This window comes from Pseudescherichia sp. (assembly GCF_031979925.1).
GTDB lineage: Bacteria > Pseudomonadota > Gammaproteobacteria > Enterobacterales > Enterobacteriaceae > Pseudescherichia.
This window is the reverse complement of record NZ_DALZFB010000001.1, coordinates 342,031-397,351: the sequence shown is the minus strand read 5'-3', so window position 1 is coordinate 397,351 and position 55,321 is coordinate 342,031. Positions and strand designations below refer to the sequence as shown.

Sequence of the window (55,321 nt, the reverse complement as noted above, 5' to 3'; positions counted from 1 at the left end):
TTGCGACCTCGTTGCCACCAGAAAGAGCAGTTGAAAATGTGTCCGGAATAGCGGGAAAATAGGCCCGTATTTTGACGTTGTTAAGTGAATGAAGAGAGGTCAAAACGATCCCCGCGTGTTGTCGGGTGCGAAATTACAATAAACTCTACGGTAGACTCGCTGTCGTTTCTGGCTTGATGCTTTGACCCCGGGGGAATTTCCAGCCCCTGCTGGGCCTTTATATTATGAATTTCACCTTCCAACTCCATTGACAGAACACCCTTAAGAACAAAGAAAAACTGTCTGGAAACGGAGTGGAAATGCCGTTTTTCGGCAGTGCCTGGAGGCATTTGCTCATGAATGACTAGCATGTCCTGCCGGTTTACCAGATACCAACCGTCGCAATTGTCACCCCAGACATAATGCTCTGCATTGTCCTTTGAAATCATCACTCTTCTCCTGTTGGTATATGACTGACTTTCATAGCCTTAAAAAAGTTATACCAGGAAGTGTTGTCCGTTACACATGTTTAATTATCTTTTTATAATCGGCAGATCTGACCATCGGGTGGTGTAGCGCGGCGAGAGCATCTCGCGCTTCATCTGCCACGCCTGCTGGATCCCCTGCCCAGCAAAATAGAGCGTCCCCTGCCCGCGTTTTTTGTTCAGCTCGTCCAGCACCGCCATCAGCGCCTCGCTGCCGGGACGCGGCGCGTTGGCATCAAAAAGATCGAGCTGCGCCACGCCCTGGCTGTAAAAATCCCCCAGCATCACGCCCGCCTTCTGATAGCGATGGCCATCGCGCCAGATGGTCTCCAGACAGTTTGTCGCAGCGTGGATAATATCCCGGCTGTCCTGAGTAGGCGTCAGCAGCTTCACCATCGCGCTGTTACCGTAGTAAGGCTCCCCTGCGGCAAAGGGTGAGGTTTTCACAAAGGTAGAGATGACACGGCAGTACTGATGCTGGCCGCGCAGCCTGGCCGCCGCCCGCGAGGCATAGGTACAGACGGCCTGCCTGACCGATTCATAGTCCGCTGTCCGCTCGCCAAAGCTGCGGCTGCAAACAATCTCCTGCTTTGCCGGAACAAACTCATCGAACGCCAGGCAGGATTCCCCCCGCAACTCCCGCACCGTACGCTCCATAACGACGCTGAACTGCTTGCGGATAAAACGGATATCGCTATCGGCGAGCTGCAGTACGGTTTTGATCCCGTGCGCATCCAGCGCTTTCGCGAGGCGTCGCCCAATTCCCCACACCTCCCCGACCGGCAGCCGTTCCATCAGCCGCCGCTGGCGGTCGACGTTAGAGAGATCCACCACGCCGCCCAACTGCGGCCAGCGCTTGGCGGCATAGTTAGCCAGCTTGGCCAGGGTTTTGGTCTGCGCAATCCCTACCCCGACTCTCAGGTGGGTATCACGCCATAGCGTGTTACGAATCTCCTGGCCAAACTCCTCCAGCACGCGGCAGTTACGCACCCCGGAGAGATCGCAGAACGCCTCGTCAATGGAGTAGACGTCTACCCGTGGGCAGAGCATCTCTAACGTGCCCATGACGCGGCGGCTCATGTCGGCGTACAGCTCATAGTTGCTGCTAAAGCAGGTGACGCGGTGGGCGCGAAACAGCTCCCGCTGCTTGAAGAACGGTGCGCCCATGGTAATGCCCAGCTTTTTCGCTTCCGCACTGAGAGCGATCACGCAGCCATCATTATTGCTGAGCACCACCACCGGCTTGCCTTGCAGATCGGGTCTGAAGACCGTTTCACAGCTGGCATAGAATGAGTTCACATCCACCAGGGCGAACATGATTCAGCACGTGAATTTAATTATGTGGGTGACCACGCCGAAGATTTCGAGCGCCTCTTCACTGCCGATGCGGATGGGCGTATAGCGGGGATTGCGGGGATTAAGCTGGATCACGGGGCGAAGCTGAAGCTCTTTAACGGTAAATTCACCGTCGACGGCAGCGATAACAATATCGCCATGGGCGGCGGTACGGGAGCTGTCTACCACCAGCAGGTCGCCATCGTTAATGCCGCCGTCGATCATTGAATCCCCTGCCGCTTTGACAAAATAGGTCGCGTTGGGGTGGTGGATCATTAATTCGTTTAAGTCGAGACTCTGTTCTACATAGTCCTGCGCCGGTGAGGGAAAACCGCACGGCACCAGATCGCCAAAGAGAGGAAACGCGAGAACTTCGCGCAGCTCAGCGGGCTTATAAAATGTTAAACTCACGAACGTCACCTTATTATAATAAGTTACTGTGTATTTATACAGTAGATTTATATGGTGTCGCGATCAAGTGGCTTAAGTAAATGCTTATCGCCACTTGTCTAATTACGAATAATAAAAATCGTTATTTATCAATTAATTAATGCATATGTAAATTTTTGACTTTTGCATTTAATCGCTTACTTTATACACGCAGCATATTTAAAATCCCACCGCCTGGCCGTCGCGGCGGCTGTCGCTGGCGATAACATAACCGTCGCTGCCTTCGGTGGTCAGCTTCCAGATAAACTGGCCTGAACCAAAGTCCATGTACGGGTCGTTAAGCGAGGTAAAGCGATGCCCGCGCTTACCCAGCTGCTCCGCCACGCCCTGATGAAAACCGACCTCCACCCCTGCCTCGCCTCTTTCCCCTCCTCTCAATTATCCACGTACGTGAATAGTCATTTCTATTTGTCCCTATTTTTTAAAAATACGCGCAAAGCTAAAGTTCACCCACACCGAACATGACGCTCCCTAACAGGGTGCAGAGCAGCGGCAAACTTAACCATGAAAATGACGATTCACTTTGGGCTTGTGCTGGCAGCGCTACTTATGCTGCCGGTGGCCCACTCACGGGAAACCAAAACAATGACAACGTCAGCGCAGGACATCACCATCGCTCAGCGGCTTATCGACCACCATTTTGCGATCTGGAACGACCGTAACCCGGCGAGCCGCATCGAGGAGTTCGCCCAGGTCTACACGCCAGACTTTTTTGCCGCCGATGAGGACGGTGTAACTACCGGCTATGCCAGCGTGGTGAAGATGATTGAGAAAGTCCAGGCCGGGCACCCAGGCTTTACCTTCACCCCCGACCCAATCAGTTGGAATTACGGCATCGGTCGTGTGACCTGGGGCTATGGGCCGAAAGAGAACCCTAACCTGGTGCGCGGCGAAGATATCTTCACGCTTCAGGACGGCAAAATATCCAGCGCGCGCGTGTTTATTGATAACAAATTAGGCCATTAACCATGAAACGTATAATTACGCTGATTACCTTTCTGGCGCTAAGTTTTGGCGGCATGGTGCAGGCGGCAGGCATTAACGCCGCAGGCGTCGACCACGCTGGCATTAACGTACCTGATTTAAAACAGGCTGAAACGTTCTTTCATGACACCTTCGGCTGTGTACCGGTAACCCATATCGGCCCGTTCGATCTGGCTGCGCTGGCTTCGCCCGACGGTAAAAAGCAGACCGGCAGCGTCTCCATCAGTATGATCCGCTGTGGTACTGGCTCGAACATTGAGCTGTTTGAATACAAGAACGCGCAAGGCAGCACTGTCATGCCTGGCATGGCGGATATCGGCGCATCACATATCGCATTCTATACCGATGACGTGAAAGCGGGCGTCGCGTACCTGAAATCACAGGGACTGACTATCCTCGGTGAACCTATCACTATGGCCAGCGGCGATACTGCCGGTGAAACCTGGGTGCACTTCCGCTCGCCATGGGGTTCTGATATGGAGCTGGTGGGTTACCCCAATGGCAAAGCGTATGAAAAAACGTCTCATGTAAGGCTGTGGAACCCGAAGCACCCGGCGGAGTAAGCATCCGCACCAATGAAAAAGCTGCCTCCGGGCAGCTTTTTCATATCGCCGACAACCTCAGAACAGCGTATCGAGCTCTTCAACAACGCGGTAATCATCATCAATCAGCAGCAGCGTTTTGAATTTATCGAATGTCAGACACGGATGTGACGTGCCAAACACCAGGATGTCACCGACGCGGACGTCGCTTTCTGGGGCCAGCTTCACCATACAGTGCTGATCCATCACCCCGACGCTGACGATGGCCTGCGGCTGAAACGGCAGCACCTGGCCGTTGCGGTAGTGGGCAATGGGCTGCGGTAGCCCGGCGTCAAAGGCACAGTCGCGCTTGCCGAAGTTGACTACCGCACGGTCGGCTTCAGGCACCGATTGCACCATCGCCACCAGCTCCAGGGCGGAGACCAGATCGCCGCCCAGATCGCAGGCGACGCGGTCGCGCTCCATCAGCGTCTGCTGCGCGTCGGCATAAATCCCCCGGTCGTGGGTGATGTAACAGCCCGGACGGATCACAATTCGGCACCGGGCCGGTTTCTTTGCGTTGAGCCAGATATCACACACCACGTCATACCAGACGGTACCGGCTCCGGTGAGAATAAATTCACCGTCCACCAGACCTTCCATGCGGCAGGCAAGCTCCGCGGCATCGCGCAGCAGCGCTTCGACCTGCGGCTGCGGATCGTCGCCGTGCAGTACGCCCTCATACAGCTCCAGCCCGCGCAGCCGCAGCCCCGGCAGGTCGTGAATTCTCTGCGCCAGCGCCAGCGCAGCGTCGATGCTGCGACAGCCGCAGCGCCCGCCAGGTACGCCCAGCTCCACCAGCACATCCAGCGTCTGGTTTTGCGCAGCAAAAAAGTCTGAAAGCGCAGCGGCATTGTCTACGCTGTCCACACAGCAGACGTAATCTACCTCGCGGTAATGCTGTTTAAGCTGAGTAATCAGCTGCATGTTGGCTTTCCCTACCAGCTGGTTAACCATCAGCACGCGCTTAATGCCGCTCGCCATTGCCGCCCCGGCCTGCCAGGTGCTGCCAACGCCAATCGCCCATGCGCCCGCCTGCTGCTGCGCCTGAAAGATCCACGGCGTCATGGTGGTTTTGCCGTGCGGTGCCAGCGAGACGCCACGCGTGTCAGCATAGCGTTGCATCCAGTCGATGTTATTGCGCAGCGCCGACTGTTTGATCACCGCCGCAGGCAGGCAGACATCTTCCGCCAGCACGTTCGCCGGGGTGCGCATGACGGCGGACTTGTGGGTCACCAACGTATCGGAATGGTATTTCATAACATAATCCTTATCCGGTTATTGCATCTTAACGTTAAAATAACATATTTATCTATATGAAAATAAAGGATTAAATATAATATTGTTATGTAATTTGAATAAAAGTATCACAAAACGATCTGACTTTTGCGTAGTTTTCCACTGTTTTCCCAGCTTGTAAATGGTTAACTTGGCAACAGAACAGAAAGGGAATGAGGTGTTATGAAGCATGACTGGCTTTTCCAAAACGCCACCGTCATCGACGGCAGCGGCGGACCCGAATACCGCGCCGACGTGGCGGTCAGCGGCAACCGCATCGTGGAGATCGCACCAGCGATCCACCCTCAGGCGGAGCATATTATCGATGCCTCGGGCAAAGTGCTGTCGCCTGGCTTTATTGACGTGCATACCCATGACGATACCAACGTTATCCGCATGCCCGATTACCTGCCGAAAATCAGCCAGGGGATCACCACCGTTATTGTCGGCAACTGCGGCATTAGCGCCGCGACCGCCACGGTGCGCAGTGATGTACCGGACCCGATGAACCTGCTGGGCGAGAAAGAGCATTTTATCTACCCGACGGTCGACGCTTACGCCCACGCGCTGGAAGCCGCGCGGCCCGCCATCAACGTCGGGACGCTGATTGGCCACACGACCCTGCGTAATAACCACATGGACGATCTGTTCCGGGCGGCAACAGCGGATGAAATCGCCGCCATGCGCCAGCAGCTGCGCACGGCGCTGCAACAGGGCGCATTAGGGATGAGCACCGGGCTGGCTTACGCCACTGCTTTTCACTCATCCACGGACGAAGTGATGGCCCTGGCGGAAGAGCTGGCGGCGGAAAAAAGTATCTATACCACGCACCTGCGCTCTGAGTTTGAACCGATTCTGGAGGCGCTCGACGAAGCGTTCCGGATTGGCCGCCACGGCAAGGTGCCGGTGGTAGTGTCACATCATAAGTGCGCCGGGGCGAAGAACTGGGGACGCACGCGGGAGACGTTGGCATTTTTCGACAAAATGCGCCAGCACCAGGAGATCGCCTGCGATTGCTACCCCTACTCTGCCAGCTCCTCGACGCTGGATCTCAAGCAGGTGACCGACGAATTCGACATCGTCATCACCTGGTCTGAGCCGCACCCGGAGCAGGCAGGCAAAACGCTACAGCAGATAGCGGACGGCTGGCAGGTAAGCCTGCACAGCGCGGCGGAGCAGCTGATGCCCGCCGGGGCCATTTACTACAACATGGACGAGCAGGACGTGCGCCGGGTGCTGCGCTATCCGGTCACGATGATCGGTTCAGACGGGTTGCCGAACGACCCGATGCCGCACCCGCGCCTGTGGGGCGCATTCCCGCGCGTACTGGGCCATTACTGTCGCGACGAGAAGCTCTTCCCGCTGAATATGGCGGTGCATAAGATGACGGGCATGTCGGCGACGCGCTTCCAGCTGCCGCAGCGGGGCCTCATCAAAACCGGCTACTATGCAGATCTGGTCCTTTTTGATCCGCATACTGTGCGCGACGTCGCCAGTTTTTCGGATCCCAAACGGCCCGCAGAAGGCATCGACGCCGTGATGGTGAATGGCGTGATGAGCTATGGCCAAAATAAAAAGATTACAGGACGCGCAGGACGTTTCCTGCGTCGACAAACCACAGAATGAGGAGCAACGATGAGCATTAAGCGTTATGGCACCGAAGGCGGTACCGGTACTGGCGGACAGCACCTGCCGTTTGCCAGGGCAGTTGAGGCAGGCGGCTGGCTGTACGTCTCCGGCCAGACCCCGATGAAAAATGGCGAAGTAGTGGAAGGCGGCATTGTCGATCAGTCCCGGCTGGCTATCCAGAACTGCGTGGATATCATGACCGAAGCGGGCTATAGCCTGGCGGATGTAGTTCACGTAAAGGTGATCCTTACCGACGCCCGCTATTTTCAGTCGTTCAACAAGGTCTTCCGGGAATTTTTTGGCGATCACCCGCCTGCCCGCATCTGCTGCGTCGCAGACCTGGTCGTGGATTGCAAAGTTGAAGTTGATGTGACCTGCTACAACGCCGATCGCATTAAATAGTCTCCTCTCCCTTGCGCGCAAGGGAGATCGCATATTTATAAAAAACGCTATCGCGGTACCCCGGCAATATGCATTTTGCCTGTACTCTCGGATCCCCTGCGCCTTTTTTCAGGTGACCGGTCCTGTTAACACATCCGTTTCGCGCAGACGAAATAGATTAACGATATCTGGACGTGAGCAATGAATAATATCTCTTTTCTGGTCTGGTTCACCCTGTATGCCTGCGCCATGATTACGCTCGGCTGGTATGTTTCGCGGCATCAAAAAAATGGCGATGACTTTTTGCTGGGCGGGCGTTCGTTACCGATGATATTAATTCTGGGGTCGACCGTCGGCACGATGGTCGGTACCGGATCGAGCGTAGGCGCAGTAGGCTTTGGCTATACCAACGGCTGGGCCGGGATGCTGTATGGCCTCGGCGGTGCGGTAGGGATTTTACTGGTTGCCTGGTTATTTGCACCGGTACGTAAATTACGCTTTATGACCATGAGCGAAGAGATCTCTTATTACACAGGCGGCAGCAAGATTGTTAAAAACGTGGTCGCCGTACTGATATTTATTGCCTCTATCGGCTGGCTTGGCGCACATATTTTAGGTGGCGGATTATATCTCGCCTGGGCCAGCGGAATAGACATTAACGTTGCCAAAATTATTATTGCTCTGGCGTTTGTGGTGTATGTCGGCATTGGGGGTTATTCCGCCGTGGTGTGGATCGATACCGTGCAGTCTATCATCCTGTTTGTCGGCTTTATTTTAATGGCCGTGCTGGCAGTGAATCATGTCGGCGGCTGGGAGAATATTCAGCATGCCGTCGACCCTGCCGCGCAGAGTTTGTTTGCGGTAGATAAACTTGGCATCCTGCCCGCCTTCTCGTTGGCGATGGTGATCGGCGTCGGCGTGCTGGCGACCCCCTCTTACCGTCAGCGCATCTATTCGGCAAAAACGGTGTCGTCGGTGCGCCAGTCGTTTACCATCACCGGCCTGCTTTACCTGCTCTTCTCCTTCCTGCCCGCGATTATCGGCATGGCGGTCTGGACGATGAACTCGCAGCTGGATAACAGCGGCTTCGCCTTCCTGTTCGCGACCCAGGTCCTGCCCCCGGTGCTGGCGATGGCAGTGTTGATTGCAGGCATGTCTGCCAATATGTCCTCCGGCAGTTCGGATGCCATTGCCGGTGTATCAATCATCCTGCGCGATCTCTACACCCTGGTAACCGGTCACATGCCTGCCCCGGAAAAAGCCATTCGCCTGTCGCGCATCTTCCTGGTGCTGGTGATCGCCCTTGCCCTGCTGTTCGCTCTGACCTCTAACGACATCATCAGCTATATCACCAAAATGATCTCGATGATTATGTCAGGCATGTTTATCTGCTCGATTCTGGGCCGCTTCTGGAACCGCTTTAACTGGCAGGGGGCGCTGGCCGCGCTGGCGGGTGGTGCAGGTGCGTCGGTCGCCGTCTTGATGGACAGCGACTGGCTCGCCTTCTGGGGCAACCCCTGCGTGCCGTCGGTGCTGACCAGCCTGGGTTGTGCGGTGGTGGTGACGCTGGTGACGCCTGCCAGCGCGCTCAGCCGGGAAGAGGCATTGGCGCTGATTACCCGTGAACGCGAGAGCCAGCCGGACGCGCCGCCGCTGCCAATCGGCAAACGCAAACCGTCAGAGGGCTAGCGAAGCATGTCGGCGTGGATCAGTCCCCCAGCGGCTGACGATCCACGCCGCCACGGTGGCTGTCCAGCGCCAGCTTGATACGGCGCAGCCGATCTTTGGTCTGCGCCTTGTTGGCCATCGCCAGTTCGGTGGCCAGCACGTCTACCATCGCCAGCATGGCATAGCGGGAGGTGCTGGGCTTAAAGATGTAGTCGTTTTCCCGCACCAGCAGGGGCAGCACCAGGTCGGCCTGCTCCGCCAGCGGCGTCTCCAGCGGCGTAATCGCGATCACTTTCGCCCCGTACTGCCTGGCAATCGCCGCACTCTCAATCATCTCCGGCGTATAGCCGCCGAGCGACAGCACCAGCACCACATCCTGCGGGGCAACGGCGGAACACATCATCCGCACCAGCAGGCCATCGCTCTGGCTGACTATCGGCAGGCCAAGGCGGAAAAAGCGGTATTGCAGCTCCTGCGCGCAGATGGTCGAACCACCTCCCATGCCGATGGCGAGAATTTGCCGCGCGTGGCTGAGCCAGCTGACTGCCTTGTTCAGCGCCTCGCCGTTGAGCGCCCGGCGGTTGGTCTCCAGTACGCTGATGATCGACTCGTAAATCCCCTGCACCCCTTCAAGGTCCGGCACGTCGAGGATAAATCGCTGCCCTACCGCCAGCGACTGCGCCAGTTTCATCTTCAGTTCACGTACGTCTTTGCAGCCCAGCGCGCGTGCAAAGCGGGTGACGGAGGCCTGGCTGGTATCGGTCAGGCGCGCCAGTTCGGCAATAGGTAAATCCGCCGCCGTGGCGACGTCATCAAGAATGAACTGGGCAATGCGCTTTTCCGTAGCGGTCAGCTCCATAAAGCGGTCGGTGATGCAGGAGATAATGTCGATCGTATAAGCCATGCGTAGCGTCAGCGTTCAGGGAAAGGTTGGTACTTTGTATCATAATTTGCCTGCCCACTGTCAGCCACTGTAACCTGATAATTACGCCTCTTTTTTACCAGCGCTCAAACATTAATCGTTATTCGTCAATAGGTTACTTAATTTCATCCGTTCGGCCTATTTTCAAGATGATAATGAGAATTATTGTGTTACTATCCGGTTATTATTTGGTAAACGTGAGTGTATGTGTCTGTTATATAAGACAACAAAATCGTTATATGCTTTCTTAATAACCAGTTTAGATGCATGCATACACGTTGATGGCAAGGACTACTCATGGATCCTATTGTTTATGTAGTAGATGATGATAATTCGGTAAGGCAATCTCTGGTCAGGTTGTTAATGGCAGAGGATTATCGGGTTGCAGACTTTCCCTCAGCGAAAGCCTTTCTCTCTCATGCGTTTCGGCCGGAGCCAGGCTGCCTGATCCTCGATATGAACATGCCGGATGCCGACGGTTTTGACGTCACCGAATCGTTGACCAAGCTTGGCTATCTTATTCCCGTTATCTTTCTTACCGGGTTCGGCACTATTCCGCTGTCCGTGAAGGCGATGAAGGCCGGTGCCTATGAGTTTATGACCAAGCCCGCTGTGCCGGGACTGCTGCTCAAGGCCGTGGCGGATGCGCTGGCGCTGGCGGAAAAAAACATGGGTGCGTCGCAGGAGATCCAGACGCTGACCAGCCGCTATGAGTCGCTGACCCCACGCGAGAAAGAGGTCTTCCAGTTAGCCATTGGCGGCCTGCTGAACAAGCAGATCGCCACCGCCATGGGCGTCAGTGAGATCACCGCCAAAGTGCATAAAAAACGGGTAATGGAAAAGATGGACGTGCGCTCGCTGGCGGATCTGGTCCGTTGCGCGGAGCGTCTCAATATCGTGAAATCGCAAAGCCGTTAGCCATCGTGCTGTGGCCTTTTGTTAACGTTAAAGTCTCCAGGAGAAACTGATGACCCGCCATTCCGCAACTGAGTCTCGTACGCAGCTAAAGACCCTTTCATCCGCCCTGAGAAAATTGCATAAGACGCTGGTCGATCTGGAAACCAGACGTTTTGGCAATCCCGGCAACGCATTTGAGCATCTGCAGCTGTTGACCAGCCACCCGCAGTTTGCCTGGCTGCGGCAGCTCTCCGAGGTTCTGGTCGAGATTGACGAGCGTCTGGACGATAAAGAGCAGCCGGTAGATGACGCGGCGGTGGAGAGCGTACGTAAAACGCTCGCCAGCCTGCTGGGCACGGAAAACAGCAGTGAGTTTCGGCAGAAATATCTTGATGCCCTTCAGGAGTCGACCGAGGTCGCGATGGCGCATGGCGAACTGCGTAACCGCTTATCGCAGCTCGCCCCCTCCTCCTGACGGCTATTCGCCCTGCCCGTCATGCACCGGCAGGGTAAACCAGAATCGGCTGCCGTGACGCTCGCCTGAGGCCGCCTGCAGCCGTCCCGCATGGCGCTCAATGATACTCTGGCTAATGCTCAGCCCCATCCCCATTCCCTGCTCTTTGGTGGTGTAGAAGGAGTCAAACAGCCGCTCCTGCACCTCTCCGCTCAGGCCAATCCCGGTATCGGTAACGTCAAGGCGGATGATACCTGGCTCCGGGTTCTGCGAGCTTACGGTCAGGGTCAGCTGACGATCGTGCACCCCCGCCATGGCATCAATCGCATTGACGATGAGGTTGAGCAGCACCTGCTGGATTTGCACGCTGTCGCCGAAGATAAACGCATCCTGGGCCTTCAGCTGGTAGTGGAGCGCGATTTGCTGCCGCTCCAGCTCGCTGCGTGAAAGCGCCACAATGTGATGAACAAGATGATGCAGGTTAAACCGCGAGCGGCTTGATGTCTGATTGCGCGTCAGCGCCTGTAAACCACGAATAATATTCCCGGCGCGTTCCCCCTCGCTGATGATCTCCTCAAGACTGGTGCGCGCCTGAGGGAGCATAGCTGGCTCGCGGCTGAGCCAGCGCAGGCTGGCACCGGCATTGGCCACGATCGACATCAGCGGCTGGTTTATCTCATGGGCGATAGAGGCGGTCAGCTGTCCAACCGTGGTAGCGCGGGAGACGCGGGCAAGATCGGCCTGCGCCACACGAACGGCGTCCTCTGACTGGCGGCGGGCGGTAATATCCGTGATCACGCCGAAATACTCCGCAACGCTGGGCTCATCCCCCACCGGGTTGCCCACCCCCAGAATGTAGCGGCACTCGCCGTCCGGGCGGAAAACACGGAACTCGGCGCGCATTGAGACACCGTTACGTACGCTTTCGGTGACCAGCCCGCTAATGCGCTGATAATCTTCCGGATGCACCAGCGTCAGGAAATCCGCCATAGAGATGGTGCGCTGTCGGTCCGGCAGACCGAGGATCCGCGCATACTCATCAGAGACAAACATCAGGTCCTGATCGATATCCCAGCGCCAGGTGCCGGTGTTGCTGATGCGCTCCCCGAGCATCAGGGAGGTCTGGCTGGCGCGCAGCTCTTTCTCGACCCGCCGCCGCTGGACGTTCTCCTCCAGCAGTTCGGCGTACAGACGCGCCGTTTCAAGCGATACCGCCGCCTGCGCCGCCAGCATCCTGACGATGCGCGAATGCTCGGCGGTGAAAATCTCCGGCATGACGCGGTTTTCCAGGTAGAGTACGCCAACCATTTTGGCCTGTTTGTACATTGGGACACACATTACCGCCGCGCCGGAGGTGACCAGATAGGCGTCCTGGCTGAACGGGCTGAAGATCTCCGGCTTGCCGGTGCGGATCTCCTGCCCGGTGCGCATCACCGCGGAGAGAATCGACAGCGGCATATCGGTCGCAGAAGGCCGCTCTTTAACCAGCCGCACCTTCACGCCGTCCGAGGAGGTCTCCGCGCAGGCCTGGGTTTCCAGCACGTTGTTATCAAGAATGCGAATAAGCAGACCGCGCTGGGCACCTGCCCGCTCAAGCAGCAGGGTCATCAGCGTCTGGATCAGCCTATCAAGGTCGATCTCCTCCGTCATGGCGCGAACTGCTCTGAGCACGCTCTCCAGATCGTGAATGACCTCATTCTGGGCAAAGGCGATGGTGTCGTAGGGGGTGCTCTGTCCAGATGGCGAGAGGTGCGGATAGTGGCGTTCAAGCTGGCGCAGCTTCGCCATCGCGCCCCACCGCCGCCAGGCAGAAAACGCCCCGCGGAAATAGGCTTCGGAGGCCACCTGAAAACCCGCCGCTTTGGCAAAGCCCCCGGCCAGCTCACAGGCCAGACCGTGGATGTGATGAAACTCCGCGTCGCCCGAGAGCTTAATCGCCCGCTCATACTGGGCGATGGCGATGTCATTTTTCCGCTCCAGGCGCGCCAGCTCAGCGCCTATCAACGCCTCTTTATCGGCAAAGGTCGCCGGATTGTGGCGCGCCCACAGTAGGATCTGGCCGTGATGGCCTCGCACCTTTTCCCGCTGTGCGGCGGTCGCGGTCTCCGGCGTCAGGGAGAGCGTCAGCGAAAGCGCGCTGTAAAAATGGTAATCAAGCAGATGGATATACCCCGGTACGCTGTCGACTACCGGCGTGGCCCTCGCCAGGCAGCGGGACGCTTCTGGGTACTCACCCGCCATAAAATGTGCCATGCCGCGATAGAGCCAGAACCAGAACAGCGTCAGAGGGATGTGCTGATGGCCGCGTGCGGCCTCGTCGGCGATCAGCGACTCCGGGAAAACGTCCGCGCCGGTAAAGTTCCCCGAGGCATTGCGCAGGTGATTGACATACAGCCGCTGAAGCAGCAGCAGGATCTCGACATCCGGGAAGCGCAGCTTGCGAATAAAGCCCAGGCCGCGCTCGATGGTGGTCAGCACGCCGTCCAGATGGTCGCCCCGGGTGAGAAAATTCATGGTCTGATGGCGAATGATAAAACAGGCGACGGTCAGATCCCCGTGGTCGACCGAGGCCGTAAAGCAGGTTTTCGCGCTCTCTATCGCCGATCCGATCGGCTTCACCCAGGAGGTCGCAAGGTCAACCGCCAGCAGCGTGCGCCCCTTAAAATTGTTAAAGCCGTGCTGCATCACCAGCTCATGCGCGAGCTGGCTCCAGATATAGCCGTTTTTATACTCGTTGTAGCGGCGACCAATCAGTACGCCATACCAGGCAAACGCCGTCGTTGAGGCACCGCATAATCCCCGATCCAGCGTCATGTGGATAATTTTGCAGAGCAGCAAAAAGTGCAGCCGCGGACAGGCGAAGGCGGCAAACATGCTGGCGCTGATCATCAGGCTCATGATCGCCTCCGCCTCCCGATCCTCCGTTAGCGCTAGCGTCTGGAAGGCGGCGACCGGATCGCCGTCAACCCGGGATTCAATTGACCGCCACGCCTCATCGCAGTCGCGGGCATTGGGGTGGCGACTGAGGTCGATGCCAAAGGCAGCAAGGCTGGACAGGGCCGTCTCCAGCGCCAGCGGCATATCGGACTGGCGCATGTAGATTTCCGCCATCATGCAGGCGGCCACCGCTTTTTGCTGTGGGCGCGGGGCGTGCATCAGCCCCTGGCATAGCGCCAGCGCAGACGGGAGATTGCCCTGCAGAAACTCACACTCCGCCTCGTCGAAATCGAGCTGGAAATCCTCATCCGGCTCTTTGCGCAGCGCCTGCTCTTTTAACAGCTTCGCCGTCCGCAGATAGCGTACGGCAGAGGCGTAATCGCCGGTGTTTTTGGCCCGCTGGGCGGCAAGACGGCAGATCGCGCGGTAGCTGTCCCGCTCCGGCGAAAAGCGAATGACGTTAATGGCCGAGGTAATATGGTGAACCGCCAGGAACAGCCGATCGCTGCTGTCGCTCTGGCCCGCCGCGGCGGTGAACAGGCGTGCTGCAGAGACATTAAGCTGGCTGATTTCGTCAGGTTTAAGCAGCGCCCGCGCCGCCTTGTGCACCCGGTCGTGAGTAAAGGTATATTCATCGCCTGCAAGGCTAATCAGCCGAGCCGACACGGCGGGTTGTAACTGCTCATGAAGGTGTTCCGGGGCAATCTCCTGCATCTGGCTTAGCAATGCAGGCTTGCCCGTTCCTCCCACGCAGGCGAGGCAGCCCAGCAGCCTGCGCGCCTGCGCAGGCATCTCTGCCAGCTGCAGCAGCACCAGGCTTGCCACGTTTTCGGTGTAGTTTCGCGCCCGGATAGCCGGCAGATCGTAATACCACTTCCCCTGCTTTTTGTTATGGGTGATAAGCCCGTCTTTAACAATGCGCTGGAAAAATTCATGGGTAAACAGCGGATTGCCGCCGGTTTTTTCATGGATAAGCGTTGCCAGCTCGTGCAAACCAGCCGTCCGGGTCTGAAAAATGTCCGCCAGCCAGCGCGAAACGGCTTTCACACTCAGCGGCTCCGGCCGGATATCGACCAGATGACGGGCGTCGGCGCGCAGCGTTTTTAGCAGCGGTTGCCCGCTGCCGTCGGGAAACGCGTCGGTATCAGAGTGGGCGACCACCATAAGTAGCGGTAGCGCGCCGCTGGCGCTGGTCAGGTACTCCAGAAGCTGAAGGCTGGCCTGGTCTATCCAGTGAATATCATCAATCAGCAACACCAGCGGGCACTCCGCCGTGGCGAAGGCCTCCACCAGCCGGGAAGCCATCTGGTTGAAGCGCGCCCGGGCATCGGTGGAGTCCAGATCGCCCACGGTGAGGGAGCGGTTGTCCAGCAGCAGGCCCAGCTCCGGCACCAGCTTGACGGCCAGTACCGCATAGCTGCCCAGCGCCCGGGTCAGCCGCCGCTTCCAGTGCGCGACGTCGTCTGCGCCCAGTCCCAGCAGGTAAAGCGTTAAGGAGCGAAAGGCCGAGGCGATAACGGTATAGGGCACCACCGCCGAATACTGGTCTGCTTTGCTGACCGCAAGCAGCACCGGTCGGTTCTGGAGCGTTTTCAGGGCCGAGGCAATAAGCGATGACTTGCCGCTGCCGAGCGGCCCGCTAATGACCACCAGCGAATGGCTACCGCTTTCCATGACCTGGTCGAACGCCGTCAGCAGCTGTTGCTGCTGAGGGTGGGCCAGGTAGAGGTTATCCGGCAAAAAGCGTGCAGGCAGGCGATCCTGCAAGCCAGGGGTAAACGGCGCGATATCACCATTTTCTGTCAGGTTCGCCTGGCAGCGGCGCAGATCGGCGACCAGCCCTTCCACCGTCTGGTATCGATTCGCCGGAGATTTCTCCAGCAGTCGCAGTACGATCGCCGAGAGCATTCCCGGTAGAGAGGCGCGAACCTGGTGCAGGGGCCGGGGAGCGGAGGCGATATGGTGATGCGCCCACTCCGCCTGCCCGCCTTCACTTAGATCGAAGGGCAGCGCTCCGGTCAGCAGCTCATAGAGCACGATGCCCAGGCTGTAGAGATCGCTGCGGCTGTCTACCTTATCGCGGGTGCGGGCAGTGTGCTCCGGCGACATATAGGCCAGGGTACCGCCCGGCACTGTCAGACTCGCCTGGCTGGCGACCTCTGGCGAGCCGGTGGTCAATCCGAATCCGGCCAGCCGGTACGCGCCACCGGGATCGATAAAAACGTTGCCGGGTTTAATATCGCAGTGAACCAGCCCCTGGGCATGCATCTGCCGCAGCGGCGTGCAGAGACTTAACGCCATTGCCAGGAAGTCAGCGATATTGCTTACCCGCAGGCGGGTGGATTGCGCCAACGTTCTGAAGGGAAACGGCGCATAGACCAGGGCGTAGCGACCGTGGTGGCTGGTGGAGCTTATCGGCCTTACCGCCCAGATGCCGGAAAGCTGCATCCGCAGGGCGAACTCATTTTTGAGCAGACGGGTCGCCTGAAACTCTGCTTCATCGCTGGCGGCGCTGGCCAGAATAAAGCTTTCGCCCGAATGCAGCGGATGACACAGCGTCCAGGCGATGCAGCCCTCCTGGGCCAGCGGCGTGAAGATAATGTCGTCGGTTAAGGTAAAAATGTCCCCATTCATCAGCTTTCCGGCGGCAGAGAGTTTCTCGCTCATCGACGCTCCTCACGTAAAGAGAGTTCACGGCGGATATGTTCCAGCAGCGTATCAATATTGATGGGCTTACGTAAACGCGTGACGGCGTCCGACCCCGTGAAAGTCCACTGGCTGTTTTCATCTTCATGTCCGGAGATAAAGATAACCGGCGGCGGGTCGGGTTGCGAGACTACCGAAGAATAAAGCTCCAGGCCGCTCATTCCCTTTAGTTTGACGTCGAGGATCAACAGATCGGCGCTCGCCAGCGCCGAGTCGTCACTGAGAAATGCTTCTGCGGATTCGAAGGCGCAGGTATCGTACCCCTCCGACAGCAGTAAATTGCTTAACCCGCTGCGAACGGAACGTTCATCGTCAACAATGACAATGCGCGGAGAGAACGCCATGCCGTGATCCTCTGACTAAACTCACGCGAAGGTGAGTGGCGCTCCCTACGGTAGGTTTTTGCCTTCGGGGGGAGGAGTGCCGCTGATTTTGGGCACGCATTCATGACGAAACCATGCCAGGGTGACCGGCTGACGGCGTAGAAGACGTCGGCATACCGGAATAAGCTGTTCCCCCACCAGCATCCCGAACAGCCCCAGTAGGGCGATGACCGGTGGTGCAGGCGAATGAACCTGTAATGCGCCATAGATGACGCCAGCCAGAAGGCCGGTCGCCAGCGAAACAACGTATGATTTCAACATATTTAGCCTGCCCAGGTAAAGACGTTGACAAGCTGTTCTCCTGCCAGCATCCCCAGCAGGCCGACCAGCGCGATGGCGGGCGGTGCAGGCGAGCGCACCTTCAGCAAAGCGTAAACCAGACCAATCAGCACACCCGCGCCAAGGGAAATAAACTCTGCATTCATAGCAGCTCCCGTCATGGAAACATAAAAACGGGCCGGAACACACGTCCGGCCCGCATCGGCGTTATTTGTTGGCCGGAACCGGTGCCAGGGTGCGATGTGCGCCCTTCGCGCGGGCCGGTGCTTTGTGCACCATGGTGTAAGCGTAATCAACACCCATCCCGTAGGCACCGGAGTGCTCTTTCACGATATCCATCACCGCGTTGTAGGTCTCTTTGTGTGCCCAGTCGCGCTGCCACTCCAGCAGAACCTGCTGCCAGGTCACCGGGATCACGCCCGCCTGGATCATGCGCTGCATGGCGTAGTCGTGTGCCTCTTTAGAGGTGCCGCCGGAGGCGTCAGCCACCATATAAATTTCGTATCCCCCTTCCAGCATGGCGCACAGCGCGAAGGTGTTGTTGCACACTTCGGTCCACAGACCCGACACCACCACTTTCTTCTTGCCGTTTTTCGCCAGCGCGTCGCGCACTTTCTGGTCGTCCCAGGAGTTCATGGAGGTACGCTCAAGAATGTCGTTCTCCGGGAAGACGTCCAGCAGCTCCGGGAAGGTATTGCCAGAGAAGCTTTCGGTTTCAACGGTGGTGATGGTGGTAGGGATGTTGAAGACCTTAGCCGCTTTTGCCAGGCCAACCACGTTGTTCTTAAGTACCTGGCGGTCGATAGACTGTACGCCAAACGCCATCTGTGGCTGCTGATCGATAAAGATAATCTGGCAATTTTCCGGAGTCAGTACTTCAAGCTTAGAGTTGGTCATGTGAGTTCCCATTGTCGTGTATGTTGAAACGGATTGTTATCGACACGGATAGTAGAACCACTTATTCGGCATAACTATTATCTCTGTGTATAACTATACGTTCGTATAGGTATACCTTCGTATAACTAGACGCCTGATCCCCCTGCTGAAGATAATCCCACCACTTTTACAGTCCGGCGCATCACGTTTCGGACGCTTCAGCAGGAGAACCCAATGGTCTCGCTCGGCAAGGCAGAACTCATTTTACTCAACGGTAAATTTCATACGGTAGACAGGGAAAACCCGGTCGCCGATGCGGTGGCTATCCGCGACGGCAAGTTTCTGGAGGTCGGCACGGCGGCGGAGGTGATGCAGCACCAGGCGGAAGGTACCCGCGTCATCGATCTGAAAGGCAGCACCGCGATCCCAGGCCTGAACGACTCCCACCTGCACCTGATCCGCGGCGGGCTGAACTACAACCTCGAGCTGCGCTGGGAAGGCGTGCCGTCGCTGGCGGACGCGCTGCGTATGCTCAAAGAGCAAGCGCTGCGTACCCCCTCCCCGCAGTGGGTACGGGTGGTTGGCGGCTGGTCGGAGTTTCAGTTTGCCGAGCGCCGGATGCCGACGCTGGATGAGATCAACGAGGCCGCGCCGGATACGCCGGTATTTATTCTGCACCTCTACGACCGCGCCCTGCTCAACCGCGCCGCGCTGAAGGTCGTGGGCTACACCAAAGATACTCCGAACCCGCCGGGCGGCGAGATCCAGCGCGACAGCAACGGCAACCCGACCGGGATGCTGATTGCGCGCCCGAACGCCATGATCCTCTACGCTACCCTGGCGAAAGGGCCGAAGCTGCCGCTGGAGCAGCAGGTCAACTCCACCCGCCAGTTCATGCGTGAGCTGAATCGCCTGGGCCTGACCAGCGCCATCGACGCCGGCGGCGGCTTCCAGAACTATCCGGAAGATTATGAGGTGATCGCCGAGCTGCATGCCAAAGAGCAGATGACGATCCGCATCGCCTATAACCTCTTTACCCAGCGTCCCGGCCATGAGCTGGAAGATTTTGAGAAGTGGACCGATATGCTGACGCCGGGCCAGGGCAGCGACTTCTTCCGTCACAACGGCGCAGGTGAGATGCTGGTCTTCTCCGCCGCCGACTTCGAAGATTTCCTCGAACCGCGCCCGGATCTCGCCCCCGGTATGGAAGACGAGCTGGAGCGCGTGGTACGCCATCTGGTCGAGCACCGCTGGCCGTTCCGCCTGCACGCGACCTACAACGAATCCATCAGCCGCATGCTGGATGTGTTCGAGAGAGTGAACCGTGAGATCCCCTTCAACGGCCTGCACTGGTTCTTTGACCATGCCGAAACGGTCACCCAGCACAATATCGACCGCATTAAAGCACTGGGCGGCGGTATTGCGGTGCAGCACCGCATGGCCTTCCAGGGTGAATATTTCGCCGAGCGCTATGGCATGGAGGCGGTGCGTCACACCCCACCGGTTGCGAAGATGCTGGAAACCGGCGTGCCGGTGGGTCTGGGTACCGATGCCACCCGCGTCGCCAGCTACAACCCGTGGACCGCACTCTACTGGCTGGTCTCTGGCCGCACCGTGGGGGGGATGCAGATGTATGATGTCAATGCGCGCCTCGATCGTGACACCGCCCTGATGCTCTGGACCCAGGGCAGCGCCTGGTTTTCCAGCGAGCAGGGTAAAAAGGGCCAGATCAAAGTGGGCCAGCTGGCAGATTTGGCGGTGCTGAGCAAAGACTATTTCCGTGTGCCGGAAGAGGAGATTAAAGGTATCGAATCCGTGCTGACCGTCGTGGATGGCAACATCGTCTACGCCGCAGGTGCCTTTACCTCGGAAGCGCCGCCATCGATTCCCGTGCTGCCGGAGTGGTCGCCGGTGGTCAACGTGCCGGGCCACTACCGCAGCGCCCCCCCGCAGCAAAACCGCGTGGGCCTGATGCCTGCCGTGCACCACTGCAGCGGCCCGTGCGGCGTACACAGCCACCAGCATGACGTGGCCCGCCGCTCCTCGGTTCCAGTTTCAGACGATAGCGCCTTCTGGGGCGCGCTCGGCTGCAGCTGCTTCGCCTTCTGATGCCCATGAAAAGCGCATCGGCTTTTTCGCCCCGTATTGATGCGGGGCTGTTCTTCCTGCGACTCACCGGTAGCCTGCTGCTGCTCTACGTGCACGGTTTGCCGAAGGTGATGCACTTTAGTGAAGAGCTAACGCGGATCGAAGATCCGTTTGGACTAGGCCCGTGGGCAAGCCTCTTACCGGCTATCTTCGCCGAAGTGGTTTGCCCGCTCTTTATCATCTTAGGCATTGGTACCCGCCTGGCCTGCCTGCCGATTATCGCCGTGCTGCTGGTGGCGATGCTGGTCGTCCATCCCGGCTGGAGCATTGCGGAGGGCCAGTTTGGCTGGCTGCTGCTGATCGTGTTCACCACGCTGGCGATAACCGGGCCGGGTAACTGGCGGCCTCACACGAACCGCGTACAGGAGTTTCGCTATGGCGCAGGTAAATGACATCCACGCGGCAACGGCGCAGGCAGCTTCTGTGACGGCACAGCCCGCTGCCGTATCGTCCTGGCAGCCGCTGCGTAACCCCATTTTTCGCATGCTGTGGATAGCAACGGTGGTCTCCAACATCGGCTCATGGATGAACGATGTCGGGGTCAACTGGACCATGCTGACGCTGAGCGCGGATCCGCTCTCCGTTGCGCTGGTGCAGGCGGCGAGCAGCCTGCCGATGTTTCTCTTCGCCCTGCCCTCCGGGGTGATGGCGGATATCGTCGACCGCCGCAAGTACCTGCTCTTTTCCCAGGTGTGGGTCTTTATCGCAGCGGCGGGCCTGACCCTGCTGTCGCTGGCCGGTTACGTGACCCCGACGGTGCTGCTTATCGCCGCCTTCCTGCTGAGCGCGGGCGCGGCAATGAGTTCGCCGCCTTTCCAGGCTATCGTGCCGGATCTGGTGGAGAAAAATGAGCTGGCCCCGGCAATCGCGCTGAACTCGCTGGGTATCAACATCAGCCGCGCGATTGGCCCGGCGCTGGGCGGGCTGGTGCTGTCGTTTGCCGGCCCGTGGGTAGTGTTCTTGCTGAATGCGCTGTCGGTGCTGGGCGTGGCGTGGGTGCTCTATCGCTGGAAAGCAGAGCCTACTATTCAGCGCCTGCCGCCGGAGCACTTCTTCCCTGCCGTGCGGGCAGGATTACGCTACGTGCATGCCGCGCCGGTGCTGCGCAACGTGCTGGTGCGCACCGTGGCGTTTTTCCTCTTCGGCAGCGCCGCCTGGGCGTTACTGCCGCTGGTGGCGCGACGCGAGCTAGGGCTGGGCCCCGGCGGCTATGGCATCATGCTGGCCTGTATTGGTATCGGGGCGATTTTTGGCGCGGTCCTGCTGCCAGGCCTGCGTAAACGGCTTAATCCGGACCGCCTGATGGTACTGACCAGCCTGTTTTATGCCGCTGCGATGCTGGCCCTGGCCTTTGTCCGCCACTTCTGGCTGCTTAACGCGTTTCTGTTCATCACTGGCTTTGCATGGATAGCGGTGCTCTCCACCCTCAACATGGGTGCACAGCGCAGCGCGGCAAAATGGGTCAAGGCCCGAGCGCTGGCGGTCTATCTTACGGTATTTTTCGGCTCAATGACCGTAGGCAGCGCCATCTGGGGTCAGCTGGCGTCGCACTTTACCATCCCGGCTTCGCTCAGCGTGGCGACGGTGGGAATGGTGCTGGCATGCCTGACCGTTTTCCGTTGGCGGCTGGATGAGAACCCCGATCTCAATCTGGATCTGCGTGAAGTCGACAACCTCGCCCGGACGCTGGATGTTTCGCACGAGCGCGGCCCGATTATGGTGATTTATGAGTATCAGATAGAGGCCGACGACGTGTATGACTTTGTCGTCAGCATTCAGGAGATGCGCAGGGTCCGCCAGCGCGGCGGTGCGCTGAGCTGGTCGGTGTATGAAGATATTCAGCGGCCAGGCATTTTTCTTGAGACGTTTGTTATTGGAACCTGGATTGAGCATTTACGTCAGCAGGAGCGCCACACGGTGAACGATCTGCTGATTCAAAGCAAAGTGCATGCTTTTCATCGGGGTGGTGAACTCCCCAGGGCTCGCTACCTAATAGCACCCATCACCTAAACAGCACAACCCATAATCCGTTATTACTATTGAGGATCTGATATGAGCACAATCAAGACGCAGGATGGCACGCAAATTTATTACAAAGACTGGGGTTCAGGCAAGCCGGTTCTGTTCAGCCACGGCTGGCCGCTGGATGCCGACATGTGGGACAGCCAGCTGAACTTCCTGGCCGAGCGTGGCTATCGCGTCATCGCCTTCGATCGCCGTGGCTTTGGCCGCTCAGATCAGCCGTGGGAAGGCTACAACTACGATACGTTCGCCTCTGATATCAACGACCTTATCACCACTCTTGATCTGCGTGACGTTACCCTGGTCGGTTTCTCGATGGGCGGTGGCGACGTGACGCGCTATATTGGCCGTTACGGCAGCGAGCGCGTAAAAGCGCTGGTGCTGCTGGGTGCGGTCACGCCTATCTTTGGTAAAGCTACTGACTACCCGCAGGGTGTCGATCAGAGCGTATTTGAAGGTATTCGTGACGGATTGCGTAAAGATCGTGCTCAGTTTATCAGTGATTTCTCTACGCCGTTCTACGGCACCAACGCGGGTCAGAATGTTTCTGAAGGCGTGCTGACGCAGACGCTGAACATTGCGCTGCTCGCCTCGCTTAAAGGCACTATCGACTGCGTGACCGCCTTCGCAGAAACGGATTTCCGCCCGGACGTGGCGAAAGTAGAGGTGCCGACGCTGGTGATCCACGGTAGCAACGACCAGGTTGTGCCATTCGACACCACCGGTAAAGTCGCAGCGGAAACTATCCGCGGCGCGCAGCTAAAAGTGTATGAGAATGCGCCGCACGGCTTTGCCGTCACGCACCAGGACCAGCTGAATAACGACCTGCTGACCTTCCTGCAGTCGCTGTAAGCAGTCGATTACCAGGGGGAGCGTTCAAGCGCTCCCCCTGTGCATTGATAGGTTCCAGCAATCGTTTAGGCCATCTCTTCCATACGCAATTTTTGATCCATACTTAAGCTAAATGTGCATATTTCCTTTTAGATTTACCCACAATAGAGGAGGAAGTCATGCAGTTAGTTAGTGAAAAGTATGTAGTGTCTTCTGGGGATTTAGATTTTCTGGCCTTCAGCTTTGCTCAGATGCGTTCGCAAGGACGACACCTCTGCACGGAGGCAATCACCGGAAATATGGATAATGATTGCAAGTTGTTGTTCCTGCAACGTTACGATCGTTACCTTGAGCAGCTTGAGGAAGAGTTAGTGACAGCGTAGTCCCCCTGCCGGGTGGTTGTTACCACCCGGCACCGATCCCTCTTAAATCGCCTATTCAAAAAAGCAGCGCGCGTTCCCTCATAAGATGTATATTGAGCTATTAATCAACCTCTTGTATCGAAAAGGTTAATGGCTATGGACCCCAGAATTCAAAGAGCAATCGTCCTACGTGCCGCAGGTGAGTATGAAAAAAGCCGGACGCTGCTTTGGGAGCTTACCGAGACTCCGGCGCTGAAAGCGGAAGCGCTGCTCAATATCGCCTGGTCATACGACAACGAAGGGCTGGAAGAGAGTGCCGCTGAGTATTATCTCGCGGCACTAGACGCGGACCTGGAGGGCGATAATGAGTTTGAAGCACGGCTCGGTCTTGCCTGTACCTGGCGCTGTCTGGGGAAGTACATGCTCGCGAAACAGGAATTCGAGGCAGTTATCCGTGACTACCCTGATGCCAGCGAAGCGATCCCCTTTTATGCTCTATGTCTGCATAACCTCGGTGAACACGAGCAGGCGATGACGGTGATGCTTGAGCTGGTGTCAAACCACCCGCCTACGCCGGGCATTCAACGGTATGCAAAAGCATTGGCTTTTTACTCTCATAATCTAAATTAAGTTGGATACTATGCAAGAAATTGATTTTTATATGGTAGACGCCTTTGCCACCACCACCTTTGCGGGTAACGCCGCCGCAGTCTGCCCGCTCACGGAGTGGTTGTCCGATGAGACGTTACTGAAAATGGCGAAGCAGCATAATCAGTCAGAGACGGCATTCTTTGTGAATAGTGATAGTGGCTTTGAGCTACGCTGGTTTACTACGCAGGGGGAGATAAATCTGTGTGGACATGCCACCCTTGCCGCAGCCCACGTCATTTTTGAACATCTTAACTACCCTGATACGACTATCCATTTTGATACCCGCTTTGTCGGTCCGCTGACGGTGACACGCAGTAACGACTGGCTGACGCTTGATTTCCCTGCCTGGCAAACAGAGCCGGTCATGCCGCTGCCTTTACTGCTGGAGACGCTGGGTATCACGGAGTGTAAAGAGGTGCGCGTAGCGCGTGACTACCTTGTTGTCCTGGAGAATCAACGTCAGGTTGAAGCGGTACGTCCTGACATCAACGCCATGATCCCTCTCGGTAAAATGGTCTGTATCACCGCGCCGGGCGAAGGAGAGTACGATTTTGTCAGCCGTTTCTTCTGCCCGGGTGAAGCCGTCGCGGAAGATCCTGTCACCGGCTCTGCGCATAGCATGCTCATTCCTTACTGGGCCGAAAAACTTAATAAGACAGAGATGCTGGCGCATCAAAGTTCAGAGCGTGGAGGAGACCTGCGCTGTCAGCTTGTGGGCGACCGGGTTCATATCGGCGGGCAGGCGATCACCTATCTGATTGGTAAGGTGCTGTTACGTTAGAAAGGGCAATATATACCGGTTTGCTTGCCCACTGTTTGCACAATATTGGCGCTATCGCCTCTATGCGTTACCCGAAAAGTTGAGACACAGGCTTTTCGGGTAACTTTTTTGTCTTCACTACCAGCACCGATATTCACTTCAATCCGGGCACTGCCTCAGCAGCCAATTTCCGACCTCCGGCCATAATGTTTCTCGATATCGGCTTCGAAAAAAGCCCATATGTCCAATAGCCTGGTTACCAAAATCCATGCGCCGTATCTCGTGCCGTTCAACTTTAGCATTTTTCACCGGCTCCATCAGGCGGGTAATGGCTTCCGGGTTAGCCCAGGGATCATCATCAAAACCTAATACCAGAAGAGGTAATGTTATCTCCCCGGCCCTCCGACGTGCATCCCAGTTTGGATCGTCATAAAAGTAGTTGGGCATTGCGCTCCAGCGCCCCCATTGATTCATTACCGGAGTCGGCAAGTTTTCTCCCAGCCCAAGACGTCTGGCCGGCATATATCCGAAGATACGGCACAGAACCGGTGCAATAACACGCAATAAAAACCAAACCCTGAGCTTCTCCCCAGTTTGTTTTATAGTACGTGTGACACCAGCGTGCGAAGCAACAATAACTCCTGCATGCAGGGAATGTGTGGCCGTAGAAAGCAGAATAGCGTGTCCGCCAACGCTATGCCCTACTGCCATCATCAGAAGATGGGGGAAACGTAACTTCGCCCAGGCAGTGACGCAACCGACATCCTGCTCGATCCAGTCGGACATTGAAACATTACAGTTTCGAAGCGCTCCTGACGTTGAATGCCCTGTACCTCGATAATCGTAGGTCAGAACAGTGAATCCCATTTCGTAGAGATACTCCGCAAAACCCTTATAAAAATCCTGTGACACCGCTGTGGCAGGATGAATGATCACCAGCGCTTTAGCATCGCTTCTCTCCCACACCGTGGAAGCCAGAACACCGCCCTCTTTTACAGGTATCGTTATTAAATTCATCAATAGAGCTCCGCCTATGTGGTCATACCAGTAGCATCATCATAGACTGTAGCGCCGACATACAAATTTGGCGATTTTTTATATTTTGCTTATAGAAGCCTTATTATTCCTTGTCCACTACCGAACCAGGTTGCTCCCAGTGTAAAACGTGCTGGCATTCGTCGCGGTAAACCTATCAAACGGTCCATTTTTTGAGCGATTGCCGCTCGTATGCCTTTCCCCCGCCCTTGTACAACACACGACGCCGGGCCGATTGGCCCGCTTTCATCGCAAGATGACCATGCACCTTCTCACTCCGTCAGGCTTCAACTCTTACCATATCAGCATCATCGCTGAGAGCTCCTCAGGTTACCGGCCATCCCGGACTGACAGGACGCGCTTTCATATCAGCCTGCATTCAACCGGAGTAAACACATGCGTAATATGTACAAACAGGTCCTGATCCTGGCGGGTTCCCAGGCCGTATTCCAGACGGTAACCATACTGCTGATGACCATTGGCGGGCTGGCCGGATTATATCTCGCACCCGATCCCTCATGGGCGACCATACCGGTTGCAATGGGCAGCCTCGGTACCGCCCTGATCATGTTCCCTGCATCCCTTTTGATGACCCGGATGGGCCGTCGCGCAGGCTTCCTGCTGGGCGCGGCATCGGGCATCGTCTCTGCGGCCGTCGCTGTGGTGGCCATGATGCAGCACTCTTTCTGGCTGCTTTGCCTGTCCATGCTGCTGATGGGCATTTACCAGGCCTTTGCCCAGTTTTATCGCTTTGCCGCCGGTGAAGTCGCGTCAGTGGAATTTCGCACCCGCGCCATTTCGCTGGTTATTGCTGGTGGCGTGGTTGCGGCGTTTGCCGGCCCCTGGCTTGGCCGCACGGGCAGCAACCTGCTTTCAACCCCGTATGCCGGCTCTTTTATTCTGATGGGCGTGATGTCGGCGATTGGTGTACTGCTGCTGCTTGGACTGAAGGTGCCGGGGGAATCCCATACTGCCAGCTTCGGTACACCGCCCGCCAGGCGCTGGACGAAGGTCATCACCCAGCCGGCCTATCTGGTGGCGCTGTTTTCGGCGGCCTCAGCCTACGGGATCATGGTGCTGGCCATGACCGCCACCCCTATCGCGATGACGCACCACGACTACTCGCTGGGGGAAAGCGCCTCGGTCATCCAGCTGCACGTACTGGGAATGTATCTGCCATCGTTCTTTACCGGCAGACTGGTGGCCCGCTTTGGCTCCGTGAAAATGATGCTGGCCGGGGTGGCAATGATGATCGTCTATGTCTGCCTGGCCCTGTCGGGAACGAGCTGGGCGCTCTTTGCCGGCGCGCTGATTTTTGTTGGCACCGGCTGGAATTTCCTCTACATCGGCGCAACCAGCCTGCTTTCAACAACCTACAGTAGAAAAGAAAAAGGGGTGGCGCAGGCCGTTAACGACATGAGCGTATTTGTGTTCACCCTGCTGTGCTCGGTTGCGGCAGGATCGCTGCTCAACAGCATCGGCTGGCAGAGCATGAATAAACTGCTTCTGCCGTGGGTCATTGTCCTGGCGGTGCCGCTGCTCTGGCTGGGCTGGCAGCGTCGCCGGGCCGCCACCGCCTGAGAGTGATGCCTCACCTCATCCCCGTGCCGGTCTGTCTACCGGCAACGGACACACCTGCAGGCCCGTCAGTTTGCTGACGGGCCTTTCTCATCACTCCCTTAGAAAGGAGACACAATGAAAAACGCACTGCTCGTCATCGATGTTCAGAATGATTATTTCCCGGGCGGCGCATATCCGCTCGAAGGCGCTGCAGACGCGATGCAGTGTGAAGTAAAAAAGGAGGATGAACAGTCTTCATCCTCCTTTATTCAGGCGCGTGATATCAGGCAAGGGGCTCAGGCCCGCGGAAGGCCCGCCGCCATTCGCTGGGGCTGACGTTAAAGCGGGCTTTGAAGCTCTGGCGAAACGACACCGGCGACTGGAAACCGGCCAGCTCGGAAACGCTCTCGATGCTGGCGCTGGTTGTCTCAAGCAGCTCCTGGCTGCGCTGCAGGCGCTGGGCGTTGATCCACTCGCCGACGGTCACCCCTGTCGCCTTCAGGAAATGGCGGGTAAACGTCCTGCGGCTCATGTTCACGAAGCCCGCCAGCGCGTCCAGATCGTGCGGTTTTTCGAGATTACGCCGGATATAGTCGAGCAGCTCGTTGATCTTCTCGTCCCGGGTGTTGGTCGGTACCGGATGCTCTATAAACTGGGCCTGACCGCCCTCACGGTAGGGAGGCACCACCATTCTGCGCGCGGCGTGGTTAGCTGCGCTGCTGCCGTAGCGTTCCCGCACGATATTCAGACAGCAGTCGATGCCCGCAGCGGTTCCGGCCGAGGTGATGAGGCGTTCGTCCGTGGTATACAGGGCATTATTGTCCAGATGCACAAGGGGAAAACGCATTCTGAAATCCTGCTCAAACTCCCAGTGGGTCGCCGCACGACGGTTGTCGAGCAGCCCGGCGTAGGCCAGTACGTAGGCCCCCAGACACAATCCCACCACTTCGGCACCACGCGCCCATGCATCCCTCAGTTCGGCGAGCAGGTGCTCATCGGGCTTTTCTTCAGGATGGCTCCAGTACGGGATGACAATGATGTCCGCGGTGCGCAGCGGCTCAAGACCGTGCGGGACGTTAATGGTAAAGCCCATGTCGGAACGGACCTGACCGGGCGCATCGGCGCAGACGCTGACGCTGAACAGTCCGGACTCGACAGCCTGAGCGAAAATCATAAAGGGTATGGAGAAGTGAAAAGGGCTAACACCGGGTGTGGCAACCACGGCGACGGATAATGATGACATGGCGGGCCTCAACGTCAGTCTGCCGGGACAGAGGGCAGCCCCGGCAGGTTCAGTATTATCAGAAGGTCAGGGTATCACCATCTTCAGGGATAAGAACCTTCTCTTCAATGCCGTTCTGCTGCGTATACTCGCGCAGCTCCTGGCGGGTCAGCAGACAGTGGTTAATGGCTTCCATGTGCGAGGCAACGACCGTTGTTTCAGGCAGGGCCTGAAGGGTGCGCAGCGTGTCACGGGCGCCCATAATAATCGGGCCATAGTCGTCAATATGTGCGTCGCCGGTATTAAGAACCACCACGTCGGGCTTAAAGCGCTGTAGGGTTTTCAGATACGGCTTAACCCAGACAGTGTCACCGGCGATATACAACGTTTTTTCATCATGATGGGTAAACACCAGACCACAGGCATCGCCCAGACCTTCAGCCAGATGCGGAACCGCATAGGCTTCATTGCTGCCATGCTGGCCTTCGACCTTATGAATGGTCAGACCGTGCGTAAACACGTTGTCATCCTGCAGTACGCGAACGTTGGTGAACCCCTGGGAGCGGATCAGCTCTGCGTCAGCCTCGTGCTGAGCGTAGATGAGCTTGTTTGAAGGAATATGCTTCTGCGCGGCCTCATCCCAGTGGTCCATATGAGTATGGGTCACGACGACGATATCAGCATTTACCAGCGCTTCTGTCGCCATCGGCAATGCGGTCATCGGGTTACGAATATGCGAACGCGCCGTCCCGGCAAAGCCGTCCCAGGCATCCTTTTCAGCAAGCATCGGATCGATGAGGAAAGTGGTGCCGGCATACTCAATAAAAAGGGTGGCGTTTCGTACTTGTGTCAGTTTCATAATAATCCTGTTCGGTATTGGCTGGCACCGCAGTGCCATCAGACTTCAGTGACAGCCAGTATAGGGAGGTGTGCCTGGAGAGGTGAGAGGCCTTCGGGACAAGGTGTGATGAAATCAGGTCAGTTATAAAGTGCGATGTGCAAAACGTGACGGGTTAAGACGGCGACCAGAGCGAGACGTCATCAAGGCAGGAAATAACGTATCCCGATGCGCACGCGGACCTGGTTATCATGGTTTTCATCCTTGTCCAGCCAGCCCAGCCCCAAGAAAGGTCTCCAGTGTTTATTCATCTGATAGTGCGCGGCAATATTGGGCTCCCAGTGTAAAACGTGCTGGCATTCGTCGCCGTAATCCGTACCATACGCGACATAGAATGAATGACGACCCGGTCAACCGAGACAGCACACCATGCAAGAGCAACAAGAAGTTAACAAGAAAGAGCAGTACAACCTGAACAAATTGCAGAAGCGCCTGCGCCGCAACGTGGGCGAAGCCATTGCCGACTTCAATATGATTGAGGAAGGCGATCGCATTATGGTGTGCCTCTCCGGCGGTAAAGATAGCTATACCATGCTCGAGATCCTGCGCAACCTACAGCAGAGTGCGCCAGTTAACTTCTCGCTGGTGGCCGTGAACCTCGACCAGAAGCAGCCGGGCTTCCCGGAGCATATTCTGCCTGCCTATCTGGAGCAGTTGGGCGTTGAGTATAAGATTGTCGAAGAGAATACCTACGGTATTGTGAAAGAGAAGATCCCTGAGGGGAAAACCACCTGCTCGCTGTGCTCACGCCTGCGCCGCGGCATTCTCTACCGCACCGCTACGGAGCTGGGCGCGACTAAAATCGCCCTCGGCCACCATCGCGACGATATCCTGCAAACCCTGTTCCTGAATATGTTCTACGGCGGGAAAATGAAGGGCATGCCGCCGAAGCTGATGAGCGATGACGGCAAGCATATCGTTATCCGTCCTCTGGCCTACTGCCGGGAGAAGGATATCGAACGTTTTGCTCAGGCCAAAGGCTACCCGATTATCCCTTGCAACCTGTGCGGCTCCCAGCCGAACCTTCAGCGCCAGGTGATCGCCGATATGCTCCGCGACTGGGATAAGCGCTACCCAGGCCGCATCGAAACCATGTTCAGCGCTATGCAGAACGTGGTGCCGTCGCACCTGAGCGATATCTCGCTGTTTGACTTTAAGGGTATTACTCACGGCTCGGAAGTGGTGGACGGTGGCGATCTGGCATTTGACCGTGAATCCATTCCTTTGCAGCCTGCGGGCTGGCAGCCGGAAGAGGACGAGACGCCGCTGGATGCCCTGCGCCTCAACGTGCTGGAAGTGAAATAACCTGATTACTCTCCGGCAGGTTAACGCCGGAGAGTTTATTACCGCCCTGCTCTACTTCAGCAGCATCACCCGGCAGCTCTTGCCTTTGATCTTACCGCTCTGTAACTGCTTCCACGCCTGACGTGCCACGCTCTGCCGCACCGCTACGTAGACATGGGCCGGATGCACGGTGATCTTGCCGATATCCGCCCCGTTTAATCCCATATCACCGGTCATCGCACCCAGCACGTCCCCCGGACGCATTTTGGCTTTTTTACCGCCGTCAATCACCAGGGTCGCCATCTCCGCTTCCAGCGGCACCACCTTAACGTTGGCAGGCGCGCTGAGCCAGTTCAGCTTCAGCTGCAGCATCTCGGCGAGGATGTTGGCGCGCTGCGCCTCTTCTGGTGCGCAGAAGCTGATCGCCAGGCCGCTGTTACCGGCGCGGGCGGTACGTCCGATGCGGTGCACGTGTACCTCCGGATCCCACGCCAGCTCGTAGTTCACCACCAGCTCCAGAGATTTGATATCCAGACCACGGGCGGCGACGTCGGTGGCCACCAGCACGCGGGCGCTGCCGTTGGCAAAACGGACCAGCGTCCGGTCACGATCGCGCTGCTCAAGATCGCCATGTAGCGCCAGCGCCTCCTGGCCAGCGTCGTTCAGTGCGTCACACACCTCCTGACAATCCTTTTTGGTATTGCAGAAGACTACGCAGGAGGATGGCTGATGCTGGCTGAGCAGCTTTTGCAGCAGGCCAATTTTGCCCTGGCGCGAGGTTTCAAAGAACTGCTGCTCGACGGCAGGCAGCGCATCCACGCTGTCGATCTCGATAGTCTGCGGCGAGCGCTGAACGCGACCGCTGATCGCCGCGATCGCCTCGGGCCAGGTGGCAGAGAAGAGCAGCGTCTGGCGCGACGCTGGCGCAAAGCGGATCACCTCATCAATGGCGTCGCTGAAGCCCATGTCCAGCATTCGGTCGGCTTCATCCATCACCAGCGTTTGCAGAGCGTCGAGGCTAACGGTGCCCTTCTGCAGGTGATCGAGCAGACGGCCCGGCGTGGCGACAATAATATGCGGAGCATGCTGTAACGAGTCGCGCTGCGCGCCAAAAGGCTGGCCGCCGCAGAGCGTCAGAATTTTAATATTTGGCATATAGCGCGCCAGCCGACGCAGCTCGTTCGCCACCTGATCGGCCAGCTCGCGGGTTGGGCAGAGGATCAGGGATTGAGTTTGAAAGCGGCTGGCATCAATGTGCTGTAGCAGACCCAGGCCAAACGCCGCCGTTTTACCGCTGCCGGTTTTTGCCTGCACGCGCACATCCTGACCGGCGAGGATCGCGGGCAGCGCCGCAGCCTGGACAGGCGTCATGGTGTGATAACCCAGCTCATTGAGGTTATCGAGCTGGGCTGTGGGCAGTGTGTTCAGTGTTGAAAAAGCGGTCACAATATTTTCTCGCGGTAAAAGGCTACGTCAGCAGGCGCGTATCCTCTCAGATCTGCCTCTTTAACGCGACATTTTAATCGGCTCCTCGTTGGGCGGCGGATCGGGCAGCGGCTGCGGCCGGGGAATAGGTTCAGGAACCGGGACCGGATCGGTAGGCACCGGATCGGCGGGCAGAGAGTCTGTGGGATTCAATAAGGTAAGGCTGGACATGTTTTACCTCCTGGTGATGGCATCGCTCCCTTTAAGGGTAGAAGCTGATGAACAAGAGGCAAAAAAAAGCCGACTTTTTGAAGTCGGCGTCGTACGAATCAATTGTGCTATGCAGTAATTCAAAAAAGGAAGTAAGACAATATGGAGCGCAACGCCCATCGCTTGACGTTGCATTCACCTGCGAGAGAGATATTGCCTCAAGCGCACGGTTAGTTTATTGATTTCGCGCAAGTTAAACGGTGTTTATATGTTCGACTTTTGTTAAAAATGTGAAATTTTACAGCCATTTACTGCGGTGCAGCCACCAGGTTACGCCGCCGATGAGCACGACCAGCATCAGGCAAAATAGCGGGAAGCCCATATGCCACTCGCCGCCGGGGATCCCGCCCAGGTTTACGCCAAACAGGCCCGTTAAAAAGGTACTGGGTAAAAAAACCATTGCCATTAACGACATGGTATAGGTCCTGCGCGCCAGCGACTCCTGCATCACCTGAGTGATCTCATCGGTCATGACCGCCGTGCGAGCAATACAGGCATCGATTTCATCAAGTCCGCGGCCCAGCCTGTCGGCGATATCCTGCATCCGGCGACGCTGATCGTCACTCATCCACGGAAAGCGCTCGCTGGCCAACCGGGCATAGACGTCGCGCTGGGGAGCCATATAGCGGCGCATCACGATAAGCTGCTTGCGCAGCAGCGCCAGAAAACCGCGCGGGGGGATCTGCTGATCGAGCAGATTATCTTCGAGATCGATGATCTTATCATGCAGCTGCTCTATAAACTCGCTGGCGTGATCGGTGAGGGCGTCACAGACGTCTACCAGCCAGCCGCCGCAGTCAGCAGGCCCGGTCCCCTCCTCCAGATCTCTGACCACGTCGTCCAGCGCCAGCACTTTACGCTGGCGGGTTGAGACAATCAGGCGCTCGTCCATATAGACCCGCATGGCGACAAGCTGATCGGGACGCTCATCGGTGCTGCCGTTAATGCAGCGCAGCGTGATTAGCGTCCCTTCGCCCATGCGGGTGACACGCGGGCGCAGACTTTCTCCCGCCAGCGCATCGCGTACGTTATTGGGCAGTAGCGGCGTGGATGCCAGCCACTGGGCGCTCTCCGGCTGGGTATAGTTCAGATGTAGCCAGCACGGGTGTGCGCCGTCAACAACGTCATCATTGCCCAACGGCTTAACGCCACCTTTGCCATCCAGCAGCCAGGCAAAAACCGCATCCGGTACGTTGACGTCCGATCCCTTTATCGCCTCCACGGCTCCTCCACATTCAGCATGCTAATAGAGACAGTCTAGCCGCGTGGCACGAGTAAGTAATCTGAAAATTAGCCATCGCACTGAATTTGCAGGGGAAAGGGCTGGGATCCAGCGGGTGCCGAGGGAGCCAGGCGGAAATTACGCGTTCTGCTTTGCAGGTCGGTCACCTGACGTTTAAGCACGTCGGACGATCCGGCCAGCTCATCTACCATCGTGGCGTTACTCTGCGTGACGCGTTCCAGCTCGGAGAGCGCCTGAGTAATTTGCGCGATGCCTTTCTCCTGCTGTAGCGTGGCAACCGAGATCTCATCCATTAGCTTGCTTAACAGTCCGGAGCCGGAGACGATGTCGAGCATATTCTTTTCCGCCTCGCCGACGATGTTTGCGCCCTGGGTGACGTTTTGCGTTGTGACGTCGATTAAGGATTTGATGCTCTTTGCCGCTTCGGCGCTGCGATGGGCAAGATGACGCACCTCGCCAGCCACTACCGAGAAGCCTTTGCCGTGCTCCCCGGCCCGAGCCGCTTCTACCGCTGCATTTAGCGCCAGAATATTTGTCTGAAAGGCAATACCATCAATCAGGGAGATAATCTCTGTCATCTGACGCGCGCAGTCGGTAATTGACTGCATATTGGCCGCTACCTGTGCCATCAGTTCGCCACCCTGACGCGCACAGCGGGTCGCCTCATCCGCTTGCTGGCTGGCAAGCTGGGTATTGTTGGCGTTATTTTTCGTGCTGGCCGCCATCTCTTCCATACTGGATGCCGTCTGGATAAGCGCCGCAGACTGCTCCTCTGTCTTAACCGATAGCTCGGTGCTACGGGCAGAAAGCCGGTCGGAGAGATCCATGGCAGACTGGGATGAAGCGCGAATTTCACGCACCAGGGTCGCGATATTACTGGAGAGACTGTTAATGCCAGGGATCAGCCGTCCCGCACAGTTATTACCGAACGCCGGAATGGTGACGGCCAAATTCCCTGCCGTTGCCTCATCAATACTTTTTTTAACCGTATTAATGGGGGAAACCAAATAGGCCGTCATGTAAAACCACATAAAAATAATGGTTAACACAGATATCGTGCAAACCAGCAGCGCCAGATTGCTATTTTCCGTGAGAACGATCACTAATATATCCATTAGTGCAAATGAAGCAAACAGGGAGACCATTATGAATGTGCGCACGCTTGTATTTCTGAACATAAAACAACCCTGTTGTACATCAGTAATTGATATCAGTTTTATAACATCTGGAAATGGCTTTTTCATCTCTATTTTTTATTCATATCATGTTTGCCGTTAAGTAATATCAATTTGCAGGATGTCAGAACAATCAACCCTGAATCACCTGAGATTTAGATTAAGGAGGCAAAATAGCGCGTTATCTCACTTTATTTTTAGCAAGATATATCATACAGAGAAACCTTAAGATTTCTTAATAATAAGCAGAAATCACTTATTTAAAATAGAGTTAAGCCACACTTAAATGATTTGAGCTATGAATATATATAAGGGTGACAGGTGGTGAAAATTAGCACAATTCCAGGGGGGCAAGACAACTCGTTGAAAAAATGACTTTTTAATATTTTATTTATCGGCAGAATGGTAAACAGGAAAAGTTACGTTGAGTCATACACACAGCAAAAATAAAAACAGGAAACATACAGTGGCATGTCATCTTGATTCTCTGAATATGTTAGCGACCCCCATATGGATTGTTGCACCGGAAAGCGAAGAGCTCATTTTTGCTAATCAGCAGGCCCAGTCTTTATCGAAAGACGGGACGCTGGCGTCTATGCGCAGCGGCGAGTTTTCTGCCGTGGCGCATCGACGTCTCACGGGCTATGCCGCCAGCCTGAAAAACCGGGACGATATCATTGAGGTCTGGTCTCTCCCCTCTGACGACGGAACCCGCACGCTAAGCTGTAAGCTCTCAGCGGTAGAGCTTGAAGATCGGGGCGAAGTTATCGTTTTTGAGGGTCTGACGCCGCGCGGAAACACTGGATTAAAGGCGAGCCGTTCAGCCGCCTACCGACCACGAAAAAATGGGTTTTACGCCCGGTTCTTTTACACCACGTCTGTACCTATTGTGCTGGTCGATCCTGCCCGGGAAGGACAGATTGTTGATGCCAACCTCGCAGCGCTACGCTTTTATGGCTACACCTATGAAACGCTCTGCACTATGCACATATGGCAGATCAATACGCTCGGTCGGAATGTGCTACCGATCGTTGGGGAAATTGCTCACCTGCCCGGAGCGCATAAACCCCTCTCTTTTACCCACCGTCTTGCCGATGGCTCGACTCGTGACGTACAGGTTGCTGTCGGTCCCGTCGAAATTTATGGCGAACGGCTGATACTCTGTGTCGTCCAGGATATGAGTGAACAGAGAGATCTTGAGCAGGCGCTGGAGAGTGCCGAACGCCGGGATCCGTTAACCCGGTTACTCAATCGCCGCGAGGCGGTACAGCAGCTTGAGAAGCAGCTTCCAGCGGCCAATGATTTCAGTCTCCTGCTGGTGAATATCGATCGTTTTAGGCATATCAACCAGCGCTACGGGCACAGAAAAGGCGACGAGGTGTTAATCTATCTTGCGCAAGCGCTCAGTGACTGGAGTCAACACATCGTCTTTCGCTGGGATGGAGATGAGTTTTTGCTGCTGCTCCCCGACACTGCCCTGGCGGCAGCGCTGACAGCAGCAGAGGATCTCCGTGCCGAGGTAGAGAAGATGGCGATACCAGATATCCCTCCACTTACCGTCAGCGTTGGCGTCGCACAGTATCTGGCCGAGGAGAGCCTGGATTCGCTGTTTAAGCGCGTTGATGAGGCGTTATATCAGGCAAAAAACAGAGGCCGCAACAGCGTGTTTGCGGCCTGATCGTTTATGGGGCTTTAATAGACGGCTTTTTTCAGGGGAGCTGGCTGTACGCCTCGTCGCTGACCGGCTCCAGCCATTCGTTAGATGCCCCCTCGGCAGGGATCTCTACGGCAATGTGCGCGAACCAGCTGTCGTGCGCCGCGCCGTGCCAGTGCTTTACGCCTGCGGGAATATGCACAACGTCGCCGGTCTTGAGCTCGCGTGCAGGCTGGTTCCATGCCTGATACCAGCCCCTGCCGCCAGTTACCAGCAGGATCTGTCCACCCTGGTGGTGGATATGCCAGTTGTTGCGGCAGCCTGGCTCAAACGCCACGTTGCCAATATTTACCCCCTCAGTGGAGAGCATGGTGAGGTAGCTGGTCCCGGTGAAATACTGGGCGTAGGCCTCGTTCTTCTCTCCGCGCGGAAAGACGCTATTGCCGTCAAATGTCTCGTTCATGGTTACTCCGCTAGCTGTCAACGTGATTAAGGTTGAGAGTATAGCGAGGCACCCTGCCTGCGATTAGAGGGGAAACCAGGGACGGGCTTATGAGCTGGACTCATAGATAACACCCGTCCCTATGGCATATTACATCTCTTCCCGCAGCTTCATCGTTTTGTTGAGTGCAACGCTGAGCAGCAGTACCACAACCATCAGCGCGGCGACAAACATAAAGGCGTGGGGTAACGAGCTGTGATGAGCGATAAAGCCAATCATCGCTGGACCGGCCAGCACGCCGATATACCCCAGCGTAGTGACGGCGGGTACGGCGACCATCTGCGGCATGCTCGTTTGCTTACCAATCTGGCTAAACATGACCGGGACAATGTTGGCGCAACCGGCACCAATAAGCAGGTAGCCCACCAGCAGCAGAGCGAGGGAAGCGGCGGTAAAAATCAGGCAGAAGCCAGCGAAAGCCATGATCGCTCCGCAGACTACCACGCGCAACTGACCAACGCGGGCAATGATCGCATCCCCGCTGAGACGTCCGGCGGTCATCGCCACGGCAAAACAGGTAAAGCCCAGCCCGCCCAGCGAATCCGCTACGTTTCTGACCTCTACAAGATAGACCGCGCTCCAGTCGAGAACCGTTCCCTCGGCCAGGAAGACAATAAAGCAGATCACCCCAAGGAGCAGTACCTCCCCTTTAGGAATAGCGAAGGCCGGGCCTTCAGCCGGGTTAGCATAGGGCAGAAAATGGCGAAAGCTGACTGCGACCAGCAGCGCGACTAGCAGCACAATTAACAGCGTGGCGCTCAGAATAGAGAGGCCCATGCTAAGCAGGCCGGTCATAATCCCTGCTCCGGCAATGCCGCCGACGCTGTACATCCCATGAAAGCCGGACATCAGCGGCACGTTCTCGTTTTTCTCCACCAGAATCGCCTGGATATTCATGGCGCAGTCAGTCATGCCTATCCCGGTACCGAAGATCAGCAGCAGCAGCCCCAGGCTTAACGGGCTTTCAGCCAGCGTCAGAAAAGGCATCGACAGAATAACGATCGCTACGGCGCAGCCAATGATTTTCCGGCAGCCAAAGCGGGACGAGAGCGGCCCGGCCAGGGGCATGGAGATAATCGCCCCGCCCCCCAGACAGAGCAGCAGGATGCCAAGCAGGGCATCGTTGGCCCCGGTATGCAGTTTGGCGAAGGGCACCATCACCGCCCATGCGGCGGTTGCCAGCCCGGCAACAAAGAAAATGATTCGGGTCGCTAGCTTCTCATTCATGCAGGATCTCTTTTAGGTAAGGGGCAGATTCGTTTGACGAGACAATTGTAATGCACGATTATGCTCTGTGTTGCTCGATGCAAAATTATTCAGGAGTTACCATGCTCGATTATGCAGCTTTACCCGAGCAGCGACAAGCGCTCATTAGACAGATCCTTGAGGAGAATGGCCGCGTACTCTGTAGCGAGCTGGCCGTCCGCCTGGGGGTGTCAGAACATACTATTCGCCGTGATTTACATGAGCTTAGCAATGAGGGGATCTGTAAAAAGGTTTACGGCGGGGCCATCATGATGCTGCCTGAATCCGGGGACTATAGCCTGCGGAAAGAGAAAAACCAGGCTAAAAAGAGCAAAATCGCGCAGCGCTGCGCCCGGCTGGTGAAGTCCGGCAGCTCTATTTTTATTGATACCGGAACGACTAATCTGGCGATGGCGGAGGCGCTCCCCGCCGAGCTGGCCCTCACTGTCGTCACCAACTCACCGGAGATTGCGGCGGCGCTGCTGAAAAAGCCGCTGTATGAGGTGATTATTCTTGGCGGCCAGGTCCAGCGCGCCTCGGGCGGCTGCGTAGGAATGCCAGCTATTACCCAGATCCGGGGCATGCTCTTTGACCAGGGATTTATCGGCGGCTGTGCAATGGCTCCGGAGTCGGGCCTGACGGGTTTCGACTACGCTGACTGCGAATTTAAAAAAGCGGTGATCGCCCAGTGTAATGAGACCATCGTCGCGCTCACTGCCAATAAGATCCCCGCCGTAGCCCGCTACGTGGTGGCCGCCTGTAGTGAGATCGACATCATGGTCGTCGAGGAGAATATCAGCAAAGCCTATGCCGATGCCTTTCGCGGGCACGATATCCGAATCTATACGGTGTAATAATTTGCCACCATGCCGGCAAATACCTGTCTCTTTTTATTCTTCAATTGACTGGAGTGTGTCATGTTCAGCGGACTTAGCGCGTTTCCCCTCACGCCCATTACAGCGTCAGGTTTCGATGAAAAGGGATTTAGCAAAATTGTGCAACGGATCGTCGCAGCCGAAGCCGACTCTATCGGCGTGTTAGGCTCTACCGGAAGCTATGCCTACCTGACCCGGGAGCAGAGAAAATACATTGCTACCCTGGCCGTAGAACACGCCAATAACATTCCGGTGATGGTCTGCGTGGGAGCGATGGCTACGGAACAGGTACTGCATCTGATCGATGATGCACAAATGGCAGGTGTCAGCGCCCTGCTGCTGCCAGCCCTCTCGTACCAGCAACTGCGGGAAGATGAAGTATTTGCGCTGTTTGACACCGTTACGCGCCACACCTCCCTGCCTGTATGTGTGTACGATAATCCCGGCACTACACACTTTACGTTTTCCGACGCGCTGTATGCGCGTATCGCGGAGCTGCCTGGGGTGAGTTCTATCAAGATCCCCGGCCTGCCTGAGGAGCCTGAGAAAGCTGCGGCCCGGGTCGCGCAGATCAGAGAGCGACTGCCGGCAAAAACAACCCTTGGTATTAGCGGCGATGCGTTTGCGGGGGTTGGGCTGAATGCTGGCTGTGAGGCGTGGTATTCGGTATGCGGGGGGCTTTTCCCTCGTGTGGCAAAAGAGATTACCGAGGCCACTGCACGCGGCGATCGCCAGCAGGTCACCCAACTGACCGAGCGTCTTGCCCCGCTGTGGCAGCTATTTCGTAAGCATGGCGGCAGCATTCGCGTTATCGCCGCCGCCGCAGGCGTGCTGGGTTTGACCAGCGGCGATTGCCTTCCGCGCCCGCTGCTGCCGCTTTCAGCAGAGCACACCGCGGAAATCGCCGCTGTCATTACGTCTCTTGAGCTGGAATAGAACCTACGGACATGCACGCCAATCAGCGGCTCTTCTCATACACCGTCATGGTAAATTCGAGCGCGTCGCTGGTTTCATTCATATAGGCATGGGGCATATCGGTTCTGGCCACCGCCGAGCAGCCTTCGTTAATGACGTAATCACGCCCATCGACCCGGAGCGTTAGCTGGCCCCGGTTAACAAACAGCAGCTCACAGGTGTCAGCCGGATGGCCGGATGAGGCAAACGCTTCGCCAGGATGCATTACCCACTGCCAAAGCTCCAGCATATCCGGCCCGCTGGTACCGGCCATCAATTTCGCACTTCCGCCTTTTTCGCCCTGCCATAGCACGGGGATCTCATCCCGGTCGATAAGATGAACCGTCGGTTCGCTGGCAACGTTCACGACGTCAGCTACGGAGACGTTCATTGCAGCAGCGATTTTGCACAGCAATGCAATGCTGGGATTAGCCCTACAGCCTTCAATATCCACCAGCATCCCCTTGCTGACGCCGGAGCGGCGGGAAAGCTCATCGAGTGAGAGCTTCTTTTGGCTGCGATAGAGTTTGATGCGCTGGGAAACCGCATCATTGATAGCGCTTACGTCGGCTCCGCTGGCGGTCGTTATATTGACTTTTTTGGTCATCGGTCGATATCATAGAATAAAACAGTCATTACAGGATTATGCGATGTCTTCTATGTTACCGTCAATTAGCCCGGAGCTGGCACGTATCGCTCCAGGGTTTCGTGCGCTGAGTATCTATGTCAAAGCCGCTCCGCTGTGTGATCTGCAGGTTGGAGAGCTGGCGCTGAAAGAGGCCTGTCAGGCGGTACTTGACGGTCAACCCGCCTGGGCCGAAAGCCATCTGAACGCCTGGTGCGACGTGTTTAAAGCGTTTGGTGCTAAGCCCAAGCGTACCCCCTGCTCTGCTGAAGCACTGCGTAAGCGGGTGCTGCGGGACGGCACGATGGCGGCGTTGGATCCAGTCGTCGATCTCTATAACGCGGTCAGCCTGCGCTATGCCGTACCGGTGGGCGGAGAAAATTTCGCTGCCTACCGCGGCTTACCACGTTTGGTCATTGCTGAGGGGACGGAAGCGTTCGATGCCATGAAAGAGGGGCAGCCCACCGTCGAGTCGCCCGAGCCGGGGGAGGTGATCTGGCGTGACGATATTGGCGTAACCTGTCGCCGCTGGAACTGGCGTCAGGGCGTTCGCACACGTCTGAGTGTGTCCGATAAAGAGATGTGGTTTATTCTGGAAAGCCTGCCGGAGATGCCCCTTGATGAACTGCACGCCGCCGGCAAAATGCTTACCGACGGCCTTACGCAGATGATGCCTGGTCTGGCGTTTGAGACCACGCTGGTTAGTGTTTAACCCTGTACCGGCTTAATGTTCTGATTCATCCGGAAGAGGTTTGTCGGGTCGTACTTATTCTTCAGCTCCACCAGTCGATTCCAGGTCGCACCGTAGGCGAAGGCGATGCGGTCGGTCTCATCATGTGTGAGGAAGTTAATGTATGCCCCGCTGCTGGCAAAGGGTTGTGATCTAGCAAAAAACTCTCGCGCCCAGGTGATGCAGCGCTCATCCTCGGCAGCGGTATCCCAGCGACCGTGAACATTCATTACGTAGTTGGCATCCCGGTTTGAGTAGGCCATGGCTTCAGGCGCTACGCTGGCCGTCTGGCCGCCAATCGTCCCGATAAATATTTCACAATGAGGTGACGGCAGCCTGGCCGCGAATTCGATGATCGCATCGATAACGCCGTCACTGAGCTGCGAGAAGTTGTGCGACTTCCAGTAGTTGCGCGCCCCTTTTACTAGCAGCGGATCGAAGGCCTGCTGCCAGGCGACATAGGGCTGCACGCCGATGTGTTCGCCGAGCACCGTGCCAAACCCGCGCAGCGGCTCGATCAGCCTCTCGCCCTCTTCAGGATCGCCCGCATAGCACAGCGCCAGCGCAACCATCTCTTTCCCGTGTACGTCCTCGGGCAAGAAAGGTAGCGGAGGGGCTTTGCGCGTGACCATCCAGACATTAAGCTCATCCGGCATCGTCTCGGTGAACCGGGCAAACTGTGAGATGACCTGTTTTGCCTCAGCAAACGGAAAAACGATAAGACCGCTCAACACGTCCGGTCCGACGGGATGGAGCTGGAACTCGAAGCGCGTCACCACCCCGAAGTTGCCCCCCCCACCCCGCAGCCCCCAAAAAAGATCCGCATTTTCTGTTTCGCTGGCGTGCAGCTGGCGACCGTCTGCCGTGACAACCTCAACGGAGAGCAGGTTGTCTATGGTCATACCGTACTTTCGACTCAGCCAGCCGAAGCCACCGCCGAGCGTCAGGCCAGCCACCCCCGTGGTCGAGTTGATCCCCAGCGGCGTGGCAAGACCGTGGACCTGGGCTGCCTCATCGAAATCGTTGAGCGTGCACCCTGGCTCGACGCTGGCTCGGTGGGTATTCAGGTCTACTATCACTTCCTTCATCAGTGAGAGGTCGATCATCAGACCGTCGTCGCACACGGCATTACCGGCAATGTTATGCCCACCCCCGCGGATAGATATGAGAAGATCCTGCGTACGGCCAAACTCGATAGCCTGGACGACATCTTCAGCCGACATGCAGCGGGCGATCAGTGCGGGCCTGCGGTCGATCATGGCGTTCCAAATCTGACGCACCTCGTCATAGCCTGCTTCATCAGGGAGGATCACTTTCCCATGGAAGTGCGTTTTGAACTCGTCGATATTGTTCTTAGGTAACTCGTTCATGATTGTCTCCTGGATGTGTTTATCCCTACCAATTATGGTGGGTTCCTCGCAGGTTCTGCTGGTTTACAGGAGACTTGTTGAGAAGTTTGTTAACCCGGTCATAATCAGGTTTGGCACTGGGCTACGCCTCTGTCCAGGGTTGCGCCTTACGCAGTACAATGCGGAGCGGGATTACGTAAGCCGCTTGCCAGTTGCGTAAACACCGCAATAATTTTCGGCAGTGCCTTCTCCGGCTCGTTGCTGGCCGCTATCCAGATCGCCGCGTTCATCGCAGCGCTGTTTAGCATATGTGCTGCGGCATCTGCATCTACGGCTTTTAGAGCGCCGCAGTCGAGCATTTTTTTAACGGTCTGGCGGGTGGCTTCAAGGCAGCTAATCTGCCCCGGCCACTGGGCAGGATCGCCAAGAAATGCCGGACCATCAAGCAGCACGATGCGTCGCACCTCTGGATCCAGGGCCATCTTGATATAGGCGACGCCTTCAGCCAGCAGCCTCTCCCAATCGTCGCGAGTATGAGAGGCCTCATCCTTCGCACGTTGTGCCATTTCACCATCAATCTGGGCTACCACCGCGGCTAGTAATCCCTTTTTATCGCCAAAGTTGTGATAGAGCGCGCCACGGGTAAGCCCAACGCTGGCTGTTAATTCATCCATTGATGCAGCGGCAAAACCCTTCTCAGCAAAGGCTTTTCGCGCTGCCATTATCAGTTTCGCGCGGTTCTCTTCCATCGTTTCGACGCGGCGTTTGGTAACCATATCTTCTCCATCTCCATTTGACATACGCTCCGTATGTGTGATTAATTTGACATACGACATGTATATTAAATCAACTGTCCGTGTTGTGCTTTACGTTTTTCACCCTGAATAAAGTAAAGGAAACCCTATGATTCAACGCGAACCGATTTTCCCCGCCAGCCGTCATGCTCTCTATGAGGAGCACGGTTATTCTGCTGCGATACGATCCGGCGATTTACTGTTTGTTTCCGGCCAGGTAGGAAGCCGCGCCGATGGCACACCGGAGCCAGATTTTGCCGCGCAGGTGCAGTTGGCGTTTGATAATCTCAAAGCGACGCTGGCGGCAGCGGGCTGTACATTTGAAGACCTGATTGATGTCACTACGTTTCACACCGACCCGCAAAATCAATTTCCCACGATTATGCAGGTAAAAGAGTCTATTTTCCCGCATCCCCCCTATCCAAACTGGACGGCCATAGGCGTTACCTGGCTCGCAGGATTTGATTTTGAAATTAAGGTCATAGCCCGAATTCCAACCCCTTAGTCGCTCATCATCTAAACGAGGAGACACGCTTATGTCATTAGCTCCGATTCTATTAATGGGTGGTTCCGGTTCAATTGGTCGCCAGGCCGCTCGGGCGATACACGCTATCTATCCCGATATTCCCCTGCTGGTCGGTGGCCGCGATCTTACCAAAGCGCAGAACGCAGCGGCAGAAATGGGACCTGCGCAAGGTGTCGCACTGGACACGGCGTCTGCTGACCTGGGGCTTGGCGATCAAAAAGTCAGCGCTGTGGTCGTTCTCTATAAGGACCCTGCCCTCGCCGGACTCCGCTTCGCCCAGTCGCGCGGCATATCGCATCTGAGTATCTCGTCGGGGATATTTGAGATAGCCCCGGAAATCGCCAGCTTTATGCATGCACCGGGTGCCTCAGCAATCGTGCTGGGTTATGAGTGGCTGGTTGGTGCCACCACGGTGCCTGCGCTCCATCTGGCAAAATCATTCAGCGAAGTGTATGAAATCCGCATTGGTGCTCTGGTTGATGAAGAGGATACCGGCGGGCCGGCGGTAGCCGCTGATTTCGAACATCTGAACCACCTGCTGCCGGAGGCGCTCACGCTCCGGGATGGTATCTGGTTATGGCGTGAGGGCGACGACGCCAAAGCGGTTTTCTCCGCGCTCGACGGCACTGAAATTAACGCAACCGGCTTCTCCTCAATCGACGTGACGGGTCTGGCCGCCGCTACGGGCGCACACAGCGTTCAGTTCGACCTGGGTCAGGGCGTCAGCTCGAGCCGACGTAAAGGCGGTGCATTATCGACGGAGATCATCCTTGATATTTCTGGCCTCGACCACTCAGGACAGGCACTTCGCACCCGCCATGCAGTCGTGCATCCGGGCGGTGCGGCACCGCTGACAGGGATGGGGATAGCCTTGCTCCTTGAACGGCTGGTCGGGCTGGACGGACAGTCGCCGGTAGCGCCTGGATTATACTTCCCTTATCAGATTCTGGATGCCTCGCACTATTTAGCGCGTCTGGCGCAGGAGGGAGGAGAGATAGTGGAACTCTTATCGTCATAAGGTGACATCCGGATCAACTCCCGGCGAGCTGGCCTTACGCTCGCCGGTGCCCTCTTTTTATCGTTATTGCTGCTGCGCGTTTCCGCCAAATACCTTGTTAATGGCTTCGGCTCCACACCGATCGTCAGATTCAGCACCTCCGGTTCCCGCCATACCAATGGCACCAATCCACTGGCCGCGATATTTTACCGGTACGCCACCGCCAAGGAGCAATAATTCATTAACGGTATTGAGATTAACGGAGTCAGGCGAGGATTGCGCCTTTGTGGCAAGCTGTTTGGTCGGCGTTTTCGTAGACAATGCGGTGAAGGCCTTACGCCAGGCGGCCTGCGTATTATGCGGTCCCACATTATCATCCCGCATCAGCGAAACCAGGTTTCCACCACGATCAACTACGGCCACCACGCCCTGACGATCCATAGCATGGCATATGGACAATGCCTCCGTTGCCAGTTTACTACTCAGCTCCTGAGTCATGTCATAGACCGCGGCTGGCTCGGCAGAGAGGGCCATACCTGGAGCAGCAAACAACATGGCGAGGGACAAGGCAGCAATCGACTTTTTCATCTTTGATTCTCCTGTATAAATCACCCTGCTGTTATACCTGCATGGTTGCCTCAACTACCTGTCAGAAGTATGACAATATTGTCATCTGGCGCGGAAACAGGCACTCCCTGCACCGATACTTCTCGCAGAATATGATGTTTGGCCTAACATGATTAAGCAGGCCATCAAACATGAACGAGAGGAAAATATGAAAGTTCATCATCTTAACTGTGGGTGTATGTGCCCGGTCGGTGGCGCATTGTTTGATGGCTTCAGTAAAGGCATTTTTGCGCATCTGGTATGCCATTGCCTGCTTATTGAAACCGATCGGGACGGGTTGGTACTGGTCGATACAGGGTTTGGACGAGATGATGTTCGTCAGCCAGAAAAACGGCTATCAGGCTTTTTTCGGGTGCTGAATAATATTCAAAGGCGAGAAGCGCTGACGGCCCGTTCACGTATAGAAGCGCTGGGGTTCCGGGCAGAGGATGTCCGGCACATCATCCTTACGCATCTTGATTTTGACCATGCGGGTGGGCTTACAGACTTTCCTGGCGCGCAGATACATTTGCTGCAAACAGAAATCAATACTGCAGAGCAGCGACACAGCTGGCTGGCTCGCGAGCGCTATCGGCCCGGACAGTGGAGCGGCATATCTGGCTGGACAGGTTACAAACCGCAGGGAGAGACATGGTACGGCTTTGAGGCGGTTACGGCGCTAAAAGGGTTGCCGCCGGAAATCCTGCTGGTACCGCTGGTGGGCCATACGCAGGGTCATGCAGGCATTGCAGTAAGCCAGCCACAAGGATGGCTACTGCACGGGGGCGACGCCTGGTTCTATCGCGGCGAAATGGATCTGCAAAAACCCCACTGCACGCCGGGGCTGCGCTTTTATCAATGGATGATGGCAATGGATAACGACGCCAGGCACCGTACGCAACAGCAGTTACGGGAGCTGTTTGCTCGCTATCATCAAGAGATCACGTTCTTTTGCAGCCATGATGCAAAAGAGCTAAACGCCTTCGACCCGCACAGTGAAAACGGTTAAGGAGCGCCATTCAGAGATGTTCGTCCGCGCATTTCCCTTTCGCGAGGTACTCCTGCATCTCTTTCTCAGGAACCATCCCACCTCCGGTAGCCCAGACCAGATGAGTGGCGTTAGCCATGGTTTCGGCTGAGAGAGCGTGCTGCGTCTGGTAAGAACCACTCGCCGTAATGCGCTGTGGCCCACTCATACCGGCCAGTGCGGAGGGTTCAAGACGGATACCTTCCGTCCGATCCAGCATTGCCAGAAGAGCATACATCGACTCATCGCTGAGCGTATAGCAACCATCAATAAGCTGCTCCATCGCCCGGCCAACGAACCCGGATGGGCGACCAACGGCCAGGCCATCTGCTGCGGTTTTGTTGTCGATACCGATCTCCTGCACGGAGATAGCATCATGCAGGCCGGTACTCATTCCCAGCAGCATACAGGGTGAGTGCGTGGGTTCTGCGAAGAAGCAATGGACATCATCCCCAAAGGCAAGCTTAAGTCCGAAGGCAACGCCGCCAGGGCCACCGCCTACACCGCAGGGAAGATAAACGAACAGGGGGTGTTCAGCATCAACGGTAATATTCTTAACCTGCAGCTGCTGGCGCAGGCGCAGGCCTGCTACTGAATAGCCCAGAAATAGCGTCCGGGAGTTCTCATCATCAATGAAGAAACAGGCAGGATCGGAGCCAGCAGCTTTACGCCCCTGCTCAACGGCCACGCTGTAATCCTGCTCATACTCCATCACCTCCACGCCGTGCGAGCGGAGCTTATCTTTTTTCCACTGGCGCGCGTCGGCAGACATATGCACGGTAACGTGAAAGCCGAGCCTGGCGCTAATAATACCGATTGAAAGCCCCAGGTTGCCCGTTGAGCCTACGGCAATTTTATACTGGCTGAAAAACTGGCGAAACGCTGGTGAGAGCAGGATGCTGTAATCATCCGTCGTACTGATAAGGCCAGCTTCAAGGGCGAGCGTCTCCGCGTGGGTCAGCACCTCATAGATCCCCCCGCGTGCCTTGATCGAACCAGAAATCGGCAGGTGACTGTCTTTCTTGAGCCAGATATGCCCTGCAACCGGACCCGTTTTCTCCAGCTCCGCCTGCATCAGCGGTACCGGAACCATATCGGACTCGATGATGCCCGCCGTAGCGACCGTTTCCGGAAACGCCTGGGCGAGCAGCGGTGCAAAGCGATACAGTCGGGCCTCGGCATCTTCAGCATCGGCAAGCGTCAGCCCAACGCGCTTAAGGCCCTCTTCCGCAGGCTTGACGCCCGGATTGAACCAGATAGTTTCGCGCAGGGACTGCAGCTCGGCGACCACAGGCGATAAAGGGATATCTTTTGCAACTTCGTTCATAGTTGGCATAACAAAGCGTTCCCCATCAATGCGCCACAATATACATCGTCCGGGTGTAGGCCACGTCCTCAGGGTTATTGATCGGATAGCCCTTCAGCCACGGCTTGATTAGCCGCCCGTTGGTGTACTGGTAGATTGGCGCAATAGGCGCTTCACGAGCGAGAATTTTCTCTGCCGCGTTATAGTCCGCGTTGCGCGCCCTGGCGGTCGGCTCCAGCGCCGCCTGCTTCATCACTTTATCGTAGGCCGGATCGTTGAAACGGGAGATGTTACCGCTGTGGGTTGAGGTCAGCAGCGACAGGAAGGTAGACGGCTCGTTGTAGTCCCCAACCCACGAGGCGCGGATCACATCGAAATTGCCGGTGTTGCGGCTGTCGATATAGGTTTTCCACTCCTGGTTTTGCAGCTTCACGTCAACGCCGAGATTTTTCCGCCACATCGACGCCACGGCAATGGCAATCTTTTGATGGTTCTCTGAGGTGTTATACAGCAGGGTCAGCTTTAATGGACGGCCTGGCCCATAGCCCGCCGCCTGGAGTAGCGTTTTCGCCTGCACGTTCAGCTCGGCCTGGCTCAGGTGCTCCGCATCCGAAGGATCGGGCTTGAAGCCCGCCGTCACGTCGGGAGTAAAGCGCCAGGCGGGCTTCTCGCCGGTTCCCAGCACTTTCTCCGCCATCAGGCGGCGATCGATGGTCATGCTCAACGCCAGGCGTACGCGGGCATCCGCCGTCGGCCCCTTCTGGGTATTAAACGCATAGTAGTAGGTGCCCAGCTGCGGCGGGGTATAGACCTGGTCAGGAATATCTTTAAGCAGCTTCTGATACAGGTTTTTCGGGAAGGATTCAGTGATATCGATATCCCCCGCCAGATAGCGCTTGGTGGCCGCCGACTCCTGATTAATGGGAATAAAGGTGACGGATTTGATCACCGTTTTGCCGTTATCCCAGTAGTGGGCGTTAGGCTCCAGGACCAGTTTCTCGTTAACGACGCGATCCTTGAGCACATAGGCTCCGTTACCCACCAGCTTACCCGGCTGGGTCCACGCCTTGTCGCTCTCGACGTTGGCTTTTTGCACCGGGTAGAAGGCAAAGCTGGCGGCCAGGTTGGCAAACCAGGGCAGCGGATTATCGAGCTGCACGCGAAGAGTGTGCGGATCCACCGCCGTCACTGCCAGCGTGTCCGGACTGGCTTTGCCATCAATAATGCTCTGGGCATTGCCGATGCCAGCCAGCGCAGCAAACCAGGCAAAAGGCGACGTGGTTTTTGGATCCACCAGACGCTGCCAGCTATAGACAAAGTCCTGAGCGGTGACCGGCGTCCCGTCCGACCAGCGGGCATCGTTGCGCAGGGTAAAAGTCCAACTGCGGTTATCGCTGGTGCTCCATTTGGTCGCCACGCCGGGAATAATCTCCCCCTTCTCATTCTGGTTCACCAGCCCCTCGTAGAGATCGCGGATCACCTGAATCTCCGGCAGCCCCACGGCTTTCGCAGGGTCAAGAGTAGCAGGCTCATCTTTGATATGACGCACTAGCGTCTGCTGCGCCGCCAGCCTGGTTCCGGCGGGCACGTCCGCGGCAAAAGAGGGGGAAGAGAGACCGCATAACCACAGCGCAGCACAGAGGAGGGAGACGGGATGTTTCATAAGATGACCCTATAGCTAAATGCCCGGCGAAAAGATGGGTTAATTATTTGTTTTCGCATGGAGAAATGCAAACGGCTTAGCAAGATTAGGCGATATTTACTGCCTCGCTCTCATACTGAATGAAACAATTTGAAAAGCGCTGCGCTTTGCCTAACACTTTGTCTATCCCCTGTCTGATAGGATTGCTATGACCGCCTCACGCCCACGCGCCGAACGGGGCGCTTTTGCCACCGGAATGGAGCACTATGGCCGTTCGCGGCTCGGCGCGCCGCTTATCTGGTTTCCGGCCCCCGTCCCCTCCAGAGAGAGTGGATTGATCCTCGCCGGTACCCACGGAGATGAGAGCGCGGCAGTGGTGACCCTCTCCTGCGCGCTGCGAACGCTGGAACCGGCTCTGCGCCACCATCACGTGGTACTGGCGGTCAATCCTGACGGCTGTCAGCTTGGCCTGCGCGCCAACGCTCAGGGGGTCGATCTCAACCGCAACTTTCCCGCTGCCAACTGGCGGCCCGGTGAGACGGTCTACCGCTGGAACAGCGCCGCGAGCGCCCGTGACGTGGTGCTTCTGGCAGGTGATGCGCCAGGTTCAGAACCTGAAACCCAAAGCCTCTGCCAACTTATTCACCGCCTGCATCCGGCTTGGGTAGTTTCGTTTCACGATCCGCTGGCCTGCATTGAAGATCCTGCGCAAAGCCCGCTAGGCCACTGGCTCGCCGGAGCTTTTTCCCTGCCGCTGGTACGCAGCGTCGGCTACGAAACGCCCGGCTCGTTTGGCAGCTGGTGCGCCGATATTGGCCTGCACTGCATCACCGCCGAGCTGCCACCGATATCAAACGATGAAGCCAGCGAGCGCTATCTGCAGGCGATGACTCGCCTGCTGCGCTGGACGGATCAGAGGTGAAGCTGGCCGGTGCTGAAGCGCAGCGCCGGTTCAACGTCTACCGCCAGCCAGGTGGGACCGTCGAGATCGGCAAAGCGGGCCTGGGAGGCCAGCGGCAGCGCCGCCGCGATCGCCCTGGAGGTGCAGAGCATACAGCCCAGCATCAGCTCAAACCCCTGCGCCCGCGCTTCGCTGGCTAGCGCTAATGCTTCGGTCAGGCCGCCGGTCTTATCCAGCTTGATGTTGATCATCTCATAGCGCCCGGCAAGGGTTTTTAGGCAGCTGCGGGCGTGACAGCTCTCATCGGCACAGATGGGCAGCGGATGTATAAAGTTCTCCAGCGCGGCGTCATTATTGGCGGGAAGCGGCTGCTCCAGCATCGCTACGCCGAGATCCGCCAGCAGCTGGCAGCGTGCCGCCAGCCCCTCGCTGTGCCAGGATTCGTTGGCATCAACAATCAACGTGGCCTCCGGCACCGCGGTACGGATCGCCACCAGCCGCTCGCTGATGAGACGGTCGTCGAGCTTGATCTTCAGCAGTCTTGCCCCCTTCTCCCACAGCGCGGCGGCGCTGGCCGCCATCTGCTCCGGCGTACCAATCACAACCGTCTGCGCCGTGGTCAGATCGCCCGGCAGCACGACGCCCAGAAGCTGCTCCAGGCTGACGCCCAGCCGACGGATTTCCAGATCCCACAGGGCGCTGTCAACGGCGTTACGCGCTGCACCCGGCGGCAGCAGGGATTGCAACTGCTGGCGGCTGAGGCCTTTCTCCAGCTGCGGCACGATGGTCATGATCTGAGCAATCACTGATGCATCGCTCTCGCCATAACGTGGGTAGGGCGTGCACTCTCCAGTCGCTTTTATCCCCTCCTCTTCCAGCTCAACCACCACCACTCTGGCTTCGCTGCGGCTGCCCCGGGAGATGACAAACGGTGAATGCAGCGGCCAGCTCTCTTCATAGACCTTAACTGTTCTCATTCCTTGCTCCTTTAACGGAATGTTAAAAGTATAGTGATGAAAAGCGGGACAAAAATAGGTTTGCCGTGATTATGGCCGATCACGTACACTAGCGGCGACGTTAACTATATGTAAACAGGAAGATATTCATGTCACAAACCGTTCATTTCCAGGGCAATCCGGTCTCTGTTGCGGGCACCATTCCGGCTGTTGGCAGCAAAGCTCACCCTTTCACTCTGGTAGCGAAGGATCTGACCGACGTTACGCTGGCGCAGTTTGCCGGTAAGCGCAAAGTTCTCAACGTGTTCCCGAGCATCGACACCGGTGTTTGCGCCGCCTCCGTGCGCAAATTCAACCAGCTCGCCACCGAGATGAAAGATACCGTGGTACTGTGCATCTCCGCCGACCTGCCATTCGCCCAGTCCCGCTTCTGCGGCGCAGAAGGCCTGAGCAACGTGATTACCCTGTCGACTCTGCGTAACGCCGACTTCCTCGAAAACTACGGCGTGGGCATTGCCGAAGGCGCGCTGAAAGGCCTGGCCGCCCGTGCGGTAGTGGTTATCGACGAAAACGACACCGTCGTATTCAGCCAGCTGGTGAACGAGATCACCAACGAGCCGGACTACGAAGCTGCCCTGGAAGCCCTGGCGCAAAAAGCGTAACTGCACCAAAAAAAGAGCCTTCAGTGATGAAGGCTCTCTTGTTTTAATCCTCGCCCTTCTTCTGGCTCAGGCCATACTCCCGCAGCTTATTGGCAATCGCGGTGTGCGATACACCCAACCGTTTCGCCAGCTTGCGCGTGCTGGGATAGCTGCGATAGAGCTGAGTTAACACCGACCGTTCAAAACGGCTGGTGATGTCATCCAGCGAACCCTCCATCGCCTCTTCACCTACCGCCACGGTTCCCGCATCGTAGTCCGGTAGCAGAATGTCCTGCGGACGCAGCTCGTAGCCCTCCAGCTGCGTCAGCGCACGGTAGACCGCATTTTTCAGCTGGCGCACGTTGCCCGGCCAACTGTAACGGGTCAGGACGTTACTGAGATCGGTAGAGAGCTTCGGACGCGGCACACCCTGCTCGTCGGCAAAGCGGGCCACGAACAGCTCGGTCAGCGGCATGATGTCCTGAGGACGATCGCGCAGCGGAGGCAGATCCAGGGTCAGCACGTTCAGACGGTAGTAAAGGTCTTCCCGGAAAATACCCTTCTGTACCAGCTCCACCAGATTACGCTGGGTGGCGCAGATCACCCGTACGTCAACGTGAACCTCATGATCCTCGCCAACGCGGCGGAAGGTACCATCATTCAGGAAGCGCAGGAGCTTAACCTGCATGCGGGGCGACATCTCGCCGATCTCATCCAGCAGCACCGAGCCGCCGTTGGCCTGCTCGAAGAAACCTTTTTTGCCCTCCGGTGCATGGCCGAACAGCTCGCTCTCTACCGCATCCTCAGGAATTGACGCGCAGTTCAGGGCCAGATAGGGCTTTGCCGCACGCGGGCTGGCAAGATGGCAGGCGTGGGCCAGCAGATCCTTGCCAGTGCCGGTATCGCCAACGATTAACAGCGGCGCGCTGAGCATGGCCAGCTTACGCGCCTGGTCGATGACGTGGCGCATTTTCGGGCTGGCGGACACAATCTGATTAAAGGCGCTGGCGTCCTGACTGACCAGATCCTGCAGCTGGCGGCCCATGCGAATGGTAGAGCGCAGCATCACCACCGCGCCGATCAGCACCGGCTCGCCACGCTCACTTTCGAGGTGTACCGGCGTGATCTCCATTAAGAAGTTTTGCCCGTTGATAACGACATGCTCGTGGTGCGACGCCTGCGGATCCCCCTCCAGCCAGCGCTGGAAGTTAAAGCCGTTAATAAGCTGAGGTGCGGTATGGTTGCGCAGCCGGGACTGGCTCTGACCAAAGAGCTGGCAGCTGGCCTGGTTTGCCAGCTCAACCTTGCTCTTCATGTCCAGAGAGAGCACCGGCTCGGGCAAGGCCTCCAGCAGGGCGCTCATGGCACGGTGCTCGCGCTCGGAGGGCATCCACAAGACGGTACGCACGTCGGTCACGCTGGGAATACGGCGGATTTCGGCCATCAGGCTGCTGAAGTCATTAAATTCCAGTTCAGCAAAGTTAAGATAGATCCGCCCGATAGGATCGATCTCAATGCCACGTAAATCGATACCCCTGAGCACCAGAAGATCCAGCAGCTCACGAGTCAGACCAAGGCGGTCTTCACAAAAGACTTCAAGACGCATGGGAGTTGCCACCCTTAAACAGTCAACGTATTTAAGAATGATAAGACACTTATCCGCAGTCAGGAAGCTGTCTGTCAACAATTATTGACAGAGCGGTGGAAAACCCACCGCCATGGCGTAAAGATAAGCGTTCAATCACGCTTTTGCGTGCCGCTGCGCTGCATATTGGCCTTCAGCTCGCCGATTAGCTGACGGCGAAAATCGGCCAGACGGGGCTTATCGTCCTCCAGCCAGGGCAGCGGACGGCACAGCTCCATCGCTTTAATGCCGAGACGCGCAGTAAGCAGCCCGGCCCCGATGCCCTGCGCGGCGCGTGCCGAGAGCCGGGCGGCGAGATCCTGCGACAGCCAGTCCATCCCTACCTCACGCACCACCTCGCTGGCACCAGCAAAAGCAATGTTGAGCAGCACCAGACGAAACAGCCGCAGCCGGCTGAAGTAGCCCAGCTCAATCCCGTAGAGTCTGGCGATGCGGTTAATCAGCCGCAGATTTCGCCAGGCGATAAAGGCCATATCCACCAGCGCCAACGGGCTGACGGCAATCATCAGCGTTGAGCCCGCCGCCGAGAGGCTGATTTCACGCCGGGCCTGGGCATCTACCACTGGCTGCACTAGCCGGGCGTAGAGCGTGACGATCTCCCGGTCGCTTTGCGTCTCGTGGATCGCGGCGTACCAGCGTTGCAGCGCAGGATGCGCCTGATCGATACCCGCCTGGCGGGCCAGCCTCTCACAGAAATCACGCCCCTTGCCCGTGCCGTGGCTATGTAGCAGCAGACTGGCCTCATCCCGGGCTTCAGCGCGCTGACGCAGCCGCCAGAGCCGCCGCCACTCACCGACCACCGAGCCTACCCCCGCGCCGACGATGAGCGCGCCCGCCGCACAGCCACCCAGCGCCACCCAGTTATGGGTTTGCCAGGCGTCCATTGCCCACTGTACGCCCTGCCCGACCACGCTGACGCCAAACAGCGCCAGCCCGGCCAGCACCATTGTGCGCCACAGGCTGCGCCGGGGCCGCAGCGCCGCCTCGACGCTGGCTTCCGGCTGCGGGGTGTCGGCAAGTATCTCTTCTGCCAGCAGCGGCGTGAACTCTCCCGCCTCGGCATCGCTAAACGCCTGGGCGGCCTTAAACTCTTCACGCACCGGTGTTGCTGGCTGTTCGGTAAAATCGACGCGTGGTTTGATTGGCTCGTTCATCGCAGCTTATCTCCCAGTAAAAATTCCAGCGCCGCATCAAGTCGAATGTGCGGCATCGGGGTATCCACATCCATCACCCGTG

Annotated in this window: 57 protein-coding genes and 1 pseudogene (1 of these 58 cut by a window edge); 27 read left to right on the top strand and 31 right to left on the bottom strand. The window is 57.0% G+C overall.

Translation table 11 applies throughout. From position 1 onward, the window contains the following. Positions 1-80: 80 nt before the first annotated feature. The 4 genes from RTM13_RS01935 to RTM13_RS01920 form a co-directional block, all read right to left on the bottom strand. Positions 81-428, bottom strand: a complete 348-nt coding sequence (locus RTM13_RS01935) for a cupin domain-containing protein (RefSeq protein WP_312209656.1) — start codon at positions 426-428, stop codon at positions 81-83. A gap of 84 nt (positions 429-512) precedes the next feature. Beyond that, a complete protein-coding gene (locus RTM13_RS01930) occupies positions 513-1,781 on the bottom strand; it encodes a Y-family DNA polymerase (protein ID WP_312209655.1) in 1,269 nt (422 codons plus the stop codon). Between the two features lie 3 nt (positions 1,782-1,784). Beyond that, on the bottom strand, positions 1,785-2,210 hold the full coding sequence (locus RTM13_RS01925) for a translesion error-prone DNA polymerase V autoproteolytic subunit (protein ID WP_312209654.1): 426 nt from the start codon (positions 2,208-2,210) through the stop codon (positions 1,785-1,787). 198 nt (positions 2,211-2,408) lie between these two features. Then, positions 2,409-2,597 (bottom strand): hypothetical protein, encoded by a 189-nt coding sequence (locus RTM13_RS01920; RefSeq protein WP_312209653.1) that lies wholly within the window; start codon positions 2,595-2,597, stop codon positions 2,409-2,411. 156 nt (positions 2,598-2,753) lie between these two features. Between RTM13_RS01920 and RTM13_RS01915 the strand changes: the two genes are divergently transcribed. Together RTM13_RS01915 and RTM13_RS01910 are read left to right on the top strand one after the other, a co-directional pair. Continuing rightward, positions 2,754-3,215 (top strand): nuclear transport factor 2 family protein, encoded by a 462-nt coding sequence (locus RTM13_RS01915; RefSeq protein WP_312209651.1) that lies wholly within the window; start codon positions 2,754-2,756, stop codon positions 3,213-3,215. A 2-nt stretch (positions 3,216-3,217) separates the two neighbouring features. Continuing rightward, positions 3,218-3,796: a VOC family protein gene (locus RTM13_RS01910; RefSeq protein ID WP_312209649.1), complete on the top strand. Its 579-nt coding sequence runs from the start codon at positions 3,218-3,220 to the stop codon at positions 3,794-3,796. Positions 3,797-3,853: 57 nt separating this feature from the next. Here RTM13_RS01910 and RTM13_RS01905 read toward each other — a convergent pair whose 3' ends face one another. Continuing rightward, positions 3,854-5,074 carry an amino acid deaminase gene (locus RTM13_RS01905; protein ID WP_312209647.1) on the bottom strand — a complete coding sequence of 407 codons (1,221 nt, stop codon included), beginning with the start codon at positions 5,072-5,074 and terminating at the stop codon, positions 3,854-3,856. A 201-nt stretch (positions 5,075-5,275) separates the two neighbouring features. Here RTM13_RS01905 and RTM13_RS01895 point away from each other — a divergent pair, with 201 nt between their 5' ends. From RTM13_RS01895 to RTM13_RS01885, 3 genes are all read left to right on the top strand, one after another. Continuing rightward, positions 5,276-6,718 carry a D-aminoacylase gene (locus RTM13_RS01895; RefSeq protein WP_312209645.1) on the top strand — a complete coding sequence of 481 codons (1,443 nt, stop codon included), beginning with the start codon at positions 5,276-5,278 and terminating at the stop codon, positions 6,716-6,718. A gap of 9 nt (positions 6,719-6,727) precedes the next feature. Continuing rightward, a complete protein-coding gene (locus RTM13_RS01890) occupies positions 6,728-7,123 on the top strand; it encodes a RidA family protein (protein WP_312209643.1) in 396 nt (131 codons plus the stop codon). 180 nt (positions 7,124-7,303) lie between these two features. Further along, positions 7,304-8,791 (top strand): sodium:solute symporter family protein, encoded by a 1,488-nt coding sequence (locus tag RTM13_RS01885; RefSeq protein WP_312209641.1) that lies wholly within the window; start codon positions 7,304-7,306, stop codon positions 8,789-8,791. Between the two features lie 19 nt (positions 8,792-8,810). Here RTM13_RS01885 and RTM13_RS01880 read toward each other — a convergent pair whose 3' ends face one another. Next, the gene (locus RTM13_RS01880; RefSeq protein ID WP_312209639.1) at positions 8,811-9,674 is read right to left on the bottom strand and encodes a MurR/RpiR family transcriptional regulator; all 864 of its coding nucleotides are present in this window, start codon (positions 9,672-9,674) and stop codon (positions 8,811-8,813) included. Positions 9,675-9,989: 315 nt separating this feature from the next. On the opposite strand from RTM13_RS01880, the gene RTM13_RS01875 reads away from it, so the two are divergent. Next, positions 9,990-10,610 carry a response regulator transcription factor gene (locus RTM13_RS01875; protein ID WP_312209637.1) on the top strand — a complete coding sequence of 207 codons (621 nt, stop codon included), beginning with the start codon at positions 9,990-9,992 and terminating at the stop codon, positions 10,608-10,610. A 49-nt stretch (positions 10,611-10,659) separates the two neighbouring features. Next, positions 10,660-11,064 (top strand): hypothetical protein, encoded by a 405-nt coding sequence (locus tag RTM13_RS01870; protein ID WP_312209636.1) that lies wholly within the window; start codon positions 10,660-10,662, stop codon positions 11,062-11,064. Positions 11,065-11,067: 3 nt separating this feature from the next. On the opposite strand, the gene RTM13_RS01865 is transcribed toward RTM13_RS01870, so the two are convergent. From RTM13_RS01865 to RTM13_RS01845, 5 genes are all read right to left on the bottom strand, one after another. After that, positions 11,068-16,647: an AAA family ATPase gene (locus RTM13_RS01865; protein ID WP_312209635.1), complete on the bottom strand. Its 5,580-nt coding sequence runs from the start codon at positions 16,645-16,647 to the stop codon at positions 11,068-11,070. Next, positions 16,644-17,030, bottom strand: a complete 387-nt coding sequence (locus RTM13_RS01860; RefSeq protein ID WP_312209633.1) for a response regulator transcription factor — start codon at positions 17,028-17,030, stop codon at positions 16,644-16,646. Before RTM13_RS01860 ends, RTM13_RS01865 begins: the two co-directional genes overlap by 4 nt. A 45-nt stretch (positions 17,031-17,075) precedes the next feature. After that, on the bottom strand, positions 17,076-17,330 hold the full coding sequence (locus RTM13_RS01855; RefSeq protein ID WP_312209631.1) for a XapX domain-containing protein: 255 nt from the start codon (positions 17,328-17,330) through the stop codon (positions 17,076-17,078). A gap of 2 nt (positions 17,331-17,332) precedes the next feature. Then, on the bottom strand, positions 17,333-17,494 hold the full coding sequence (locus RTM13_RS01850) for a DUF1427 family protein (RefSeq protein ID WP_312209630.1): 162 nt from the start codon (positions 17,492-17,494) through the stop codon (positions 17,333-17,335). A 61-nt stretch (positions 17,495-17,555) separates the two neighbouring features. Then, a complete protein-coding gene (locus RTM13_RS01845) occupies positions 17,556-18,245 on the bottom strand; it encodes a hydrolase (RefSeq protein WP_312209628.1) in 690 nt (229 codons plus the stop codon). A 213-nt stretch (positions 18,246-18,458) separates the two neighbouring features. On the opposite strand from RTM13_RS01845, the gene RTM13_RS01840 reads away from it, so the two are divergent. The 7 genes from RTM13_RS01840 (at position 18,459) to RTM13_RS01810 (ending at position 25,019) form a co-directional block, all read left to right on the top strand. Continuing rightward, positions 18,459-20,333 (top strand): amidohydrolase, encoded by a 1,875-nt coding sequence (locus RTM13_RS01840; RefSeq protein ID WP_312209627.1) that lies wholly within the window; start codon positions 18,459-18,461, stop codon positions 20,331-20,333. A gap of 5 nt (positions 20,334-20,338) precedes the next feature. Further along, the gene (locus RTM13_RS01835; RefSeq protein ID WP_312209625.1) at positions 20,339-20,764 is read left to right on the top strand and encodes a DoxX family protein; all 426 of its coding nucleotides are present in this window, start codon (positions 20,339-20,341) and stop codon (positions 20,762-20,764) included. Then, positions 20,748-22,382: an MFS transporter gene (locus RTM13_RS01830; protein ID WP_312209623.1), complete on the top strand. Its 1,635-nt coding sequence runs from the start codon at positions 20,748-20,750 to the stop codon at positions 22,380-22,382. Before RTM13_RS01835 ends, RTM13_RS01830 begins: the two co-directional genes overlap by 17 nt. A 42-nt stretch (positions 22,383-22,424) precedes the next feature. Further along, on the top strand, positions 22,425-23,246 hold the full coding sequence (locus RTM13_RS01825; protein ID WP_312209621.1) for an alpha/beta hydrolase: 822 nt from the start codon (positions 22,425-22,427) through the stop codon (positions 23,244-23,246). A gap of 158 nt (positions 23,247-23,404) precedes the next feature. Then, complete coding sequence (locus tag RTM13_RS01820; RefSeq protein WP_312209619.1) at positions 23,405-23,608, top strand: glycogen synthesis protein GlgS; 204 nt, start codon at positions 23,405-23,407, stop codon at positions 23,606-23,608. 135 nt (positions 23,609-23,743) lie between these two features. After that, positions 23,744-24,217, top strand: coding sequence for a tetratricopeptide repeat protein (locus RTM13_RS01815; RefSeq protein ID WP_312209617.1), 474 nt, complete (start codon positions 23,744-23,746; stop codon positions 24,215-24,217). A 10-nt stretch (positions 24,218-24,227) separates the two neighbouring features. Then, entirely contained in the window at positions 24,228-25,019 is a 792-nt protein-coding gene (locus tag RTM13_RS01810; RefSeq protein WP_312209616.1) for a PhzF family phenazine biosynthesis protein, read from the top strand. Positions 25,020-25,157: 138 nt separating this feature from the next. Here the strand turns inward: RTM13_RS01810 and RTM13_RS01805 are convergent, their stop codons facing one another. After that, positions 25,158-26,015 (bottom strand): alpha/beta fold hydrolase, encoded by an 858-nt coding sequence (locus RTM13_RS01805; protein ID WP_312209615.1) that lies wholly within the window; start codon positions 26,013-26,015, stop codon positions 25,158-25,160. 414 nt (positions 26,016-26,429) lie between these two features. On the opposite strand from RTM13_RS01805, the gene RTM13_RS01800 reads away from it, so the two are divergent. Together RTM13_RS01800 and RTM13_RS01795 are read left to right on the top strand one after the other, a co-directional pair. Then, the gene (locus tag RTM13_RS01800; protein WP_312209613.1) at positions 26,430-27,614 is read left to right on the top strand and encodes an MFS transporter; all 1,185 of its coding nucleotides are present in this window, start codon (positions 26,430-26,432) and stop codon (positions 27,612-27,614) included. Positions 27,615-27,728: 114 nt separating this feature from the next. Continuing rightward, positions 27,729-27,929, top strand: a complete 201-nt coding sequence (locus RTM13_RS01795) for a hypothetical protein (protein WP_312209611.1) — start codon at positions 27,729-27,731, stop codon at positions 27,927-27,929. Here the strand turns inward: RTM13_RS01795 and RTM13_RS01790 are convergent. The 3 genes from RTM13_RS01790 to RTM13_RS01780 all read right to left on the bottom strand — a co-directional run bounded on the left by RTM13_RS01790 (position 27,877) and on the right by RTM13_RS01780 (position 29,964). After that, positions 27,877-28,836, bottom strand: coding sequence for a helix-turn-helix domain-containing protein (locus RTM13_RS01790; RefSeq protein ID WP_312209610.1), 960 nt, complete (start codon positions 28,834-28,836; stop codon positions 27,877-27,879). The two genes, RTM13_RS01795 and RTM13_RS01790, sit on opposite strands and share 53 nt — an antisense overlap. 58 nt (positions 28,837-28,894) lie before the next feature. Next, complete coding sequence (locus RTM13_RS01785; RefSeq protein WP_312209608.1) at positions 28,895-29,674, bottom strand: MBL fold metallo-hydrolase; 780 nt, start codon at positions 29,672-29,674, stop codon at positions 28,895-28,897. 182 nt (positions 29,675-29,856) lie between these two features. After that, positions 29,857-29,964, bottom strand: a complete 108-nt coding sequence (locus RTM13_RS01780; RefSeq protein ID WP_409456020.1) for an oligogalacturonate-specific porin KdgM family protein — start codon at positions 29,962-29,964, stop codon at positions 29,857-29,859. On the opposite strand from RTM13_RS01780, the pseudogene RTM13_RS20200 reads away from it, so the two are divergent. Further along, positions 29,943-30,044, top strand: a pseudogene (locus RTM13_RS20200) (hypothetical protein); the annotation flags it as partial. The gene RTM13_RS01780 and the pseudogene RTM13_RS20200 overlap by 22 nt on opposite strands. Before the next feature lie 38 nt (positions 30,045-30,082). Beyond that, the gene (gene ttcA, locus RTM13_RS01775) at positions 30,083-31,018 is read left to right on the top strand and encodes a tRNA 2-thiocytidine(32) synthetase TtcA (protein WP_312209606.1); all 936 of its coding nucleotides are present in this window, start codon (positions 30,083-30,085) and stop codon (positions 31,016-31,018) included. 51 nt (positions 31,019-31,069) lie between these two features. Here the strand turns inward: ttcA and dbpA are convergent, their stop codons facing one another. The 4 genes from dbpA to RTM13_RS01755 form a co-directional block, all read right to left on the bottom strand. Next, complete coding sequence (gene dbpA, locus RTM13_RS01770) at positions 31,070-32,443, bottom strand: ATP-dependent RNA helicase DbpA (protein ID WP_312209604.1); 1,374 nt, start codon at positions 32,441-32,443, stop codon at positions 31,070-31,072. Between the two features lie 60 nt (positions 32,444-32,503). After that, complete coding sequence (locus RTM13_RS01765) at positions 32,504-32,653, bottom strand: hypothetical protein (RefSeq protein WP_186370524.1); 150 nt, start codon at positions 32,651-32,653, stop codon at positions 32,504-32,506. A 277-nt stretch (positions 32,654-32,930) separates the two neighbouring features. After that, a complete protein-coding gene (gene zntB, locus RTM13_RS01760; protein ID WP_312209602.1) occupies positions 32,931-33,914 on the bottom strand; it encodes a zinc transporter ZntB in 984 nt (327 codons plus the stop codon). Positions 33,915-33,982: 68 nt separating this feature from the next. Beyond that, positions 33,983-35,113: a methyl-accepting chemotaxis protein gene (locus RTM13_RS01755; protein ID WP_312209600.1), complete on the bottom strand. Its 1,131-nt coding sequence runs from the start codon at positions 35,111-35,113 to the stop codon at positions 33,983-33,985. A gap of 490 nt (positions 35,114-35,603) precedes the next feature. Between RTM13_RS01755 and RTM13_RS01750 the strand changes: the two genes are divergently transcribed. Then, positions 35,604-36,788 carry a sensor domain-containing diguanylate cyclase gene (locus tag RTM13_RS01750; protein WP_312210117.1) on the top strand — a complete coding sequence of 395 codons (1,185 nt, stop codon included), beginning with the start codon at positions 35,604-35,606 and terminating at the stop codon, positions 36,786-36,788. 31 nt (positions 36,789-36,819) lie between these two features. Here RTM13_RS01750 and RTM13_RS01745 read toward each other — a convergent pair whose 3' ends face one another. Together RTM13_RS01745 and RTM13_RS01740 are read right to left on the bottom strand one after the other, a co-directional pair. Next, the gene (locus RTM13_RS01745) at positions 36,820-37,227 is read right to left on the bottom strand and encodes a cupin domain-containing protein (RefSeq protein ID WP_312209599.1); all 408 of its coding nucleotides are present in this window, start codon (positions 37,225-37,227) and stop codon (positions 36,820-36,822) included. 129 nt (positions 37,228-37,356) lie between these two features. Then, positions 37,357-38,493: an MFS transporter gene (locus RTM13_RS01740; RefSeq protein WP_312209597.1), complete on the bottom strand. Its 1,137-nt coding sequence runs from the start codon at positions 38,491-38,493 to the stop codon at positions 37,357-37,359. 101 nt (positions 38,494-38,594) lie between these two features. On the opposite strand from RTM13_RS01740, the gene RTM13_RS01735 reads away from it, so the two are divergent. Together RTM13_RS01735 and RTM13_RS01730 are read left to right on the top strand one after the other, a co-directional pair. Next, complete coding sequence (locus tag RTM13_RS01735) at positions 38,595-39,365, top strand: DeoR/GlpR family DNA-binding transcription regulator (protein WP_312209595.1); 771 nt, start codon at positions 38,595-38,597, stop codon at positions 39,363-39,365. A gap of 63 nt (positions 39,366-39,428) precedes the next feature. Beyond that, positions 39,429-40,322 (top strand): dihydrodipicolinate synthase family protein, encoded by an 894-nt coding sequence (locus tag RTM13_RS01730; protein ID WP_312209593.1) that lies wholly within the window; start codon positions 39,429-39,431, stop codon positions 40,320-40,322. A gap of 22 nt (positions 40,323-40,344) precedes the next feature. On the opposite strand, the gene RTM13_RS01725 is transcribed toward RTM13_RS01730, so the two are convergent. After that, the gene (locus RTM13_RS01725) at positions 40,345-40,947 is read right to left on the bottom strand and encodes a helix-turn-helix domain-containing protein (protein WP_312209592.1); all 603 of its coding nucleotides are present in this window, start codon (positions 40,945-40,947) and stop codon (positions 40,345-40,347) included. A 43-nt stretch (positions 40,948-40,990) separates the two neighbouring features. Here RTM13_RS01725 and RTM13_RS01720 point away from each other — a divergent pair, with 43 nt between their 5' ends. After that, positions 40,991-41,677, top strand: coding sequence for a B3/4 domain-containing protein (locus RTM13_RS01720; protein WP_312209591.1), 687 nt, complete (start codon positions 40,991-40,993; stop codon positions 41,675-41,677). Here the strand turns inward: RTM13_RS01720 and RTM13_RS01715 are convergent. Both RTM13_RS01715 and RTM13_RS01710 read right to left on the bottom strand, forming a co-directional pair. Next, positions 41,674-43,065: an FAD-binding oxidoreductase gene (locus tag RTM13_RS01715; protein ID WP_312209589.1), complete on the bottom strand. Its 1,392-nt coding sequence runs from the start codon at positions 43,063-43,065 to the stop codon at positions 41,674-41,676. The genes RTM13_RS01720 and RTM13_RS01715 overlap by 4 nt on opposite strands. 146 nt (positions 43,066-43,211) lie before the next feature. Next, positions 43,212-43,820 (bottom strand): TetR/AcrR family transcriptional regulator, encoded by a 609-nt coding sequence (locus RTM13_RS01710; RefSeq protein WP_312209587.1) that lies wholly within the window; start codon positions 43,818-43,820, stop codon positions 43,212-43,214. Positions 43,821-43,947: 127 nt separating this feature from the next. Here RTM13_RS01710 and RTM13_RS01705 point away from each other — a divergent pair, with 127 nt between their 5' ends. Both RTM13_RS01705 and RTM13_RS01700 read left to right on the top strand, forming a co-directional pair. Next, the gene (locus tag RTM13_RS01705) at positions 43,948-44,343 is read left to right on the top strand and encodes a RidA family protein (RefSeq protein ID WP_312209585.1); all 396 of its coding nucleotides are present in this window, start codon (positions 43,948-43,950) and stop codon (positions 44,341-44,343) included. A 31-nt stretch (positions 44,344-44,374) separates the two neighbouring features. Then, a complete protein-coding gene (locus RTM13_RS01700) occupies positions 44,375-45,382 on the top strand; it encodes an NAD(P)-dependent oxidoreductase (RefSeq protein WP_312209584.1) in 1,008 nt (335 codons plus the stop codon). Positions 45,383-45,445: 63 nt separating this feature from the next. On the opposite strand, the gene RTM13_RS01695 is transcribed toward RTM13_RS01700, so the two are convergent. Beyond that, positions 45,446-45,949 carry a heme-binding protein gene (locus tag RTM13_RS01695; protein WP_312209582.1) on the bottom strand — a complete coding sequence of 168 codons (504 nt, stop codon included), beginning with the start codon at positions 45,947-45,949 and terminating at the stop codon, positions 45,446-45,448. A gap of 148 nt (positions 45,950-46,097) precedes the next feature. Here RTM13_RS01695 and RTM13_RS01690 point away from each other — a divergent pair, with 148 nt between their 5' ends. Next, a complete protein-coding gene (locus RTM13_RS01690) occupies positions 46,098-46,976 on the top strand; it encodes an MBL fold metallo-hydrolase (protein WP_312209580.1) in 879 nt (292 codons plus the stop codon). A gap of 10 nt (positions 46,977-46,986) precedes the next feature. Here RTM13_RS01690 and dsdA read toward each other — a convergent pair whose 3' ends face one another. Continuing rightward, complete coding sequence (gene dsdA, locus RTM13_RS01685) at positions 46,987-48,321, bottom strand: D-serine ammonia-lyase (protein ID WP_312210115.1); 1,335 nt, start codon at positions 48,319-48,321, stop codon at positions 46,987-46,989. Between the two features lie 25 nt (positions 48,322-48,346). Then, complete coding sequence (locus RTM13_RS01680; protein WP_312209579.1) at positions 48,347-49,963, bottom strand: peptide ABC transporter substrate-binding protein; 1,617 nt, start codon at positions 49,961-49,963, stop codon at positions 48,347-48,349. Between the two features lie 187 nt (positions 49,964-50,150). Here RTM13_RS01680 and mpaA point away from each other — a divergent pair, with 187 nt between their 5' ends. Next, on the top strand, positions 50,151-50,864 hold the full coding sequence (gene mpaA / locus RTM13_RS01675; protein WP_312209577.1) for a murein tripeptide amidase MpaA: 714 nt from the start codon (positions 50,151-50,153) through the stop codon (positions 50,862-50,864). On the opposite strand, the gene ycjG is transcribed toward mpaA, so the two are convergent. Continuing rightward, positions 50,855-51,820, bottom strand: coding sequence for an L-Ala-D/L-Glu epimerase (gene ycjG / locus RTM13_RS01670; RefSeq protein WP_312209576.1), 966 nt, complete (start codon positions 51,818-51,820; stop codon positions 50,855-50,857). The genes mpaA and ycjG overlap by 10 nt on opposite strands. 128 nt (positions 51,821-51,948) lie before the next feature. Between ycjG and tpx the strand changes: the two genes are divergently transcribed. Next, entirely contained in the window at positions 51,949-52,461 is a 513-nt protein-coding gene (gene tpx, locus RTM13_RS01665) for a thiol peroxidase (RefSeq protein ID WP_312209575.1), read from the top strand. Between the two features lie 43 nt (positions 52,462-52,504). Here tpx and tyrR read toward each other — a convergent pair whose 3' ends face one another. The 3 genes from tyrR to RTM13_RS01650 form a co-directional block, all read right to left on the bottom strand. After that, a complete protein-coding gene (gene tyrR, locus RTM13_RS01660) occupies positions 52,505-54,046 on the bottom strand; it encodes a transcriptional regulator TyrR (RefSeq protein ID WP_312209574.1) in 1,542 nt (513 codons plus the stop codon). Between the two features lie 131 nt (positions 54,047-54,177). After that, positions 54,178-55,239, bottom strand: coding sequence for a TIGR01620 family protein (locus tag RTM13_RS01655; RefSeq protein ID WP_312209572.1), 1,062 nt, complete (start codon positions 55,237-55,239; stop codon positions 54,178-54,180). After that, positions 55,236-55,321 carry the 3' end of a YcjX family protein gene (locus RTM13_RS01650; protein ID WP_312209571.1) on the bottom strand. Its footprint extends 1,312 nt past the window's final position, so 86 of the gene's 1,398 nt are visible here — the last part of the coding sequence; the start codon falls outside the window, past its right edge; it ends in the stop codon at positions 55,236-55,238. The genes RTM13_RS01655 and RTM13_RS01650 overlap by 4 nt, the downstream gene beginning before the upstream one ends.

Coding starts and splice junctions, on each gene's coding strand:
- RTM13_RS01935 (WP_312209656.1), bottom strand. CDS start 428: ATGATTTCAAAGGACAATGCAGAGCATTATGTCTGGGGTGACAATTGC.
- RTM13_RS01930 (WP_312209655.1), bottom strand. CDS start 1,781: ATGTTCGCCCTGGTGGATGTGAACTCATTCTATGCCAGCTGTGAAACG.
- RTM13_RS01915 (WP_312209651.1), top strand. CDS start 2,754: ATGAAAATGACGATTCACTTTGGGCTTGTGCTGGCAGCGCTACTTATG.
- RTM13_RS01910 (WP_312209649.1), top strand. CDS start 3,218: ATGAAACGTATAATTACGCTGATTACCTTTCTGGCGCTAAGTTTTGGC.
- RTM13_RS01905 (WP_312209647.1), bottom strand. CDS start 5,074: ATGAAATACCATTCCGATACGTTGGTGACCCACAAGTCCGCCGTCATG.
- RTM13_RS01895 (WP_312209645.1), top strand. CDS start 5,276: ATGAAGCATGACTGGCTTTTCCAAAACGCCACCGTCATCGACGGCAGC.
- RTM13_RS01890 (WP_312209643.1), top strand. CDS start 6,728: ATGAGCATTAAGCGTTATGGCACCGAAGGCGGTACCGGTACTGGCGGA.
- RTM13_RS01885 (WP_312209641.1), top strand. CDS start 7,304: ATGAATAATATCTCTTTTCTGGTCTGGTTCACCCTGTATGCCTGCGCC.
- RTM13_RS01880 (WP_312209639.1), bottom strand. CDS start 9,674: ATGGCTTATACGATCGACATTATCTCCTGCATCACCGACCGCTTTATG.
- RTM13_RS01875 (WP_312209637.1), top strand. CDS start 9,990: ATGGATCCTATTGTTTATGTAGTAGATGATGATAATTCGGTAAGGCAA.
- RTM13_RS01870 (WP_312209636.1), top strand. CDS start 10,660: ATGACCCGCCATTCCGCAACTGAGTCTCGTACGCAGCTAAAGACCCTT.
- RTM13_RS01865 (WP_312209635.1), bottom strand. CDS start 16,647: ATGAGCGAGAAACTCTCTGCCGCCGGAAAGCTGATGAATGGGGACATT.
- RTM13_RS01860 (WP_312209633.1), bottom strand. CDS start 17,030: ATGGCGTTCTCTCCGCGCATTGTCATTGTTGACGATGAACGTTCCGTT.
- RTM13_RS01855 (WP_312209631.1), bottom strand. CDS start 17,330: ATGTTGAAATCATACGTTGTTTCGCTGGCGACCGGCCTTCTGGCTGGC.
- RTM13_RS01850 (WP_312209630.1), bottom strand. CDS start 17,494: ATGAATGCAGAGTTTATTTCCCTTGGCGCGGGTGTGCTGATTGGTCTG.
- RTM13_RS01845 (WP_312209628.1), bottom strand. CDS start 18,245: ATGACCAACTCTAAGCTTGAAGTACTGACTCCGGAAAATTGCCAGATT.
- RTM13_RS01840 (WP_312209627.1), top strand. CDS start 18,459: ATGGTCTCGCTCGGCAAGGCAGAACTCATTTTACTCAACGGTAAATTT.
- RTM13_RS01835 (WP_312209625.1), top strand. CDS start 20,339: ATGAAAAGCGCATCGGCTTTTTCGCCCCGTATTGATGCGGGGCTGTTC.
- RTM13_RS01830 (WP_312209623.1), top strand. CDS start 20,748: ATGGCGCAGGTAAATGACATCCACGCGGCAACGGCGCAGGCAGCTTCT.
- RTM13_RS01825 (WP_312209621.1), top strand. CDS start 22,425: ATGAGCACAATCAAGACGCAGGATGGCACGCAAATTTATTACAAAGAC.
- RTM13_RS01820 (WP_312209619.1), top strand. CDS start 23,405: ATGCAGTTAGTTAGTGAAAAGTATGTAGTGTCTTCTGGGGATTTAGAT.
- RTM13_RS01815 (WP_312209617.1), top strand. CDS start 23,744: ATGGACCCCAGAATTCAAAGAGCAATCGTCCTACGTGCCGCAGGTGAG.
- RTM13_RS01810 (WP_312209616.1), top strand. CDS start 24,228: ATGCAAGAAATTGATTTTTATATGGTAGACGCCTTTGCCACCACCACC.
- RTM13_RS01805 (WP_312209615.1), bottom strand. CDS start 26,015: ATGAATTTAATAACGATACCTGTAAAAGAGGGCGGTGTTCTGGCTTCC.
- RTM13_RS01800 (WP_312209613.1), top strand. CDS start 26,430: ATGCGTAATATGTACAAACAGGTCCTGATCCTGGCGGGTTCCCAGGCC.
- RTM13_RS01795 (WP_312209611.1), top strand. CDS start 27,729: ATGAAAAACGCACTGCTCGTCATCGATGTTCAGAATGATTATTTCCCG.
- RTM13_RS01790 (WP_312209610.1), bottom strand. CDS start 28,836: ATGTCATCATTATCCGTCGCCGTGGTTGCCACACCCGGTGTTAGCCCT.
- RTM13_RS01785 (WP_312209608.1), bottom strand. CDS start 29,674: ATGAAACTGACACAAGTACGAAACGCCACCCTTTTTATTGAGTATGCC.
- RTM13_RS01780 (WP_409456020.1), bottom strand. CDS start 29,964: ATGAATAAACACTGGAGACCTTTCTTGGGGCTGGGCTGGCTGGACAAG.
- ttcA (WP_312209606.1), top strand. CDS start 30,083: ATGCAAGAGCAACAAGAAGTTAACAAGAAAGAGCAGTACAACCTGAAC.
- RTM13_RS01765 (WP_186370524.1), bottom strand. CDS start 32,653: ATGTCCAGCCTTACCTTATTGAATCCCACAGACTCTCTGCCCGCCGAT.
- RTM13_RS01755 (WP_312209600.1), bottom strand. CDS start 35,113: ATGTTCAGAAATACAAGCGTGCGCACATTCATAATGGTCTCCCTGTTT.
- RTM13_RS01750 (WP_312210117.1), top strand. CDS start 35,604: ATGTTAGCGACCCCCATATGGATTGTTGCACCGGAAAGCGAAGAGCTC.
- RTM13_RS01745 (WP_312209599.1), bottom strand. CDS start 37,227: ATGAACGAGACATTTGACGGCAATAGCGTCTTTCCGCGCGGAGAGAAG.
- RTM13_RS01740 (WP_312209597.1), bottom strand. CDS start 38,493: ATGAATGAGAAGCTAGCGACCCGAATCATTTTCTTTGTTGCCGGGCTG.
- RTM13_RS01735 (WP_312209595.1), top strand. CDS start 38,595: ATGCTCGATTATGCAGCTTTACCCGAGCAGCGACAAGCGCTCATTAGA.
- RTM13_RS01730 (WP_312209593.1), top strand. CDS start 39,429: ATGTTCAGCGGACTTAGCGCGTTTCCCCTCACGCCCATTACAGCGTCA.
- RTM13_RS01725 (WP_312209592.1), bottom strand. CDS start 40,947: ATGACCAAAAAAGTCAATATAACGACCGCCAGCGGAGCCGACGTAAGC.
- RTM13_RS01720 (WP_312209591.1), top strand. CDS start 40,991: ATGTCTTCTATGTTACCGTCAATTAGCCCGGAGCTGGCACGTATCGCT.
- RTM13_RS01715 (WP_312209589.1), bottom strand. CDS start 43,065: ATGAACGAGTTACCTAAGAACAATATCGACGAGTTCAAAACGCACTTC.
- RTM13_RS01710 (WP_312209587.1), bottom strand. CDS start 43,820: ATGGTTACCAAACGCCGCGTCGAAACGATGGAAGAGAACCGCGCGAAA.
- RTM13_RS01705 (WP_312209585.1), top strand. CDS start 43,948: ATGATTCAACGCGAACCGATTTTCCCCGCCAGCCGTCATGCTCTCTAT.
- RTM13_RS01700 (WP_312209584.1), top strand. CDS start 44,375: ATGTCATTAGCTCCGATTCTATTAATGGGTGGTTCCGGTTCAATTGGT.
- RTM13_RS01695 (WP_312209582.1), bottom strand. CDS start 45,949: ATGAAAAAGTCGATTGCTGCCTTGTCCCTCGCCATGTTGTTTGCTGCT.
- RTM13_RS01690 (WP_312209580.1), top strand. CDS start 46,098: ATGATTAAGCAGGCCATCAAACATGAACGAGAGGAAAATATGAAAGTT.
- dsdA (WP_312210115.1), bottom strand. CDS start 48,321: ATGAACGAAGTTGCAAAAGATATCCCTTTATCGCCTGTGGTCGCCGAG.
- RTM13_RS01680 (WP_312209579.1), bottom strand. CDS start 49,963: ATGAAACATCCCGTCTCCCTCCTCTGTGCTGCGCTGTGGTTATGCGGT.
- mpaA (WP_312209577.1), top strand. CDS start 50,151: ATGACCGCCTCACGCCCACGCGCCGAACGGGGCGCTTTTGCCACCGGA.
- ycjG (WP_312209576.1), bottom strand. CDS start 51,820: ATGAGAACAGTTAAGGTCTATGAAGAGAGCTGGCCGCTGCATTCACCG.
- tpx (WP_312209575.1), top strand. CDS start 51,949: ATGTCACAAACCGTTCATTTCCAGGGCAATCCGGTCTCTGTTGCGGGC.
- tyrR (WP_312209574.1), bottom strand. CDS start 54,046: ATGCGTCTTGAAGTCTTTTGTGAAGACCGCCTTGGTCTGACTCGTGAG.
- RTM13_RS01655 (WP_312209572.1), bottom strand. CDS start 55,239: ATGAACGAGCCAATCAAACCACGCGTCGATTTTACCGAACAGCCAGCA.